Genomic DNA, 54798 nt, shown 5'->3' with positions numbered 1-54798 from the left:
GGTCGTAGTCGATGCGGTGTCGGGAGAAGTCCTTCTGGTAAGTCCTTATATGTGATAAATTTCCCTATTTTTTGGGGAATGGTATGACTTTGGATGGTAGGGTTAGGGTTATCCTGCTTATACTGGCAGTACTTATTTCTGTGGATGTGGCTCTTCTGCTCAATACACCGATCTATACTGGACCGACTACAGATCGTGTACGCTCTCTGGACGAGATCAGCGTCTTGAGAATTGGAGAGGTCATAATTACAGACAGAAATGGAGGATGGGTACTCTCGTCGGTTCAGTATCCTGGAGGTATATTGAGGGGGGAGAACTACACCGGTGGTGATTACAGCCCTAATATTACCGTAACCAACGATACGATATCCTTCAACATAGGAATTTTGATAACCCACCTTAATGAAACTGGGAAAAGAGAGAGGGAGCTAAAAATAATCGAACGGACTTTCTCCAGCCATACGCTGGAGGATTTCAAGAAGGTAGAAAGGAATATTCTCGTTAGTTTTGATACTACTGGGCTTAAGACCTTCAGATATAGCACCGACATTCCGAAACCGGTTAATTGTAGTATCATAAAAAGCATCGAGCTTAGAACGCCAGTTCTGGCAGAAAAAAATGGTGAGCTGACTTACGCCTGGCAAAAGACATTCGTGGCAACTATTGTTGTCAAGAAAGGTGATTGTGAGGACACTTCGCGGAATCCTGCGAACTGAAAAGTTCTTTACGATGGGAGCGGGTACTTAGATTTGGCGAGAGAGGTGGTACGTTGGATAGAAAGGTCAAATTCGTTTTGCTCGTGCTGGCATTTGTCATTCTCATCGACGCATTCCTTCTACTTTACTCACCAGGCTACACAGGTCCCACCATAGAGCGTGTGTATCGTCTGGATGAAATCGACTGTGTGAGAATAGGAGACATCAACGTTGTTTATAAAAATGGATCCTGGGTGGTTTCTTCGATTCAGTATCCTGAAGGCGTGGTGAGAGGAGAAAAGTACAATGGGAGTGAAGGCAAATACTATCCAAACGTCACGATAACCAACGATACCATTTCCTTCAACGTGGGCATTCTGATATCTCACCTTAACGAAAGCGGGTTGAAAGAAAGGGAGCTGAAAGTGGTTGAATGGACTCACACCGCAAGCCGTGTGTTAATCGAAAAGGAAGAAAAGAGTATTCCTTTCAACTTCAGCACTCCCGGCCTATATGTTCTCAGATACAGCACGAAACTTCCAGAACCTGGGGAAGAACGTGTTATCAAAACTATCGAGCTGAAAATTCCCAAGCTTGCGAAAAGGCCCAACGGCGAGCTGATTTATGCCTACGACGGGTGCTTTGTGGCAGGGATCATCGTAAAACCCGATCAGCTGTTGGATATAACTTCGTCCTCAAAACCTTGAATCCAAAGGTTTTTAATTAGAGGCAGACAGGGTAGAGTATGGACATTCTCAGGGTAATCAATCTGGGTGTCGAGGTTGGGGGTAAAAAGGTTCTCCAGAACGTTAACCTCTACATTCAAAAAGGTCAAACTTACGTTCTTTTCGGCCCAAACGGAAGCGGAAAATCCTCCCTGCTTTCAGCGATAATCGGCAATCCGAATTACAGAATTTACGATGGCAGGATAATTTTCAAGGGTCGTGATGTAACGAATTTGCCGACAGATGAGCGTGTGAGGTTAGGGATGGGCATAGCCTTCCAGAATCCTCCAAAGGTCAGTGGCGTGAAACTCATAGATGTTTTGAAGCACTGCGCACGCATAGGCGGGCAGAGCGAGGAGAAAATTTACGAGTATGCCGAAATGATGAAGATGGATGAAATGCTCAACAGAAATATAAACTTGGGCTTTAGCGGTGGTGAGGTCAAGCGCTCCGAGCTTCTACAACTCCTGTTGTTGAATCCGGACTTCATAATGCTCGATGAGCCAGACAGCGGAGTTGACCTCGAGAATATATCCATCGTCGGCGATGCGATAAAGGTTCTCTTGGAAAGGGACAAGCCTGCAGAGGAAAGAGAGAAAGCAGGCCTGTTAATTACTCATACAGGCCACATACTCAAGTACGTTGATGCGGATTATGGAGTCATTCTGTACAAAGGTCGGATTTCGTGCATAGGTAATCCATACGACATTCTCGAGGATATAAGCAAGTACGGCTATGAGGGGTGTGTCAGGAGATGTCTGAGAGAATTCCCGAACTCGAACCAGAAGTAAAGAAAAGGCTCGAAAGCGTTGGGGCTGAACTCAGTCCCGACGAGAGATCTGCAACTTTCCTTCAAGTTGACCAAGACGTAAAGTTCTCGCTCAAGTGGCTCGACGGCGTCGAGGTCATGGGAATAAAGCAAGCAATGGAGAAATACGACTGGGTTAAGGACTACCTCTGGAAGGCCGTAAAGCAGGATCAGGACGAGTACACCAGACTCGCTGCTGAGGACTTCAACGGTTACTTCATAAGGGCTCTGCCCGGTAAGAAAGTAGATATCCCCGTCGAAGCATGCCTGTACCTGCGAGGAATCAGGAAGCAGAAGGTGCACAACATCATAATTGCCGAAGAGGGGTCGGAGATAAACATAATCTCGGGCTGTGCTTCACATCCCGGTGTTGCATCGGGAATGCACATTGGAATATCCGAGTTTTTCGTCAAGAAGAACGCAAAGCTCACCTTTACAATGATACACAGCTGGGATTCTGGAATTGAAGTAAGACCGAGGAGTGCGGCTATTGTGGAGGAAGGAGGAGTTTACATAAGCAATTACGTTCTCCTGAGTCCCGTTAAGCTCGTCCAGATGTATCCCACCGCCTACCTTAAGAAGGACGCCACAGCGATCTTCAGCAGTATAATCCTCGCAACGGAGGGTTCGATAGTAGATGCGGGCAGTAAGGCCGTTCTTGAGGGCGAAAACAGCAGTGCTGATATCCTCTCGAGAACGATAAGCAAGGGTGGCAGCGTTATTGCGAGGGGGCATATCGTCGGCAACGCTGCAAATGTCAGGGGACACCTCGAGTGCCGCGGGCTGATGCTATCTGAGAAGGGAGCGATTCACGCGATTCCAGAGCTTGAAGCGAGGTATCCAAACGTGGATTTAAGCCACGAAGCTGCGATAGGCAAGATAGCTGAGGAGGAGATATTCTACTTAATGGCAAGGGGGTTGACAAGGGACGAGGCTACGTCAGCCATCATAAGAGGATTCATGGAAATCGACATAAAAGGTCTGCCTGAATTCCTCAAGAAGGAAATAGACAAGGCGATAAGTCTGGTTGAGAGTGAGCTTGCTGTTTAGTTTTTTGTTATTTATCTGTTGATTGTCGGAGAACTTGGTAACCTTACCATCCTCAAATACTCACTCGTGGATACTTTTATTGCAATCATCCTCACTTACAGAATGTAATATAAAATTGACAAAGAAGAAAGAAATGAAAATTTGGGCTGAGGTGCGAGATGAGCTGCAGTTTTGCAACACTTATCCCAAAATCTGAAAAGGAGTGTATTAGAAATGTAAATTAGGTGGACTCGGCGGGATTTGAACCCGCGGCCTCCGCCTCGCGAATGCAGCTTAATGAGCAGCTGGATTCGTTCAAAGTGGATGCAGACCTCAGCATAGAGTACCTGAAGTACAGGCTGAGCAGAGTTAAATCCAGAAAAAGCCAGTACTGGATAGACAAAGCCCACCGGGAATTGCTCAGCAGAACTAACGGGATGATTTCCCGTGAAACCTTGATGGAATTCCAGAACTGGTACCGGGAAAACTACGATTATCAGGCACAGTGCAAGTTCCACGACAACACGAAGAACTTCCTTGAATGTTGTATAAGAGGACAAGAAACCGATTTTTCAGAGATATCCAGGAGGTTCTCGAAAGACCTCAGAAACCCACCAAGAAGATCAACACTATCCTTATCAGGGAACCAGACGTGGAGAACGTTCTTAAGGCAATATGGAACTACCCAGTACCCCTACCAATTAAGCTGAAGTACATTGCCGGTGTTCTTTTCGCAGCCTATACAGGCCAGAGACCTGGTGCATACGGACACTTCCGCAAGTTCTTCGAGCAGATGTGCAACAATGTCCTGACCGTTCAGCTTCCCGATGGTAGAGTAGTTCCAGCCGTCCATCCAGGGCTAAGGGATTACATCATGGCACACAACACTGGCAGCCTGGACGTCCAGAGCTATGACGGGAAGCTCCCCAGTGAGATCTACGAGCAGTACATGGCAGCGTGGAAGGAGGTTAACCTGGTGCCTGAGGGGGTTAGGCTGGAAGAGCTTGTCAACCTCTGCAAAAAGTATTAAACTCCCTAAATCAGATTTAACAATATGCAGGAAACAAAGAAACTGAACGAGATCATTTTTCTTGTGGAGGAAACCGATGACGGTTACACAGCTCAGGCTCTTGGCTACTCAATCTTTACTCAGGCTGATTCCATTGAAGAGCTAAGAGAAATGGTGAAGGATGCTGTGGAATGCCACTTCGATGAAGAGGAAAGACCAGAGATAATCAGACTCCACATAGTCAGGCAAGAGGTTTTAACTCTATGAAACTTCCAAGGGATCTGAGCGGAGAGGAACTCGCCAGACTCCTCAGAAAATACGGTTATGTAGTTACGAGGCAGACAGGGAGCCACATGAGGCTAACAAGGCTTGAAGGAGAGCACCACATAACAATCCCGAAGCACAGGGCGTTAAAGCCCGGGACGCTCAACTCAATTCTGAGGGGTGTTGCTGAACATCTTGGAGTCGATAAAAAAGAGCTGATCAAAGAGCTGTTTGGGTAAGCGTTCAGTCAACTGAATCTCTTTGTTCTTTTGTTCAGTGGACGAAATGAGATTGCTTCTGTGTCCACAGTAGCGGAAGTGTAAGGTACCCGAGTGGACTCGGCGGGATTTGAACCCGCGGCCTCCGCCTCGCGAAGGCGGCGCTCTTCCGCTGAGCTACGAGCCCTTGGTGTACATGCATTGTACAGAAATTTAAATGTTGCCCTGTTTTAGTTAGGTTGGTATTGTGATGTAGGAGAATTTTGAAGTGTTGTTTGTGGTTAGTCTCCAGCTCTCCTCCTAATCTACCGGCTTTCTTCTATACTTGCTTTATATCGGAATGTTCTCCTTTTTTCTGTTATTTTAGACTATTTTTGACTTTTCTGTTCTTCAACAGTTTGCTTTTTATCGTTTGTCTGGTTGAGTTATGCTAATTACAATTATGAGATAACTTTTTATACTACCTCATGTCATTACAATAATTATAGCTGAGGTGATGCTATGGGTAACGGGGTGCTATCGCTGAAAGAGATGAGCCTGAGGGGGAGGGCAATAGTCGGCATGGGGCTGATACTGCTTCTATTTCTCCTGAATATGGGTCTTTGCATTTACATAGATGGAGTAGAACACAACCACCTCGTAGTAGAGAGCATAGTCGGTGAACAATCACTTGCGATTCATCAGATGGCTTTTGATTCTGTGAGACTCTACCATGGAGACGAGAACGCAAAACAGAGCATAAGAGAGTGGATGACAAAGTTCGACGATAACATCGCAAGGCTTGAATCGGCGAAACCACCAAACATGGTTGCAGAATACTTCAATGCGATTCTTGGCGGTAACACGCTATTTGTTCCGGACGAGGTTTTACGCAATCTTGACGACCACAAGAGTGATTGGTGGGTATACGAGAGAAATCTCGAAGTTTTGATTTCTGAGCCACCGACCGTTAACGGCATGCCAAATCAGAAGTTCATCGATGCATATAACTACGTAACGAACGATGAAAATGTGGAAAGGATACACTCTTTCTATGAGAACATGGATGAATCCGTTGCTAAATATGCTCAGGAAAGAGTGACCTTTACTAAAGGTCTCAGCATGCTGATGTTCATTGCAATGCTGGCAGTTCTTTTCATAATGTTGTTGCTCATCACGGGCGTTGGTCGCAGTATAGGCAGCATTACGACGTTCATGACCGCCGTGGCAGGAGGCAACCTCGATGCTGAGCTTGAAGTAAGCAGGCAGTCATTCGTAGAGAGAATGTTCCCAGTTAAAGAGCTGAACACGCTTACTGAAGCTGGTTTGAAATTGAGAGAAAATCTGAGGAAAAAGATCAACGAACTTAAGCAGAAGGGCGAAGAAATTCAGAATGTCCTCAATGGAGTCGGAACGCCCGTTATATGGGTTGATAAAGATTTCACAATTAAAATGGCAAACGAGGCTGCTGCTGCAGTTGCTGGTAAGAAGCCGGAAGACGTCATCGGCCTGAAGTGCTATCAGCTCTTTAACACGCCTCATTGCCGTACTGATGAATGTAGAGTCAAGCAGGCGATGATGTATAAAGAACCAAGGAAAGGAGAGACCGTTTCGAGAGTCAACGGCAGGGAGATACCGATTATGTACAAGGCGACCCCACTCCTTGATGAGAATGGCGAGGTAATCGGGGCTGTTGAATACACTGTAAACCTCACAGAGCAGAAGAGGAAGGAGAAAGAACTCATCGAAACGTTCAAAGGCTTCCCGAGGCCGGGCTACGTTTACTTCATTGATACGAATGGTGTGATAAAATACGCAAGCGACGCTTTTGCAAAGGATTTTGTTGGCTACGAGAGTGCGGAAAGTATAATCGGAAAGAGGTTATCTGAAGTCCTCGGTGTCAAGACTATAGCCGAGAAAGTTCTCGAGACTGGAAGAGAGATTATCGGAAAGGAGATGCCTGCAAAGACAAAAGATGGAAGAAAAATATACCTGCTCGTTTCTGGAATACCCATACGCGTTGACAACGAGTTGATTGGAGCCCTTGGATTCCTTGTAGATATAACAGACCTCAAAGAAAAAGAAAAAGAAATCAAAGAAGAGAAGGAGTATGTTGAAAGAGTAGTCAACGCCTTGCTTCCAGTAGTCGAGGCTGCAGCAGAGGGAGATCTAACCCAGGAGATCACAATAGAGACAAGAGACGGCGACGCCCTCGACAGGCTCGTCAAAGCATTCGAAGACATGCGTTCAGGACTTAGAAGCATAATCGAGAATCTCAGTGAGGCAGTCAACAAGCTATCCTCAGCTTCGGAAGAACTCTCAGCAAGCATAGAAGAAATCAACTCCGCCTCAAAGTCCGTCTCAGAATCGGCCCAGAAGATCTCAGCTGGAGCTGAAGAACAAACCTCCCTTATAGAAAAGGCGAACAAGCTCATGGAAGAAATCTCAGGCATTACGGAAGAGACCGCAAGCAGTGCTGAAAGTGTGCTCAACATTGCAACCGAAGCTGAAAAGGCAGCGATGGAGGGTGTAGAATCTTCAAACAACGTTATAAGGAACATGGACAGCCTCGCTCAAGCCAACCAGCTGGTAACGCAGGAAGTCGAAGAACTCGTTAAGAAGGCAGAACAGATTGGAGAAATAGTGGACATAATCACAAAGATTGCAGAACAGACCTCATTGCTCGCACTCAACGCCAACATAGAGGCAGCAAGAGTTGGAGAGCAGGGCAGAGGATTCGCAGTTGTCGCCGGAGAAGTTGGCAAGCTTGCAAATGAAACTCAGGAATCTGCGAAGAGCATTGCAGCCCTCATTAAAGAGATACAGGACAGCATGCACAAACTTGCCGAATCTGTCCAGAACTCCAGCATGAAGACAGAAAACGCTGTCAGAAGCGTCAGCGACATAGTGGAGAAGATAGAGAAGATAAGGGAAGTTATAGAAGAGACGGCTACAGGCATGAGAGAGATAAAGAGAGCCATGGACGACCAGGCCAACGCTGTACAGAACCTTGCTTCTCTCTCAGACAGAGTCTACCAGGTTGCCCTCGAGAACGCCAGAGAAGTTGAGAACACCGCCGCTGCAGCAGAGGAACAGGCTTCGAGCATTGACGAGATAACGAGAGCAGCAGAAGAGCTTGCAAGGATGGCTGAAGGGTTGCTTAAAATCGTGCAGCGCTTTAAAGTGGAGTAAGTACTGAAGGGTGAAAACAGCCATGGCCGGGATTGATAAGGTCGTCAAGTTTAAACTCGGAAATGGCTACTTTGCAATTTCCGTCAACGATGTCAAGGAAGTCGTGAAGGTGCAGAACATTACGCGGATACCCAATGCTCCTCCGCATGTGGAGGGAATCATGGATCTGAGGGGAGAAGTTTGTACGATAATAGACCCAAAGGTTCTGCTCAACGTGGACTCCTCGGAGGTTAACGAGGACAAGCAGCGAATAATAGTGCTTGACGTTGGCAAGAGCGTCGGCATTAAGGTTGACGAGGTGATTTCAGTAGACGACGTTCTGCCAGATCAGCTCGAAGATGCAACGGAGCTTGGCGAATATGCAAAGGCCATAATAAAGGACAGGATAAATGACAGAGTGGAGCTAATCCTCTGGCTCGATGTGGAGAAGCTCGTTCAGGGAAGTTAGATGGTTTTTAAGATATTTTTATTAATTTCTATTTTTTAATATCCAAATGCCACGAGCTTTCACCCTACGCTACGGTCTCGGAAATTCGTTGGGGTTACAGTATAAGGAGAGATGACAGATTGTTATCTCAGCCAAAAAGATTAAATAGTCGGGCACAAGAGGTAGTGAAATTAAGTTTGGAGGTGCGAAGTTTGGAAGAATTTGGAAGAAGACCTCCCGTAGAGGTCGGAGATATCAGACAGGTAAAAATTGAGGCATTGGGTAGTGGTGGAGACGGAATAGCAAGAATTAGTGGCTTCGTCGTCTTCGTCCCCGGTACGAGGGTTGGCGACGACGTAACTGTGAGAGTGACGAAGGTTCTCAGAAAGTACGCTTTTGCTGAAGTTGTCGAGTAAAAGAACCATTAGCATAGAGTTGAAATTTTAAATTTTAACAGATTTTTTATAGCTTTTGTATTATTTCATCCATTCTATCTACATACTCTTTTATCTCTTTAATTTCTCTCTTCAGGTTATCGAATACCCTATCCGCATCATCCCTTACGATTGCTCCATACTGTGTGGGTTCTATGATTCCGGACTGCTCAAGAACCCTTAGTGAGTAGCGAATCTTGTGCTTTGGCATGTCCATCAGTTCTGCAAGCTTGAAAATCCCTATGGGCTGGTTGTCGAGCACAGCCTGAAGAACCTCGAGGTGTCTGAGAGCAATTTCGGCCTCCTGTCTCAACTTCCTCAACACCATAGAGTGTGATAGTCGGTCAAATATAAAATATTTTTGAACTTAGCCGTGATATGCTTAACCCCATTAAACCTCCGTCCTCTCAAAAAGAAAGCTCGCAAGCAGTACTATGGCGATGGAAAACGCGGTGAGAGCAAATAGATCGTGCAGAGGGCCCATTTCAGTGTAACCTGTTAGACTCCATCTTATACCGTCAACGCCGTAGCTCAGGGGATTAATCATGGCAAGAAATGCGGCATTCCCCAACTCTTTAACTGGAAAGATCGCTCCAGACAGCAGAAAAACTGGAAAGACGAAGAAATTGATGATTATCTGGAATCCGTGGATGTCCTTCATCAACGTTGAAATAGCAACTCCCACACCCGTAAAAGCTATGGCTGTAAGCATCATGAAAAGTGTTGCAGGAAGCAGCCCGGCAAAGTGGGGCACGAAACCTATCGCGAGACTCACGACGAGCATTATCCAGCCCTGCACTACTGCCGTCGTTGCCCCGCCGAGAATCCTGCCGAGCGCAATGGCGGTTCTGCTTATGGGAGCGACCATTATCTCACGCAAAAAGCCAAACTGTCTGTCCCAGACAACTGAAACGCCTGAGAACACGCTTGTAAAAAGCACGACCATGGCCACCACGCCGGGTGCGAGAAAATCAGTGTAGGATATGTTCAAAGATGGAATCTGTGCCCTCCTGAAACCAAGATTGAAGGATATGAGGAAGAAAAGGGGCATTCCGAGGGAACCAAATAACCTGCTCCTCGCCCTGACGTATCTCTTCATATCTCTAAGCCAGAGTACGTACACGCCCTGCAGGTCTTTCATCTTCTCCTCATCCTGAGCCAGAACTTCCACTCTTCTCCGTCTTCCCTCATCTTTCTCCCTGTCAGGTTGATGAAAACGTCCTCGAGTGTCGGCCTTCTGAGGTTCACGGACTTTATCCTAACACCCTCGCGCTGTAGGTGCTCTATCACAACAGGAATAGTTTCTTCTCCATTTTTAACGGTCATCTCAACCACGCCATTTTGAATGATGACATTCTCTGCAATACCGATATCGAAGTTTACACCTTTCTCGCTCCCTTCAATCTCGAACGTAAGCATGTCGCCACCTATCGACCTCTTGAGCTCATTTGGCGTACCGAGGGCTATAATCTTCCCGGAGTCGATTATGGCTACTCTGTCGCACAGTCTTTCTGCCTCCTCGATGTAATGTGTTGTGAGCACTACCGTGACTCCTTTCCTCTTCAAACTCTCAATGTACTCCCATATCTTCCTCCTTGTTTGAGCATCGAGGCCAAGGGTTGGTTCGTCAAGGAAGAGTATCTCGGGCTCGTGCATGAGGCCCCTTGCAATCTCAAGTCTGCGCTGCATCCCGCCACTAAACTTCTTAACCTGAACGTTAGCCCTATCCTCAAGTTCAACAAGCTCGAGAACTTCTTTTATCCTCTTTCTCCTTTCCTCCTTACTCATCCCGTAGAGTCTGCCGTGGAAGTCGAGGTTTTCCTTTGCCGTCAGCTCTAAATCGAGAGTAGGCTCCTGAAAAACGATACCAATTCTTTTCCTCACTTCATCTGCCTGCCTGACAACATCATATCCCGCAACGGTAGCCCTTCCGGATGTTGGCTTGAGGAGAGTAACGAGCATCTTTACGGTTGTGGTTTTTCCTGCCCCATTTGGGCCGAGAAGACCGAAAATTTCCCCTTCAAAAACATCAAAGCTTACGGAATCTACTGCTCTGAACCCGTTGAAGTCCTTCGTAAGGCGCTGGACCGAGATGGCAGCCATGTTAGCGATGGAGCTCTTTTTCGTCTACGCCCAGGACTGCAAGAAGTATGTTTGCCTTCAGAGTTTGCTCGAAATAGTGTTTGTCAGGCTCAAGAACAGCAAACTTTTTGGGAACAGGAATGAAAAGAAGACCACCGGAAGAATAGCGATATTTGCCTTCCATGTCGATTACGAGGCTGACTTTCCCCGGATTGCTTCTTGACGTTACGATGAACATCATTTTATTCCTATGTTTCGCTACCAGCGCCATTATTTCCTCTAAACTGTACTTGGAAACCAGCATCTGGTAAATTAACTCTGCAAGCCTGACGAGGTGAGGGGGCCCGCAGAGCACCTGCTCGTAGCCGGGATTATCCATCTAAGCCTGTATGGTATTTGACTGAATATAAACCTTATTCTTCCATCTTGCAGCAGACCATCCTGGTGCCATCAACCATAAATACTATAAATCGATTTTCCTACAGGAGTCTGAGCATGGAACTGCCGATATTCAGCCATTAATGAATGTTGTCCTTAAAGCGGGGGTTGCCGAGCCAGGAAAAGGCGCCAGATTCAGGGTCTCGATTTTTGATGGTGGATTTTCTCCAGAAAGGCTTGAAACAGCTTCTGGTAAAATTTCGGAGGCAATTATAGATTACGATAGATACAGAGATGAGTTCGTCCACTGGATGAGAGAAGAGAAGAAGCTTAAAAACTGGAAAGAGTACGCTGGAAAGCTGGATAAACTTCTAAAAGGGAAGAAAATCAATTCTCCGCAAAAGCTTTATGAGATTTTCAAGGATGAGCCAAAGACTTCGAAAGTGGCAATCAAAGACTTCATGAAGTTCCTTATCGAAACTGGAAAGAGGACGAAGAGTCAGCTTATTGACTTTCAGGCCGTTATAAAGATTCCTAAATCAGGAATAAGACCAGCCAGTGAAGCGTTCACGACAACAGAGAAAATTATCGAAGCTCTCAAAGAGGTTAAAGACGAAAAGAAGAGACTAATGATTAAGCTTCTTGCTTACTCCGGCTTACGGCTTAGTGAAGCCGTTGAACTCCTTAAAAACTTTAATCCAAAGGAGTTAACGATACTTCCAGATTTAGGAATTGCACGTTATGACCTTCTGGCGATGTACAAGAGAGTTGGCAGATCGCCAAATTTGTATCCACAATTCCCACATTCATATCTGGCTATTTCCGAATCTTCTAAATCTTCATCGAAATCTGGCTCATAAGCCTCAACTTTCTCTGGCTCTACCAGCTTAGACTCAGAATCTTTGACTTCCTCAATGTCTTTAGGCGATTTGATGATAAAATGTTCAGGCTCTTTAACTTCGATGGCAGGCACAGGTTTAACGGATGTAAAACTTTCAGCAATCTCAGCCTTACTGTCTTCGTCGTTTACTTCCGCTAGCCTTCCGTTTTCATAGTTTTCAAATGCCTTCTGAATGATCGTCCTCAGAAAATCGCTTTTGCTCGTGTTTACTTTCCTTCTCATCTCTTCGAGCCGTTTAAATGTGTCTTCATCAATTTTACAGCTTATAACATGCATAGTCATGGTAAACCACCGGTATACCAGATATTTAAGATTAGTAAGTTAGATCAACTTTGGGTAGTTTTTGAATAGTTTCAACCAGTTTTTGACTAATGATGAAACTCTTCGAGAAATTTGGAAACATTCATACTACTTCTCTTGGTTTTTATTAGGAAAAGTTAAAATAAGCAGAATTGCCAATTAAGACAATGCCAGTTGGGTTCGATTTATTGTTTGAAAGCTTCATAGAATTTGTTCCTGAGGAAACAAGGAACGTTGTTTTGATAGTGGTTATAGGAATTGGTGTTGTTAATACTATCGTGGATTTATACGAAAGAATCAAAAAGGATAGAAGGGCAAGGAATTTCTGGATTGGGTATCTAGCTGAAATAGACGAAAACTTGGCAAAAGCAATAACGACATTTAATTGGTTTGTTTATCCATCCCTAAAGTTACAGTATGCTTTGTTAGTGTTCTCATATCTGATATCTGGGATTCTGGTTGCTGCATCGTTCCATTTTGGATTTTCTGCAATGCTTTTAGTTGTGTACATACTTGCAGTATTTGTTGTTGTTCTGGTATTTTATTTAAATAGTAAAATAAAAGAAATAATCAGTTCTGAAAGGTTTTCGGATAGTTTAGTTGAAAAACTGAGAAAACTGACCTTATATTCTCTTCTTTCTAGTCATCTTAGCTATGGTATTACTCTGTTTGTGATAGTCTTTTTGTTATCGTTTGTCGTTTATTTGTTTAATTCTATAGAGGACAAAACAGCTTTTAGTTTCATTATGACTTTGAAGAACTACACAATTGTATTGTCTATATTGGTTTTTATCATTCTAATTTCTGGTGTTGTACCTTTTTATTGGCCTCGCAATACTCGAGGAACTGTTATCAACTACCTCAGAAGTAAGCTGAATGAAAACTATGTTAGAAAAACAGAAATAACAATCTTTTCTAACGAATCGGAGAAAATCTCAGGAAGGTTAATAGATATTTACGATAGAAAGATATTGAAGCTTGAAAATGACAGAGGTGAAAAGTTCTTAGTACCTTGGGATTCGATTAGTTTTCTGGCCATAAAATCAGAAGTTTCTCTAGATTCTGAGAAAAAGTAGTGTTCTATCCTATGTTAGTACTTAAACTCATTAATTTTGTCCCTAATCTACTAACCATAAATACTAAAAACAGAACACCAAACATATGCATGAGGACAAGTCAAGACGTGTCATGACACAAACCAAAAAACTAAAGAAAAGCGACGCCAACCGAAATAGGCCGCGGATAACGTTCACTCTAAGCCCTGAAGTCATCAAAGCTCTACGCCAGAAGACCAACAACATGAGTGATTTCGTTGACAGGGTATCAGTCCTGTTCGAAGAACCGGCCGAATTGGTAGCCATACTTCCGATATCTCGGGCGGGGGTTGCCGAGTCAGGAAAAGGCGCCAGATTCAGGGTCTGGTCCCGTAGGGGTCCGAGGGTTCAAATCCCTCCCCCCGCATCTTTTATACAACCATCAAGGAGGTATCGAAGATACCTCATTCTGTTGATGCACCTGACTGCAGGTGCGGGTTCAAATCCCTCCCCCCGCATGTTTCTTCGAAATTTTATCCCAAAATGACTTTAAGGAGGTATTGAGCAAAGCGAAATACCTCATTTTGTTGGTGCAGCTGACTGCAGGTGCGGTTTGAGTCCCTCCCCCGTTCGATTTTGTTTGGATCATTCGTGCTGGAAGGTTTTCGCTCTTATTTTTATCAAATCCCGGCGGAGATGGAATCGACGTCCAGTGAGACTGCAAAGAAGCTTGCCAAAGATACTCAAACTAAATTTTTATTTCTGGATTTTTCAGGCCGGCTGATGAAAAGGCTGTACGCTGATCTTGGACTTCTCATTGTTGCTCTCATCTGGGGTTCAACGTTTCCCGTCGTTAAGATCGCTCTTGACAGTATGTCTCCCTTTGCCTTCAATACAGTTCGCTTTTTTATCTCGTGTTTGTTTTTTATCCCATTTCTTAAAAAAGAAGGTTTTGTGGATGGATTTAAGATAGGAGTTATGGTCTTTCTCGGCTACTCGTTTCAGACAGTTGGGCTTGAGTACACGACCGCCACGAATGCTGGATTTATAACTTCAGTTTACGTCGTGCTCACACCTGTTGTTGCATATATTCTCTACAGGATTCCCGTTGATAGAAGGGACGCTCTCGGTGTAACTATGGCTTTTGTGGGAATCTATCTGCTTTCTGGCTATTCTGGCTTTAACATAGGTGATGTGCTGCTTCTGGCGTGTGCCCTTGCCTTCGCCACGGAGATAGCGATGATATCCCACTACTCAAGACTCAGAAATCCAACCATGCTTGCATTCTGGCAGATTTTCGCCGTTGCAGTACTGTCTGCCCCTCTGGCCATAATCACAACGACGAGGTTTGAGTTCAACACGGATGTGGTTTACGCACTTCTCATTACAGCCTTTCTCGCCACCTTCGTTGCCAAGATGCTCCAGAACTGGCTGCAGAGATACACGAAACCATCTGATGCAGCGGTCATTCTGTCCATGGAGGGTGTTTTCTCACATGTGTTCGCTGCTGTGATACTTGCAGAACATCTGAGTATTTTGCAGTATGCCGGAGCACTTCTGATAATCATCGCAGTTGTTGTTGTTTCTTTGAGGCACAGGTAATATCAACAACTTGGCCATATACATTTGGACGTGCGCGAAATCTTGGGAGTGTGAAAATATGGGCAAACATGCATGCTGCGCGTCTGGAGGGGAGAGTGAGGTTACGGTAAAATGGATCGAAAAATTCCAGTTCGTTGGTACTGCGAGGGAGCATTCCGTCGTGATCGACCAGAAGGTGGATGAAGGAGGAGACAACACAGGCTTCAAGCCAACAGAGCTGCTGCTCACATCTCTGGGCGGATGCATGGGAACGACGATTCTGACTATTGCAAAGCTGCAGGGTATCGAGATTACAGAGCTCAGGCTGGACGTGAAGGTGGAAAGGCTTTGCGGAGACGTGGAGTGGAAGTTTACGGTTAACGTCCACATTGACGGAAAACTCAGCCAGGAAGACAAGGAAAAACTGATCAAAGCCGCAGAAGAAACGTGCAAGATATCCAGCATACTGAGATGTGCGTGTGAGGTTCGTTCTGTGTTTTGATTTTTATCTGGTTCTTTTGAGCAGGTTAGACTCCTCAAGCAATAGTTCTCTCAAAAGCGTAGTTCTGAATGTCAATAGCGGCATCAAAAACCACCTTGAACTTCTCGTTTAAAAGAGAGCAGAGTGCTGTGAAAGTGATGGGCATTGGATAAAAAGTCAAGTGCCCCGGCCGGGAATTGAACCCGGGTCTGGGAGTCCGCAGCCCCCAAGGATATCCGCTACCCCACCGGGGCCCATGCAATTCAAAGACAGCAGGCAAACACCCCCTTTGTCGAGGGATAGAAAAGGATTTCGGCAGAAAGGTTGAAGGTCTCATACAGCCGCTGACTAAACTCTGCTGGCAGCCCTCACGAGTCTCTTGACTCTCTCAACGTCAACCCTGCCATCTTTTTTGAAGTATGTCCCCACGATCACTCCGTCTGCATACTTCATAACTTCAGCAACGTTCTCTGGCGTAATCCCGCTCCCTGCGTAAACGGGAACTGGAGAGAGTTTTTTGACCTTTGCAAGCTCCTCAACATTCACGGGTTTGCCAGTAGCACTTCCCGTGACGATTACTGCATCAGCAAGACTTCTCCCCACGTTTTCCATGTAATCCTCAATGGACACAAAATGAAATGCATGCTTGACAGAAACGTCGGCAAAAACCTTTGCTTTGCAGTCTATTGCTTTCCTGTATCGCATTACCTCTCCGGCTTTTCCATCTGCCCAGCCCTCAGGCATCAGGGAGGAGAAAAAGAGCTGGTTTACCCTTATGAAATCTGCCTTTACAGCCTTTGCTATTGCGAGTGCCGCAATTGCGTCATTCCTGAGCACGTTTATGCCAATTGGAATCCCTATCTCTCTTTTAACCTCGAGAGCGATAGCAGTCATGGCTGCAACCGTCTCTTTGCCAACTTCAGGCAGAAAAGGCATGTCACCGTAGTTTTCAACGATTATCGCATCTACGCCACCCTCTACAAGGGATTTTGCATCACGCAATGCAACATCCATTACCTCTTCAAACGAGAGGTAAAGGGGTGAGCCCGGAAGGGGAAGAAGATGGAGGACACCAATTATCCTCACACTCTTCACCTTACTCCTTTTTCCTTCTAAATCCGAGCGCTACAACGCCTGCAGCTGCTGCCACTGCCTCGACAGCCTGAAACGCCGGAATTTCGTAGGCCTTCGGCGGAGTAGATACGGGGTGAGTAGGCAGTGGCACATGCTCAACCTTCACGAGTTCCCGCTCCACGTACGACTTTGCAACCACACCGATAAGCTTCGCAATCCTCTCCGAGAGCTTGTAGTAGGCAAGCTTCGCGACGATGTTATCGTTTGTCTCCGCAAACTCATAGTAGGCTACAGGCAGAATGGGGGTGACGTACTGCTCCAGCTCAGATATAGATGATTCTGCAGACTCCTTCGCTGCATCGACCTTCGCCTCGATTAGTTCCCTGCCAGCCCTTGTGTACTCAATACCTATGAGCTCAATGGAGAGACTGGCCTTCGTTATAGCCTCCATCGCAGAGATGGCGGCCCCGCAGTACATACCCTCGTCGAGCTGACCTCTTGCAACGGCGATGTCATCGCTTGCCTCATTAATCAAATCGGACTGGCCCCCTATCGCTCTCGCATAGATTATCATCGATTCGGCCTGGCTCAAATAGAGCTGCGCACGCCTTTTGATCTCGTCCTTCCCCAGAGGGACATCCTCTTCTATGGTTGGCAGAAGCGAAAGCCACACCCTCGCACTCTCAACCCTCTCCCTCGCGTAAGCGAGGTTTTCGAGGGCTTTGTTTCTGTCCGTTGACATCTCGGCTTTTCTCAAGTACTCTTCTGCAAGCGAAACTCTCTCCTCTGCAGCACCATAAAGCTGGAACGACTCGACACCTATGCTATCTGAGTTTTTCAGGTATTCCTTTAAGTTCTCGATGTCTTTCTCCACCCTGTCAAACTCCTTGCTCAGTTCTTCATCGCTCGTTATGGTGTGTCTGTAGAGGATGTAGCGCATCTCTATCTTGGCAACGAAATACTTGCTCGTGGATGTATAGTAGTTCCCATTTTCGTAGCACTTCTCTGCCTCATCCATTATCTCCTGAATTCTCTCGAGTTCGTCGCTTTTTGCTAAGGTCTTAACGCGGTTGAGTAAACTCGTTGCATCGCTCTTCATTCTGTCGGCAAGTCTCATTAGGACGTCAGAATACTTAGTCAGGTTAAACGTGAGTTCGGGCTTCTCAATCGTGTAGCCAGTGTAGTAAGTCAGGGCCTGTTCTACAGTTTCAACCTCTATAACCTTAACTCCGAGTTTCTCTCCGTATTCCACGACATCGACGGGACGGGTCGTTGTTGAGATGAATATAAACGGCCCCTTTCTCTCTTCTCTCCTCTCTTGAACGTAAACGACCTTCTGGCCTTTTGGAATCAAGAAGATCTTTGCTCCGTTGCTGGCAGCAGCCTCAAGCTTGTAGGGTATGCCACCGACGGGCCCTATAAAGCCGTCTGGGTATATCATGCCCGTCATGAAGACATCATCCTTTATGCTGAGGTTTTTGAGAGCCGCGATGGTTGCTATGCACATAACACCGCCAGCAGACGGCCCGCCGACGATAGGCGCGTCAGCCTCAATTATGTAGAAGAAATCGTGCTGCATGAAGTCTATGCCGAGCAAATCGCAGGCTGTGAGGGCAGCAAGCTGTGCACTGCCCTGCATGTCTATCTCTGTGTATGGTGTTGTGGAGACGAATACTCTACCATTGCCGGGAGTAACGATTACCGTTATGTCGATAACAGCTCCCTGCGGTTTTTCACCGCTCGTAACCGCAACAGCCTTGATTGTGACCCTACTCTCATTAACGAACTGTGCTTCAGCGGGAGCAATGGCAAGAGCGACAAGCAATGCAAGGAAAAGCGCAATAAATCTGAGCCTCATGCCAGGAAATAGATTCCGTGAAACAAAAACTTTGCGGGCAAAAATAAATATCGGCTGAATATAGCTCTATAGTGTTTCGGGCATACGTGTTTGACATGGACGGCACTCTTGTGGAGTTCAATCTTCCCTTTGATAGAATTCGAGAGGAACTCGGAATAAAGGGGAGATACATACTCGAGAGCATTATGGAAGACAGCAAAAGAGAAGAGAAGCTTGAGATTCTCAAGGAGTACGAGGTCAGAGCTGCGAAAAAAGCGAAGTTGATGCCGTACGCACGGGAAATTCTCGAGTTATTAGAGGATGCAGGCTGCAGGAAAGGAATAGTAACGAGGAATTGCAGGGAAAGCGTTGAAATCATCGCCGAGAAATTCGGCCTGAACCTTGACTTTGTCATTACGAGAGATGACGCGCCCCCGAAACCTTCTCCCGAGCCCATAAAGCTCGCCTTAAGGATTACGAATGCTGAGCCAAACGAGGCAATAACGGTTGGAGACTACATTTTCGATGTAATGGCTGGAAAACTTGCGGGAACAAAAACGGCTCTGTTGCTTAACGATAAGAACGAGAGCTTTGCAGAGCAGGCGGATTATGTTATAAAGTGCCTTTCAGAGCTTCAGCGTTTTATACCCTGAGACTTCGATGCAGTCAGGTGGCATGGTCTCAGGGAACTACACTTCGCCACCCTTCAAAGGAAAAGTTAATATAGTCTGTCACTGTGGCTGAGCAAAAATATAGCGAGGTAAAAGGAGGTTAGGGAGGTTATAAAAATGGCTGAGAACGCAGTGTTTGTTGGAAACAAGCCGGTAATGAACTACGTGCTTGCAGTGTTGACCCAGTTCAACAGCGGTGTGAAGGAAGTATCCGTTAAAGCGAGAGGTAGGGCCATCAGCAGGGCTGTCGATGTAGCAGAGATTGTCAGAAAGCGCTTCCTGCCGGATGTGGATGTAAAGGACATAAAGATTTCAACCGAGAAGGTTGAAAGCGAGCAGGGAGAGGCAAACGTCTCTGCAATTGAGATTACCCTCGTTAAGAAGGAGTAAATTTAAGTTTTTATCTTTTAATTTTGTGCATTCGTTTTTTCAAGCCTTGTTAGCAGCGTCTGTTCTAAAAAATCGAATATCCAAAATCTTTAATAATGAGGGTGCGAAGGAACACTGATGATAGAGGGTTTACCCACTCTCGATGATGTAGAGTACGATGGAAAATCGATTCTCATAAGGCTGGACGTCAATTCACCCATGGTAAATTCTACAATTCTCGATACAACGCGTTTCGAAAGCCACGTTCCAACGCTGGAGGAACTTGAAAACACCAAGCTCGTGGTTCTCGCTCACCAGAGCAGACCGGGAAAAAAAGACTTCACAACTCTCGAAAGCCACGCTGAGGTATTGTCTCGGCTTCTGGGAAGGGATGTAGAGTACGTAGATGAATGCTTCTCGAAAAGAGTCATTGACAGGATAAAGAGGCTTAGGAGAGGAGAGGTCCTGATGCTCGAGAACGTCAGATTTTACGCAGAGGAAAGGCTCGACAGGAGTGCAGAGGAGCACGCAAGTTCCTTCATCGTAAGAAGGCTTTACTCCAACTTCGATCTCTTCGTCAACGACGCGTTCTCCACGTGTCACAGGGGGCACGCATCCCTGATTGGCTTTCCCCCGGTACTTCCTTCAGTTGTTGGGCGACTTGTGGAGAAAGAAGTAACAGCTCTCTCGAAGGCTCTGAAGGGTGAAGGCAGGAAGGTGTTTATCCTCGGCGGTGCGAAGATAGATGATTCCGTCAAGGTTATGAAAAACGTGCTCACAAACGGGATTGCGGAGAAGGTTATTCTCACGGGCGTCGTTGCAAACTACTTCCTCATGCTTGACGGGAAGGATATTGGAGAGGCGAACAGAAAGATCGTCGAGGATAGCAAGGAGAAAGTTGACGACGGTGAGATGCTTGAACTTCTCAGGAAGTACAGGGACCGGATAGTTCTGCCCGTTGATGTGGCGGTAGAGGTGGACGGAAGGAGAAAAGACGTAGGCATTGATGAAGTCGATGGGAGGAAGATAATGGACATAGGTGTCAATACTATTTCCATGCTCATGGATGAGATACCGAGCTACGACGTTGCTGTAATAAATGGCCCCGCCGGAGTATTCGAGGACGAGCGATTCACCCTTGGGACGTTTGAAGTGTTGAAGGCTGTTTCGAGAGCGGGCTTTTCGGTAGTTGGTGGTGGCCACATCTCAACAGCAGCGAGGATGATCGGGATTGACAAGCGCATGGACCACGTTTCGACTGCCGGCGGAGCGTGTATAAGGTTCCTCAGCGGCGAGAAACTGATAGCTCTGGAGGTTATAAAGGAGTACTGGGAGAAGAAGTGGTCTGCAAAGGTTTAGGCTTTTTTGGACCCGTTTAGTCTTACATTTAACCTTAGACCTTTAAACCCTCCCACCTCTTGCTTTCCACCTCTATGTCAAAGAAGCTGAGGGCTCTTGCCACTGTATGTGTTACTATTTCATCCACACTCTTCGGCTTTATGTAGAATGCAGGTACGGGGGGCATGATAATCGCTCCGAGCTCGCTCAAAGTGAGCAGCGTTCTCAGATGGCCGGTGTGGAGCGGCGTCTCGCGAACGAGGAGTAGAAGTTTTCTTCTCTCTTTCAGCGTTACGTCCGCCGCCCTCGTTACGAGGTTGTCCGCAATCCCGCAGGCTATGCTTGAGGCAGTCTTAATGCTGCATGGAGCCACTATCATTCCGTCGTGTCTGAAGCTCCCGCTCGAAATGGGGGCTGCAAGCTCGTCATCGGAGTAAAAGTAGCTCGATAGCTTTTCAACGTCCGAAATGCTGTAGCCCTCAGCTTCAAGCGTTATGCGGGCTGCCTTTGAAACGATGACGTGTGTTTCCACATCTCTTTTTGCAAGTTCCTCGAGGACTCTGATGCCGTATATCTGGCCGGATGCGCCCGTTAGTGCAACAACGAGCCTCATACTGCAAGATACCTTTAAAGCTTATAAAACCTGTCGGCAACGTATCCTGATGAAAATTGTGGTCAGACGTGACGATGCTGCTCTCGCTGTGCTGAAATCCCTGAAAAAAGGTCCGGTTTCTGGAGAGGAGATAGCGACGAAGCTGGGAGTAAGCAGAACTGCTGTCTGGAAGGCTGTGGAGAAGCTGAAAAAGGCTGGATACGTGATAGATGCCCGGAAACGGGTGGGGTATGTTCTTGTTTCATCTCCAGAATTCTCCGCATACGAGGTTGCCGATGTCTGCTTTGCAAATGGCATCCTCGAAGTCCACCATTACTCGAGCATCGACTCCACGAACGAGAAGGCCAAGGAAAAGCAGGGAATAGTTGTTATTGCAGATAGGCAAACGGCGGGAAGGGGGAGACGGGGAAGAAGGTGGTACAGCGAAGAAGGCGGGCTTTACTTCTCGATCAGCCTTCCTCCACATCTTAATATGGAAGACCTCCCCAAGCTTACGCTAACGACCGGAGTTGCTGTATGCGAGGCTCTGAGCTTTGCAAACGCAAAACTGAAGTGGCCAAACGATGTACTTGTTGGAGGGAAGAAGGTCTGCGGGGTTCTCTGCGAGGTTGTGGGGGAGGCGGAAAGTCCGGCTGTGGTGGTGGGAATAGGCATAAACGTAACGAATCCGATACCTGATGAGCTTAAAGATATCGCTACAAACCTTTTGGAATTTGGCGTGGGCAGAAAGGAAATATTCGAAAAAGTCGTTGGGAATTTTTTCAGGCTTTACAGAAAGCTACCCTCTGACTGGGAGGAAATAAGGCAGAGGTGGAAGGAGCTTTCAGACACTCTCGGCAGGATAGTTGAAATCAGGGTCGCAGAAAGGCTTTACAGAGGGATTGCCGTTGACATCGACGAGAGCGGGGCACTGATTCTTGACTCAAATGGAAAAGTGGAGCGAATCTTCTCAGGCGAATGCTTTTATTTGCAGAGGTAGAATGTATATCATGGCAGAGGCTGGCGATGAGATCGAGATTGACTGCCCTAAGTGTGGCAGCAGGCAGAAGGCCATCGTGCTCAGCAAGGTGGAAAAAGGACAGAGAGCAGTAATGGAAGTGAAATGCACAAAGTGTAACGTTGTAGGCAGAATAATAAAAATTGGTGAGCTTGGCGTTGAAATAATGGACTTCCCTCCTGACGAGGGGAGTTAGGCCGGGTTGCAGCATTGAGCAATAATTTTTAAATCCTTTCCGCGAAAGGCGGAGCATGGACGATGTGGTTATAGGTCTTGAGGTTCACGTTCAGTTGAACAAACTTAACACCAAACTGTTCTGCTCATGTCCCATTAACTATCACGAGAGCGAGCCAAACACTCACGTCTGCCCCGTCTGTCTTGGCATGCCGGGTGCGATGCCGGTCGTTAACAGAGAAGCCGTAAAAGCAGCGATAAAAGTGGCTCTTGCTCTGCATGCGGACATTCAATCCTTCACAGTCTTTGATAGAAAGAACTACTTCTATCCTGACCTACCCAAAGGATTCCAGATAAGCCAGTACGACCGCCCTCTTGCATGGGGCGGTTACGTCACAATAGAGGTTGATGGTGAAGAGAAGAAGATAGCGCTCAAGCGCATTCACATGGAGGAGGATCCGGGAAAGCTTAGCTACAAGGGCAGCATAACTACTGCAAGATACTCGCTCATAGACTACAACCGTTCGGGCGTTCCGCTTCTCGAAATAGTTACCGAACCCGTTATGCACTCTCCAAAGGAAGCAAGGTTGTTCCTCAACAAGCTCCGCATAATTCTCGAGTATCTCGATGTCTTCGATGGCAGTCTCGAGGGAGCAATGAGAGTCGATGCAAATGTGTCCATAAAGGGCGGAGGAAGGGTCGAGATAAAGAACATCTCATCATTCAAAGGAGTCGAGAAGGCTTTGAGCTACGAAATAACCAGGCAGAGAAACCTCATCAGGCGTGGAAGGGCTGTGAGAAGGGAAACGAGACATTTCGATGAAGCGAACAACATAACTGTTTCGCTCAGAGGCAAGGAGGAAGAGCAGGACTACCGCTACTTCCCCGAGCCAGACTTGGTTCCGGTATACACTTCGGAGTTGCTGGAAGAAGTGAAGGGTACGCTTCCAGAGATGCCGGAGGAGAAGAGGGAACGTTTCATAAAGCAGTACGGCCTGAGCGATGCTTTTGCCAAGGTGCTTGTCCTCGACGTGAAAATGGCGAACTACTTCGAAGAGGTTGCTTCAGTTATTAATCCAAGGCTTGCAGCGAGCTGGATAGTTGATGTACTCAGGGGTGAGCTGAACTACAGAAGCTGGGATTTCGGCATGGCATTCGAGAGATTGAAGCCGGAGGAAATGGCGAAGCTGCTGAAATACTTCGAGGAGGAGAGAATCACCGAGAAAGGAGTCGTGGAAGTAATAAGGACGAAGCTGGACGAGGGAGGGGAGATAGACGAGATAATTGAGGCAAAGGGACTCTTCGCCATTCCAAAGTCTGAAATCGAGAGACTCTGCAGGGAGGCGATAGAGAATAACCCGAAGGCTGTCGAGGACTACCGCAGCGGTAAGAAGCAGGCACTGAACTTCCTTGTTGGGCAAGTCATGAAGGCGACGCGAGGAAGAGCAGATCCAGGAGAGACGGCGAAGATAATGAAGGAAATTCTCGGTTAGCTGGTGAATGTCTCATGCTCCGCACAGTCATTGCAGCAGCTTTCAAAGCAAAGGGCAGAAGAAGCATGTCAAAATCTGAGCTTACATACGTCCTGTCCTTCGATTTCAAGTGGTTCTCACACGACAAGAGCAAGCAGGTCGTTGAACTTGCTATAAAGAAAGGTCTTCTTGTTGAGGAGAACGACTCCGTAAGGCCAGCATTCGATGTTTCCAGCGTGGAAATACCCATAGACTTCAAGCCCGACCTCAGCAGACTGAACTCTTCATCTGTTTTTGATGAGATTGTTGATGAGATTTCAGCGAAAACAGGAAAGGACGTGAGTGAAGTAATTGCGGAAATAAATGCTCTGCAGGAGAGACTTGGAAATCTCGTTGACGCCGAAGTCACTGCTTTACTCGTTGCGAAGCGGTGCGGCGTTGACATCAGCGACTACATCGATGAGGTCGAGAGGGATTTGTTTTCAGCATAATGGTTTTTTCATCTCACCTCTTCTGTTTGCATTACTTTTACGTTACTTTACGTTTTCACCTTTTTCTCTCGTAGGGTAACGTAAAGAACGGCTGTAATCACGATTGCGAGGGGGTACAGGATGTTTCCGCCAACGAACAGCAGTATCGCAACGCAAACGATGAATGCTATCGCTGGACAGAGTTTTTTGTCGAGCAGGACAAGGCCTGCAAGAGAGCCGATTATATAGAGGATTATGAAAACAGTGTTGGAGAGTAAAACGAGTTCTTCTATAGCTTCTCCATAAAAAAGCATCAGTACGAGGGTCAGGGCCACGAAAGTGGATGCAAGAGCAAGAGAGTAGCCGGGAACACGTCTGGAGTTCAGTTTTGAGAGTAATGATGGAAAGTAGCCCCTCCTTGACATGGCGTAGAGCAGCCGGGAAGACGAGGCTACGTAGACGTTTGCACTGGCGAAGCACGTCATGGAGCCAAGAATCGCTACAAGAATCTTGCCAAATCCACCAAAGGTTCGTTCTGCGACAAAAAGCAGGCCCGTAAGTCCCCTGAGCCCCTCTCCGTATGCGTGCAAACCAACCACAACATAGGACACGAGCATGTACACAGCCCCTATCACAACGAGAGAAAGGAGTATACTCAGGGGAAAGTCCCTTGGATTCCTGAACTCTTCGGATAGATGCGTTGCAGCCTCCCACCCCATATAGCACCAGAAGATCAGAACCATGGCCTTGCCGACATTCCAGCTTACTTCTCTGCTCAGTCCATAACCTCTAAAGCTCGTTAAAGGCAGAGCTGAAAGGGATATGGAGAGAAGGAGGATTATCACTGCTACTGAGAGCAGGAGCTGCACATCTCCGGTAAACTTAACCCCTCTCAGATTCATGAGCAGGATTGCGAGCAGCATTGTAAGGGCTATCAGTATGGCTCCTTTTTCGCCGAGGCCGAGAACCATTGCGAGGTATGAGGCTCCTGCAAGAAGGACGATGGGGATAGCCGTTGGAATTACAGAAAGAAACATCACCCCAGTTGTAAATTCAGCATCAAGGCTCAGACGCCACAGCCTTCGTTTTCCGAATGCTCTCCTCGAGTACTCTGCGATCCCACCGGCAGAGGGGTATGCTGAGGCAAGATAGCCGAAGGTGAGCGCAATAGGGGCTGCAAGAACAGTCATGAGAAGCCAGGCGATGAGAGATGCTTCTCCAGCAACATTTGCTGCGATTGATGGGAGAATGAGGATGCCAGAGCCGAGAATTCCGGCAACGAATATACCTACAGCCTGAAGGAGGGTAACGTCCTTTCTTAGTGACATGCTATTGCGTGACAGCATCGATTTAAATTTATAACTGCCGAAAGATTCGCTTTTGTGAAACTGCTGAGGGTTGCAGATGAAGCAGCGTTACTGCTTGGAAGCAGGACGAAAAGGCTTGTGGTTGCTGATTTGCACTTAGGCCTCTTTATCGACGACAGAATTGTTGTAGAAAGGCTTAGAAGGCTCGTGGATAGAGTTGGGGCAGATGAGGTAATCGTTGCCGGAGACGTCAAGCACGATATTGGAATGAGGATTAAGGAAAGAAGAGCTGTAGAAGAGCTTGCAAAGGCAGTGGGAGTGCCACTCCTCGTTGTGAAGGGTAACCACGATGGAGGCATTGATGACGTCGTCGAGACTACAAGCTCTCGCGGCATAAGATTTGGCAAAATCGGAATTATACATGGCCATGCATTGCCGGGCGACGATGTTCTGCAGGCAGACATTATCATCTTAGGGCATGCGCATCCGGCAATTCTTATCAGAGACAAGGTTGGTGGGGTTAAGGAGCGAGTCTGGCTCGAAGGAAAGGCTGAATTCGATGGGAGGGAAGTTGAAGTAATTGTAATGCCTGCCTTCAACGACTTGTGTGCTTCAACGGCGGTAAACGTGGAGAAACCTGCCGGAGTTATTTTCAGACGGTGGGATTATAGGAAAGCCGAAGCTATGCTCCTCGATGGCACTCTGCTTGGTAGGGTTGAGATGTTGTAGTCTTTTGAGTTTGTGAATCACCTACACAAACCAGAAATCAGCGTATCGCAAGTATCGGGGCTGGTGTGAAACAGAGCGCAGCAATAACGAATGCCACGATTCCAAGAACAACTCTCTTCCTGTCAAGGGGTGTTTCGTCGTCAATGGGGGAAGGGTGGGGGTGCATGGAGAAGAAGAGGGTTATGAGACCCCAGAGAACCCATATCGAGCCTGAACCAGTTCCCATGTTAATTTCCACAACATAACCGAGGATTATCAGGCAGATTGGAACAATTTTCGAAACCATCTCACTTTTCTTGCCGATCATCGCCCTTAACACGTGCCCGCCGTCGAGCTGGCCAACTGGCAGCATGTTGAGTGCAGTGATGAACATGCCGACCCAGCCGGCAAACGCCACAGGGTGAATATATCCTCCTTCGAATCCCGTGGCCATTGTGATGAGGTAGAATAGAGGGGGAATGCCTATCTCATAACCGCCAGCAGAAGGTGGCGTGTGTTTGAGATTCAGTCCGATAAACGTGACTATTATGGCTGCAACAATGCCAACGAGCGGACCGGAAACGCCGACGTCGAAGAGAGCCCTTCTGTTTGGAATTGGCCCTCTGTGCTTTATCACAGCTCCGAGCGTGCCGATTATCGTCGGAAAGGGTATGAAGTACGGAAGGGAAGTCTTCAGCCCCCACCGCTTAGCAGCAAAGTAGTGGCCCATTTCGTGGCTTCCAAGCACGAAGAGGACGGATAGGGAAAATACAACACCTCCAGCGATGTCAAAATTTTCATAGAACGTCGAACCTATCAGTGTTGTTGATATGAACGTTGCTATTAGGAGAACGATATTGATCCATATCCTCTCCTTCCTCCTTTTGATCTCGATGACAGCCTCACCCAAATGCCAACCAGCACTGACGTCGTAGTTTCTCGCCATTGCGGCAATTCTTGCCAGGGCAATCTGGGATTGTATATCTCCTGAATCTTCAGGGAGGACGTAGAACCTCAAACCTCCGGGAATTTCCCTGACGTCGTACACGTAGAAGTTTCGCTCTATCTCCTTCTTTATTTCTTCTATCTCTCTCGTAGCATCCGTCATTTGCTGACCTCTGAGTTGCTGCTATGTCTGCCACTACCCCTGCTTGCCCCGGAATCGTTTCCGTCCGGGCCATCCGGGAGCCTTGATAATACCTCAATCCAACCCTCCCTGCCAGCGTGAACCCTCACGATTTCTCCACTCTCAAGCAATTCGATTACGTTTTCTTCTGGCCTATCAAGCAATGGTATGCCGGCTATTATCGCCCCAACCGCTATTATCGCTTCACTCTCGAGGTTTATTATGGCTTTCGGAGCAGTTCCAGCTTTCTTCATTCTCAGCAGCACGTATGTTCCGACAGTTGAACCCCTTCCTGAAGGAAAAACGAATATCTTGCCCGCTATGTTTTCTCCAGCTATGTCGCTGTCCCCGGCAACCACAACGCCCGTTTCCGCATCAACATCACCGAGGAAGGAGAAACTTCTTTTACTTACTATTACTTCTCCCTCGGCATCTCCCCTCGAAATCACCCTCGCCCTGATCTTCAACCAATCACCCTCTCGAACGCTTCAACCTGCTCTCTGTTCACGTCTGCGAGAATTATCTTTTTAATGTTAGTTCCGTTATCTATGTGCTTCTTAATTTCTTCGATCATAATTTTCGCCGCTTCTTCTCTCGAAAACCCCCCTACTCCTGTCCCCATTGCAGGAAATGCTATAGTTTCGACACCAAGCTCGTCGGCTTTCTTCAGTGCTGCCTGAACTGATAGCCTTATCTTGTTCTCATCGGTTTTAAAATCCATGCCCATTGTAGGCGAGTGAATGACGTACTTTGCCTTGAGCTTTCCTGCCGTAGTTGCTACCGCTTCCCCAATCTTTATTGGGCCCTTTGCGACAGCTTCATCTTCTATTTCTTTTCCTCCTGCCCTCTTTATTGCTCCCGCAACACCTCCACCCATTATAAGACGGGTGTTGGCTGCGTTTACGATGGCATCAACTTCCAGCTTGGTTATGTCGCCGTGGTAGGCGAGAATTTCCACACCCTTATAGAGTACCATGGAGAAAAATGGGGTAGGGTAGATATATTGCTACCGTTTCTCTGCTCAGACTCTTCAGCAGAACTTCAGCTTGCTCAGGTTGTTGCCGTTGTAAACTGCAACTATTCCCGGCATTGGATTCAGGTTCATCTTCTTCTGGAACTCCGTCTGCGACTGCCAGGTGCTCGAGTTCACGAGGAAAACACCTCTGTAGAACGTTGCTCCGTAGGTGTGGACGTGTCCAGAATGGAGAACATCCGGCACTTCATCGATTACGAGGTAGTCCTCCTTCTCAGGAGCTATTGGTGAGCGGTTGCCGTAGGATGGGGCGAGGTGCCTCCTCTTAAGGAGTTCTTCCATAGCTTTTGCCGGTTCCTCGTAGCTCAGTCTTGGAATCTTCGTCATCAGGTCGTCGAGACTTCTTCCGTGGTATATCTGAATCTTTACACCTTCTATGTCAATGAGGGCTGGGTTTCCAACATGTATTACGTTGTTGGAGAACAGGCTTGCGTACTCCTTCGGCAAGCACGGCTGGGGTTCAGCCTGCCTTACTGCGTCGTGGTTTCCGGGAGACAAGATGACCTTTACCCGCTTTGGCAGCTTGTCAAGCTGATAGGCTGCCTCTTCATACTGCTGATAAATGTCCATTATTGTGAGTTCCTTCTCCTGCCCCGGGTAAACACCTACGCCGTCAACGACATCTCCCGCAAGAACGATGTACTTCACGCTTTCAGCGAGTTGCTGGCTTCTTTCATCTCCAATCTCGCAGTTTATCCAGCTTACGAAGCGGTTCCACGCGTCTTCCATGAACGTATTGCTGCCGAAGTGCGTGTCTGAGATAAACGCAACGTTGAAGCCCCAGTTCTTCTTTGATCCATTCATCGGGACGTCCGGGAAGATTATTCTGTCTGCTATTATGCTCCTGCCCCTGTATGTTCCCGAGACTCCTATGACTTCATCCCCAAGAAGTTCCATGGCCGTGTCCTTCAGCTTACCGGTGGCTATGACCGTCGTGAAGCCCGTCTTGTCTTCGAGCTCTATGATCGCGTTGCCGTTGGAAGTTTCTCTAACGTCGTTGACAATTCCTACAATATCTACTTTCTCGGTCCTCACTTTTCTAAGGGAGGCTATGGGCAGAGGATTAATCCTGTTGCGCAGCATCCTCGATAGCTTTTCGTAGCGGGAGTTGAAGTAGGCGACGAAGTCCTCGACACCACCCTCACAGCTCGAGTTTCCCGTGATATCCTTTAAAACTCGTATCTCTGGCTCTTTCTGAAGGGTTGTACGGCTCTCCAGTGGCTTTTCCGGTTTTACTACATCTGACACACCTACATTAATCGCTGCTACGCTTGCATTTCCATCTCCCTCTGCAGTTCTGCTCTTGAGCCCGTTCAAAACGGGCAGCACATCTTCGGCGGTAATTATGAAGCTGCCGTTGGCATGTCTGCAGATTTCGGATATTATATTGTCGAGTCGGGAGGGTGAAAGCCCTCGAAGCACTTCCACCGCTGAAGGGTGGACGTTGTAGCCCTGCATGGCGAATTTCGTTATAATCAGCTTGGAGTCGATATCTTTAATTACCATTCTCCATCCTCCGCCACCATGAAAGATATCATCAAGGATATTGCCTCAACTCTAATTACTGTTGCGGTTATTATTACTGTTGGTATCGCCATAACCGGCACTTGGCCATTCATGGTTGCAGTTGAATCGGGCAGTATGGAACCCCACATGCACCGCGGCGATGTTATCTTCCTCGTCAGCCCGGAAAGAACGAAAATCGTGACTTGGGAAGAGGGAAAAAATATGGACTATAAGAGCTTTGGTGATTACGGTGATGTTATAGTATACTATCCAAATGGAGACAAAAGCAGGACGCCAATAATCCACAGGGCCATGTACTGGATTGAAAAGGGAGAAAAAATGCCCAATGGCGACCCGGCACCGCATTCCGGCTACATAACCAAGGGTGACCACAATCCCATTCCCGATCAACCCAGACTTTCGATGCCCGTAAAGCCAGAGTGGATAGTGGGCGTTGCGAAGTTCCGCATACCCTACGTGGGTTACCTGAGATTGATATTTGGTTGATTTGACGATTCGAAACGTGGACTATTTTTCCCCGAGCTTTTTTCGAACTCCCTACAATTCTTGCCTCTTGAAGGTATGGGTTTAAAGTTAACTTCTACCGGTAAACTGAGATCTATGAGATCTATGTCTTCGAAAAACTCTTCAATATGGTATGCAGAATATATTTATACTACTTTAACTACAATGACTACTATGGCTACAAAATCCATCAAATTGAGTGAGGAGACTTACAGAAAACTTGTCGAAATAGCTGGCAAACTGCAGGCTGAGTTAAAGAAGCCCGTTTCAATCGAAGATGCAATAAAGTACCTCATGAAGAGGAAGATAAGCGATCTTGCCGGTTCTTGGGAAGTCAGCGATGAAGAGGTTCGGGAAATAAAAGAGTTGCTGAGAAAGGGGTGGGAAGCTTGGAAACGCTCTGCTTAGATACGGACGTTCTCATAGATTTTTTAAGAGGGGATTCTACAGCAGTAGAGAAGATCAAAAAGCTTGAAGAAGAATTTGAACTTGCAACAACTACGATAAATCTGTTTGAACTTTACTACGGCGCATATAAAACCGGGAAAGAGAGGAATGTTAGAGCAGTCAGTGAGCTGGCAACACGACTTGAAGTACTAAAATTTACCGACAAATCAGCAGAACTTTCTGGGAAGATAATTGCCGAACTGGAGAGAAAGGGACAAGTGGTGGATTTCAGAGACGTTATAATCGCAGGAATAGTGCTGGAAAACGATACTATCCTTTACACGAGAAATGTGAAGCATTTCGAGAGGGTAAAGGGTGTACGGTTATATAAAGAGTGTGACTAAGCTGTAAATTTCAGAAACGAGTTAATGGAAATCTATTAATTGCCGCGGCGATGAGGCGATTCTATCCATCCTTTTTCAATTCGACCCAGATTCTGGTAGGATCTTAGAAACGTAATAAAAATCAATAATGGGACTCAAAAATCAGAGCTGGGAAATTAGCTCCTCGCAGTACTTCGCTATCTTTTCATTGGCCTCCTTTATGGCGTCCAGCGGATTCTTTCCGTTCGTCCTGACGAAGAGTTCTGGCTCACCCACGAGGGGGTGAGATATGTGATATTTCGCAACTACGACGTCCTCATCTTCAAGCAGGTAGTGCTGGAGCAGGTTCAGGAACGTGTGGTCTTCGCCTTTTACGAGCAGCCTGACGAAGTCATCACCCATCTCGATAATCTTAACCTCCATCCTTATCACCCTCCCTCAACGGGTTACCACTTACCCTTCCCGTAGTCTGTGGACATCTTACGCTTCTCCACGTTTCCGCAGTTAGGGCATTTAAGAGTATTCCCTTCTCTCACGAGTTCGTGCTTGCACACACTGCAGAGGGACTTGAGCACACCCATCTCAGGCTCCTTTGTGGAAAGCTTCAGGTTTTCCGCGTCAATGACTCTCGCCTTGATTATGTCCATGTACCTTATAGCCTCGTTTATGTCCTTGAGGTAGTCCCTCTGAACATTTGAAACGTGCAGGGCAGCAATACCGGTGTGCATCAAACTGCGGTCAAAACCCTTCTTCCTTGCAAGCTCGATGAGGGCCATCGAGTTTCTCACATCGACAACCCTTCCGAGGACAACGTCCCCTTTGTTGATGTGAGGAATCCTCTTCACGGGTTCGACGCTTACAGTTCTATCCTTTACAACAACCTTTCCGGCTACGGCAGCGAAAATCTCTCCATTCTCCTCATAAACGCCGCTTCCGGTAACGTATTCCTCTACAAGGCCGATTCTATCTCCGGGCATTACAAATTTCATCAGCATCTCCTCAACCTGTAGACCTCTACAGCAATATGCTTAAATTCTTTTTCATGGAATGAGTACGTTCGCTTTAGCGGTATGCTGTAGCGCCACAGGTGCGTTATTTCGAAGCGCTTTTCCTCACACAGCCTTCTAATAAATGGCTCGCTTCCTGCTGAATGCACGGAGTAGATTGTGTCCGAGATCTCCATGGCCTTCTCGAGAAACGGCCTGTCTGCCTTTCTCCGCTGGATTCCGAAGGGCGGGTTCATTATCGTTACTGCTCTGACTTTAACGCTCACGTCGCTAACTCTGCACGCAACGAAGTCAACGTAAACACCAACCTTTTTCGCGTTTTTTCTCGCCACTTTAAGCGCTTCAATGTCTATGTCGAATCCAACAGCATCCATTCCAAGAAGAGAGGCAGCAATGGCGAGCATTCCCGTTCCGCAGCCAAGGTCGTAAACAAGCCTTGGTTCGTCGATTAGCTTCGCGTTGACGGCCATCTCGGCAGCGAGTGATGGAGGAGTTACATACTGCTCAAGTTTAATTTTGGGGTGTGGAAATCCTTCGAGTGACTCGAGGACCATTGCCAGTTCCTTCTTCATCACAGCTATTTCCATCGCTCCGTTTATATACCAGTATGTAGCATCCTCGCCAATGGTTGTTGGCATAGACATCGGGGGGACAAACACCGATGCGGCCATCGTTAATGAGGAGATAACAACAATCAAGCTCCCGAACGAGGCTGGTATCGGGGAAGTGTTGAAAAGGCTATCTGGCGTTGCAGACCTCGGGAAGGAAAAGCTCATCGTAAGCACATCTCTTCCACTCAACCTCATTCTGAGCAGGTATCACGAAATACCCACACTCGTCCTCCTTATCCCCGGCCCTGGACTCAACTATTCCTCATACGGCAGCGTGCTCCGAGGCTTTACGAGTCACAGAGGCGATGTCGTTGAAGACATTGACGAGGCGGAAGTGAGGAAGGTAATTGAAGAAAGCAGGGTGGAAAACGTTGCTATCGCTGGAAAATTCTCCGTCAGGAACCCAGAGCTCGAAAAGAAGGTGTATAGAATTGCACTCAACCGCTACAACGAAGACTGCATAGCTCTAAGCTACCCCATCGGAGAGCTGAACTTTCCTTTGCGTGTAAACACTGCTGTGGTTAATGCCAAGATAAAGAAGACTGTTACAGATCTTGCAAAACTCGTCGGCAAGTACTCTAAGGAGTTCTTTTTTTACAAAGGAGACGGCGGCATCATTCCTGTGGATATAGCAATTCAGAATCCTTCGCTGCTCTACAATTCAAGCCCCGCTGCGGTAGCGATAGGGGCGAGCTATCTTACAGGGGAGAAGAACGCCATCGTTGTCGATATTGGTGGAACAACGACGGACTTCGTCGTCATAGAGGACGGAAAGCCGAAGATTATGGAGAAGGTCGAGATAGCTGGAAGAAAGACTCTCATAAGGTGTGTCGATTCAATTTCCATACCCTTTGGAGGAGATTCAGTCGTTGATAGCTTCCTGAGGCCGGTAAGGATGGGTAGCTCCTTCGCCTTTCATGGCTCTCACTTCACTTTAACCGATGCGCTGAACTGTGTGGGCTTTGACATTGGAGATTCAAAGGCGTCTCGTTCAGCGTGCAAGTCCAGGGACATTGCAGAGAAGGCCATCGAGGATTACCTGTCCATAGTGGCAGAAACGATAAGGGAAATCGGGGCGGAGAAAATAATTGGCACAGGCTTCCTCGCAAAGTATCTTGCTCCCGAGATAGCAAAGAAAGCAGGAGTGAAGTACGTAGTTCCCGAACACAGTGAGGCAGCAAACGCAATTGGTGTCGCGGTATCGAGGATAAGCCTGACACTCTATGCAAGATTTGATACAGAGCGTAGAAGGGCGGTTTTTAACGGAGAGGTTGTGAAATTCCAGGCTGCTTACGACGACGAAAGGCTGGTGGAGGTTGCTAAGGAGAAGGTTAGGGAGATTGCAATAGCCCACGGGGCTAATGAAGAGGACGTTGAAGATGTCAGGCTCGTTTACTTCAACTCGTACACTGTCGTGAGGGGCGGCGTTAGAAGGGGCATGATTGCTGATGTTGTTGTGCAGATTGAGCCTGGGATAAGCAGCGAATTCAGGTGAGGGTTGAGCAATGAGGTACGAACTGCCCGTTGGCAGGAGCGTCAAGGTTCTGACGCTTTTTGCTGTTCTCGTGCCCATCGCAGTCTTCTGCTGGCTCTGGATTTCCGGCATAGAAAGGATAGCAGTCTACATCGCGCTTCCCCTCATAATGGTGTTTGGAATTGCCTACGCTTTCTCGCCAAAAGAAGTTCTGCTCGAAGATGGGGGAGTGGTGATAAAGAAAGTTGTTGGACGAGTATTCATACCCTACAGCAGCATCAAAGACGTGTCGTATGTCGAAGAACTCAGCCGGAGGACTATAAGACTCTTTGGCTCTGGTGGGCTTTTTGGCTGGTATGGGATATTTCGTGTTCCGGATATCGGTGTCGTTAGGATTTACGCCAGAAGAACGAAAGGGCTCGTTTTGATTAAAGCAGACAGGAACTACCTCATCGCTCCTGAGGACCCTCAGATATTTATAGAGGAGTTGAAGAGCAGGATTAGGGTTTAGCCGAAAACTTCTTTACAAGCCTGCAGAAGGCGCAGACATCAAAAGTGGTCACCTCTCCGCAAAGCTTGCAGTATCCATACTCTTCCTTCTCCTCAACTTCCACGGTTCCATGCACTCTCTCTTCCAGGTACTTGGCGAGGTTCAGCACGAAGTTCCTTCTAAATCCGGGTTTTCTCGACTCTATGTAATAAACTATCTCTTTCCACTCGTCCCGGGGCGCGTGGGGGCAGTCATCCAGTAAAAACGGCAGCCCCCTGCAGATGACGTAGAGGAGGTTCTCCTTCTCGCTCCTGTCGTAGAGTGGTCTTATCCTCGTGACAATTCTCTCGTCGAAGCTTTCCGTCCTCGGCAGTAACTTCTCACTCCAAGAAAAGTTTCCGGAGAGCCAGTTCTTGAAGAAGAAGCTTATTATGTCTTCAGCCGTGTGGCCCGTAGCGACAACATCAAACCCGTTAAGCCTCGCGTAGCGGTTCATCAGGTAACGCTTTACTATTCCGCACGCAGAACAGGTTTTTTTCGGTATGTCATCGATGGTGAAGCCGAACTCTGCAACGCTGATGACATGGAGCTTAATGCCGAGAACTCCGCAAAGCTCTTCGACTGTTTTCATGGACTTCTTGGAATATTCTCCAATTCCAAGGTCAATGTGCAGTGCTTCAACCTCAAAGTCGAGCTTTTCTGATAGCCTGCTCAGAACTCCAAGCATTGCAGAGCTATCCTTGCCTCCCGAAACACATGCAAGCACCTTTTCGCCTCTCTTCACAATTCCGAACTTCTTGAAGCTTCTTTCCACGAGTCCCTCATAGAACTCAACGTAACAATCTCTGCAGAGAGCGATACCATAGGGTTTCAGCTTTTCAACTGCCCTCTTTCCGCACTTCTTGCACTTCATTTGAGGAACCCCGAGATGTTTGGTATAATTGCGGAGAGGAGTATAGATGCGAAGACGATGTAGGCCAGGTATCTGACTGTCTTCATAGACATCTGTTCTCCTCTCTCTCCGAATCTTCTGCTAAGCAGAGCAGTAAAGGATTCATGAAATATCCTCCCACCATCGAGGGGAATTGCCGGCAGGCAGTTGAACAGACCGACATAGAAGTTTATCCAACCAATCCAGTAGAGGGTGTTAAGTATGTAGAACAGCCCATCTCCAAGGATTACTGGCTCGAAGTACTTCGACGCTTCGCCACCAAAACCCTTGAAACCGAGAGGCATTGCAACGACGGTAAGCCAGCCGTGGACTGTTGTCAGCTTTGACGGAAGGCTCTTGAGCTGACTTAAAACAACTTCTGAGTATCCAAGACTAACCCCAGAGATGTACTCCTCGATAACGACTCCGAGAAAGCCGGAATCGCCGTAAGGAGACTTGGCAAGAGTTACGTTGTAGACTTCTTTACTTCCGTTATTGTAAACGAACACTGAAAGCGTCTGGCCGGGTTTAGTGGAGTCCATGAATTTCTTGAAGGCGTACAGTGTTGGCGTTTCTGTATCATTTATTCTGTATATTATCATCCCTTTCTTCAGTCCCGCCTTCGCAGCAGGGTACTCAGGGTACAGATCGACTATTTTAACTCCGGCTATCTTTGGGAGAGTAACTACCTTTCCGTCAGCCTTGATTATGACATCATCTCCTTTAAGCAGCGCATCAGTGACGTCCTCGGGAGTTCTGACTTTTACGCCGTTAATCTCGTAGATTATATCTCCCGTCTTCAACTCAGTGGTGTTGTCTGCTCCAACAACGACTACAAGGGGTGAAACGAAGTTGAGGAGGTAGAAGAACGCCGAGAATGCTATGATTGCAACAATAAAGTTGCTTATGACACCTGCGGAGTATATCCTTATCCTCTGTATCCTTGTTGTATTCTCCACCAATTCCTTCTCGTCCGGCTCTGCAAAGCCACCAATGGGAACGATTGCCAGCAGAACGCCGAGAGCTTTGACTCTCACACCCTCAACCCTGCAAAGTATCGCATGGCCGAGTTCGTGGACTATAAGCGTGACAATAAGGCCTAACAGCAGGTACTCGGGAGGGAAGAGGGTGTTTACCCACGGAATAAGCAGCATGTTCCTCGGCTCGGTTACCGGCGATGGTGGTGGAGGAGATGTGAACAGAACGACATCCATCGCGATTATTAAGAGGAACATGAATATCATTCCCGCAAAAACTGCAGGAATTCCTGCGTCGGCAACAATCCTCCAGAACTTCTTTGGTCTCGAGAGTTTTTCGAGGGTGTCAAGTCCCCTCTTCGTTCTTACCATGAGTACCGGGCCGATGGAGGATATCCCGTACTTCTCGAGAATACCCTTCGATTTGAGATACTCCACGATGCTCCAGTACACGATTATTACGACGATGGCAATACCTGCTGGAGAGAGCATTGGCACTTGCTTATCGAAGGGGTTTATATACTTGCCCTCCTCTATTAAATGACTTTTTTCTCGACGCAGCTATCTGCATTACCTTCATGCCATAGGCCTATGCATCCAAAGAGTTTTAAAACATGGGATTAAGGCAGGAGTATGTACGTTTTCGTTTACGTCACAGCTTCGAGTCTTGAGGAGGCGAGGAAGATAGCGAGGCATGTACTCGAAAAAAAGCTTGCTGCGTGTGTTAATGTCTTTCCGATCTCATCCATGTTCTGGTGGGAAGGCAGGATCGAGAATGCCCTCGAATTCGCCATGATTATAAAAACAAAGTCTGAGAAGCTTAGCGAGCTGAAGGAAGAGATAAAAAGCCTGCACAGCTATTCAACTCCTTGTATCTGTGCCTTCGCTGTCGAGGACGGCCTTAGAGAATTCCTGAACTGGATAGACGAGACAGTTGAGGAGGAATGAGAGGCAAGACAGCAACCTTTGGAAGCAGAAAGAACGTAGTTTACAGCGAGGAGCACTGGAAGCTGCTCGAACGTAAGAGGGAGGAAGCGAAAAAAATAATGGAAAACCTCGTAAGGGCCGGGTTCAGACCAATTCTATATGGTAGTGTCGCGAGAGGAGATGTAAGCCCGACGAGTGACATAGATATATTTGTCCCGCAACTTTGCCCCTCGTACCTGATTGAGCTTGCCGTCGATTACATGGACAGGCGGATAGTTCAGGCCACACCAAACTACGCGATAAAGGGTGAGCTAATCGTTGATGAGTCAATTACTGTTAGTTTCCCCCTTGTTAAAATGAAGGATAGAGAACTCGATTTCTACAGATTCGGGGGCTGCATTGGCTACGATGAGCTGCTTAAAGGAGTACGGGCAGCGGGGGTTGATAAGCGACTCGTTCTGATTCTCCCCAACGAACGCGGACACGAAGAGGTACCTATCAATGAAATGCAGCCCAGTGAAGTGGCGAAAATTCTCAACGTGAGTATTGATATCGTCGAGGAGCGGATGAGGGTCCTCGAAAGAAGGCGCGAGGTTGGAAGAACTGGTGTTTTTCTTTGTGTGAGTGTTCCTCCTGGCGAAAGCTTTGAATCTGTGCTCAGGGATATAGCAAAGAAAAAACCGGCAGTGAGGAGACAGATAGTTGAGAGGATGGGCTGAGCAGCGATAATAATCGGATGACCTGTAAGCATTTGTTAATACAAAAATAGAAAATAGTGGGTTAATTCGACTTAAAACTCGAGGAATGGCTCCTCCAGGTCCACCATTGCGTTTACCATTAGCTCCACAAGTCCGCCGTAGTATATGCTGCAGTTCTGCGTAAGCTGGTAGTGCTCGAGGATATCTCTGATTGCTCCTTTGCAGTTCGAGCACGGAGCACAGACGTACTTGTCTATGCTCGGATCGATGCAGTCCTGGAATGCTGATAGAATTTGCTTGCACTTCATGCGCACGGAAACCTTTGCTCTCCACTCCGGGAAGTTCATGGAGTTCATTATGGCGAATCCGCTTCCTCCACCACAGCAGTAGTTGTACACTCCATTGGGGGACATCTCTCTGAACTGCGGGCAGATTTCCTTGAGTATCTTCCTCTGCGGTTCTACGATACCCATGAGTCTCACGATGTTGCACGGGTCGTGGAGTGTTACGGGGAAGTTGTTCTTCTCCGGGTCGAGGTTGAGCTTCTTCTTTCTCACGATGTCCCAGAGTATCGGCAGGCAACTCTCCCTTGGAATGTTAAGCTCGTCGTGGAGAACTCTGTCTGCTATAACTGTCAGAGCCTTGTGCGCATGTCCACACTCACCTATGACTATCTTGTTGACGTCGAGCTTCCTTGCAATCTCTGCATGTCTTACAGCTATTCTTGCGAGCTGCACGTCATCGTACCATACACCGTAGTTAACACCATCGTAACCTAATGCCTCGCTGCTCAACGTCCAGCTTATGCCTGCTTCCTCGAACAGAATAGCAAATGCTGCTGGGTTTTCTGGCCATGAAAGGAATTCTCCGGCGTTGTGTATCAGGAGGATGTCCGCACCCTTCTCATCGACGGGTATCTCTATTCTCCTACCGAGCTTCTCTTCAATGTCGTCCTCTATAAACTCGATGATGTCTTTTATACCATCCGGAGTCATTCCCGTCGAAGAACCAACTTTAAGGTGCTGCACAGTTCCGAGCTCGTGAATGGCCTTGGGTGCGATACCCATCTCCTGACTGAACAGCTTTCTGATCTCGTGAGTAATCAGTCCGTTGTCTACACCTATCGGGCAGGTCTGAGTGCAGCGCCTGCAGAGGGTGCAGCGGTACGCAAGTTCTGCAAGTCTCATTATCGTCGTGCCGTTCAGTTCTATATCTCCACTCACGAACTTACCGAAGGTTTTTCCGGCAGGAGTCAGGTAGCGCTTCCATATTCTCCTGAGTACCTCTGCCCTGTAAGTCGGGCGGTATATCTCCTTCCTACCACTCGACACGTAAATGGGGCACGCTTCGCTGCATGTGTGGCACTTTGCACAGTACTCAAGGGAGAGCAGCAGTGGCTGAAGGAACGTCCAGTTACCCTCCTTTGAAACGAGTTTTTGTAAGCCTTCGAGGAAGCTCTTTACGAGTTTCTCCTCTTCCTCCTTTGTTTTTGGCTTGAAGGGCACGTCTATTGCTATGTATCCATCGAGTTCCGTAACGTACTTTTCTCTCCATTCAGGCTTGGGGTCGGTCAGCTCCGGCTCCATTCCTGGTTTGTCATATGGTGGTGGGAGTGGCATGAGGTCTTCAAGTCTGAGCTTGATCATCTGCTTTGAAGGCTTGCTGATATCTTCAATCTTGATCTCATCTCCGGCCATTTATTCCACCTCCGCAGCGTTTTCGAGCCAAGTCTTACCCTTCTTCAGGTGAGGAGCGCTCCACGGCATTCTCTGTCTGACAGCTTCCCTGACCTTTGCCTCGAGCTTGCTACCTCTCAGATTGGGCTCATCCTCCCAGAGCACCTTGTGGAAGGTGAAGTACTTTCCAACGAAGTGGGACATCTTCGTGAATGGGATGTACATCCACAGTAAAGCCATCAGCACAACGTGGAACTGTGCAAGCTGGCTGAGCTGCGGAGCCTCAACACTACCAAAGCTAACGAGGGCAGTCATATAGGCCATAGCGTTTTCGAAGCTTGTGTCGTTCATCCATACGGCAATTCCGGTAAGCAGAACAACAAGGATAAACAGCAGATTGAAGTACTCGACTCCTGAGGAGTACTTTTTCATTGCCGAATCGCTAAGTCTTCTGAACAGCAGACCAAGGCAACCGAGTGTTGCGGCAATAATTCCTATTGTTCCTGTAATCTGTATCAGAACCTTAACGATCGAGTCAAGGGCTGGAATGCTCACATAGACGTTCAGAATTCCATGCACGACAAGCAGTGCAAACCAGACGAGTATCAGATAGATTCCCGCATGGAAGGGGTATGTCAGCCACCACAGTGGGCGCTTGTAAACATACACCCTTTTTATGAAAAGCATCTCTGCGAGCATGTCTTTAAGCTCGCCGGCAAGCGTTGTATGGCGAGGTTTCTTCCACCAGTCTACCTCTTCGAGGTAGCTACCTCCATAGTGGTGCTTTCCTGCTTCATGCGGGACGGGATACAGCTCCCATCTAAGGTGGAGTGGCATCGATGCCCACTTTCTCCATTTTGCCGCAACAACAATCACGAAAACAGCAAAAGCCACGTATGAAGACAGCTGCAATGCTGAAATGCCCATACGCTTTTAGCACCTCCATTTTTCTTTTATGGCTTCAACTTACAACACGCAATCTTTATAAGATTTTTGTTTTGATTTTTGACAATATTTTTTAAGATATTTCCTAATTAAAATAAGCTCAATTAAGGATAGCTTTAGATTTAATTAGTTTTTAAAAACAATTTAAAACCAATTCTCAGATACTTCTGATTTATTGAATGATTGTTTTTAAGATAATACGTATCTAAAATAGGTCTAAATTCCAAAATGCTTAAATATGATAGGTTTTTGAAAATGGCCTATAAAAAACTAGGAGGTTGCATGATGGCCGGTTTGGAATATCTAATTGGCGGAATACTGCCTTATCTGACGGCTATTGTATTGGTGCTGGCTTTACTGTACAGGGTTCTGCAGTGGTTCACAGCGCCACAGCATCTGCCTTGGGAGCTATTTCCCCATCCCAAAACATTCGGTGAGCAAATCAAAGAGCTTGTAACGGAGATAACCACGCTCCACAGCATATACAAGAACAACAGGAAGATATGGTTCCAGTCTCTCCTTATGCACTGGGGTTTGTATCTTCTTGGCATCTGGTTTGTACTTTTGATTTTCAATGTTCAGTTTTCGTACTATATTGGTGTTATTGGAGCGGCAGCAGTTGCAGTTGGGGCACTCCTGCTGCTTGTAGTAAGAATTACCAACAGTGAACTCAGGGCAATTTCAGAATTCGTCGAATACTTCAACCTGCTGCTGTTGCTTGCGATATCTACCCTTGGACTCTACACGAACTTCTTCGGAATGTGGTTTAGAGAATATCTGCTGAGCTTAGTGTCTTTTGCTCCGAAGTACGAACTCGTAAGCTCGCCATCTCTTTTGCTCACACTGCTCCTCGTGCAGTTTTTCGTCATCTGTCTACCGCTCAGCAGAATGGCGCATTTTGTCGGCAAGTACTTCACGTACCACAAGGTCAAGTGGGGTGAAGAAGAATGAGGAGGGTATTTGACGAGTATAGGGCGCTTTCGGATGATGTCCTGAGGCCTGACGAACCAAAGGTCAGTAAATTCTTGGAAGCGATGAAAAAATCCCTCAGCAAGAAGGATAACTGGACGTTCTGGCTTCCTTACGTTCTCACCCTTGACCTCTGTGTGAAGTGCGGAACGTGTGCTGAAGCGTGCCCGGTTTACACCGCAAGCGGCAGGAAGGAGATTTATCATCCTGTTTATCGTTCCGAAATGCTCAGGAGGGTATACAAGAGGTACTTTACTCTGACCGGAAAGATATTCCGCGGTTTGGTTGGAGCGAAGGATTTGACGGAAGAGGATCTGAACGCGATGGCAGAAGCTGTATGGAGGTGCACAATCTGCAGGCGATGTGCTTACGTTTGCCCCCTTGCAATTGACAACGGAGTGATAACGAGGGAAATAAGGAAAATGCTTGATGCAATAGGTATATCTCCCGATGAACTGAAGGAGAACGGAACGAGGACACAGATAAAGGCAGGTAACGCCACCAATACACCAACTGAAGCGTTTCTGGACATGATTGAGTTCATAAAAGAGGACATTGAGGATGAAAAAGGTGTTGAAGTCGAGATACCCGTGGATAAGGTGGGGGCGGATTACCTCGTTATAAACAACGCCGGAGACTACATCGCGTTCACGGAAACTGTAATGGGTATCGTTGAGATAATGAACTACGCAGGCGTTGACTGGACTCTGAACTCACCGGAGACTGGAATTAACGATGTCGTAAACTACGGACTGTTCTACAGCGATACTGAATTTGTGGCAGTTGCAAAAGCTCACCTCGAGACACTCAAGAGGCTGAAACCAAAGGTTGTTGTTATTGGTGAGTGTGGTCACGCGTATGACTCTTTCAAGTTCTTCTATAAGGCGATTTTCAAGGATGACATGCCGTTTGAAGTGACGAGCATTACAGAACTTACGGACAAGTGGATAAGAGAAGGTAGATTGAAAGTTGATCCTGAAAAGAACCCCGAGCCTGTAACGTTCCACGATTCGTGCAAGTGGGGTAGGTGTGCAGGAATTTACGAGGAGCCGAGGAGAATTCTGAAAGCTGTTTGCAAGGACTTCCGAGAGATGTACCCCAACAGGGAGATGAGCTACTGCTGCGGTGGAGGAAGCGGATTTGCCATCATGAACAAGGACGATTTCCTGAAGTTCAGAATGGAGACGTACGGCAAGATTAAGGCGGAACAGATCAAGGCGACGGGTGCGAAAATCGTGGCAACAATTTGTGCGAACTGCAAGGGGCAGCTCAGAGAGGTCATCAACTACTACAACCTGCCGGTAAAGTTCATGGGTGTGAGTGAGCTTGTGGCCAACGCCCTCGTTTACGACTAATTTTTTATTTTATTTTCAAATCTTTTAGAAAACTATTTTAAGCTACCATTCGAAGCCATGCCATGGACATCCCTCGCATAATACTCAGCGGAACGAGCAGCAGAGTAGGCAAGACCATGCTCTCCATAGGCCTGATGCGAGCTCTCGTTAATCGCGGCTACAAGGTTCAGCCCTACAAGGTTGGGCCGGATTTTATCGATCCAAGCTTTCACTACTTCGCCACTGGAAGGTACAGCAGAAACCTTGACAGCTTCATGCTTACGAGGGAGGATATACTTGAGACATTTGAGCGGAATTTTAGAAATGCCGATATTGCGGTTATTGAAGGTACGATGGGTTTGCACGATTCTCACCATGCTACAGACGAGAAAGGAAGTACGGCTGAAGTTAGCAAGATTCTGAAGTGCCCCGTCATTCTCATAGCCAACGTTGAGAGGATGTCGAGAACTGTTGCTCCCTTCATATACGGCTACAAGGTCTTCGACCCCGAAGTAAGGATTGAAGGTGTCATTCTGAACAGGGTTGGCAGTGAAAGGCATGCGATGAAAGCAAGACTTGCAGCCGAGAAACTTGCAAAGGTTCGCGTCGTTGGCGTCGTACCTCGAAGAGGGGATGTTGTGATTCCAGACAGACACCTCGGCTTAATTCCTGCTTATGAAAGAAAGGAGGAGTTCGAAGAACTCTTCGACAGGCTCGCGGAACTAGTTGAGAAGTACATCGACGTTGACGCAATAGTTGAGATAGCCCGCAAAGCCCCACCACTCGATAATGCCTTGGAGCATCCTGTTTTTAAACCAAAGCCATCTGGTATCAGAATTGGTGTTCTCAGAGACCGTTCATTCAACTTCTACTATGAGGACAACATAGATGCACTCGCGTCGAAGGCCGAAGTGGTTTTCATCGATTCGCTGGAGGACAGAAAACTTCCAGACGTCGATGCACTTTACATTGGCGGCGGATTTCCTGAAATCTTTGCAGAAGAACTCGAGAAGAATGCGAGTCTTAGAAGAGATATCTACGACTTCTGCGACTCCGGGAAGCCCGTCTATGCTGAATGCGGCGGGCTCATGTTTCTTGGAGAGAAGCTCAGGCTAATTGATGGTAGTGAATATGAGATGGTTGGATTCATGCCATACGAAACGGAAATGCACAAGCGCTTTCAAGCCCTTGGATATTCAATATATCGTGTTGCGAAAAACAATCCTATTAGCAGGAGAGGCGACACTCTTCTCGGTCACGAGTTTCACTACTCGAAGGTCATTCCGAAAGAAAGGCTCGAGTTTGTCTTCAGGGTGAAGAGAGGCAAAGGTATCAACGGTGAGCAGGATGGGGCAATTAAGAAGCAGACACTCGTCAACTACATACACCTGCATGTGCTGTCATACCCAATGATGGTCAACAAGTTTATAGAAACGGCAAAAAAGACCAAAAGTAAAAAGGAATGAAATGAATTTTTGGATTAGACACATCCTGTTGGCTTGGGCAGACCAGCAATTCTACAGGCGTCCTTAGCAGGACCCTGAGGGAACAGCTGATACAGGTACTCGAGAGTACCCTTCTCCTTGCCAAGCTCCTTCTTCATGTGCTTAACGACCATTCTTATTGGCGGAGCAACACCATACTTCAGGAAGTAGTCTCTCAGGTATTTGATAATTACCCAGTGGTCTTCGGTCAGTTCAATCGGCTGGGGGCTGAATCTCGTGTCTTTTGCAATAGCTTCAGCAACTTCCTCGTCCCATTCTTCCCAGTCCTGCAAAAATCCGTCTTCATCAAGCGTCAGCTTCTTTCCTTTTACCTCTAACTCGGGCATTTCATTTCACCTCGCTTTATCGTGCTCTTAAACTTTCCGCATAAATAATTTACGGTATTATCAGTGTTATTTTTCGCGGATTATTGGTAATCTATTATCTTCTGTAGAATTAAAAGTGATCGCCAGGGTTGTTATAGACTCGGTACTTCTGGGCTTTACTTTACTCCAGTCTGCCGGGTTCTATCTGTTATAAAACGATTTAGATGGTATTTACTGAATTAATCCGGCCAAAATACGCCTCAAAAACCAAAAACTTAATATATTTCATATCTGATACCACGCTGGGAAAATAGGGAAGTTCTAATAGTTAAAAAGCCCGAAGTTGGAGAAATAAAAGATGGGGGGTTTGAAAATGGAGGACAGAGACTGCTTTCTAAGCGCTACGGAGGTAGATGCATTATGATTTCCCGGAGAAGGTTACTAATTCTGGCTGGATCGGCTGCAGCGGCGACGCTGACCGGTATCAACGCGCTTGCAGGAGAAGAGAAGGAAGAACATGTTGTAGACCCCAACGTACCCCAGTGGGCAATGGTTGTGGACATAGACAAGTGCACTGAGTGCATGGAAGAGCTCATAGAGAAGACAAAAGAAGACTGGCACGAGATCAAGCCGCCTTGTGTTGTTGCATGTGATACAGAAAACAACGTGCCTGAGTTCGAGAACAAGCGCATAGACCCGCAGTGGTTGAAGATCCTGAAGGTGAGGAACGAGCTTGAGGGATCAAAGGAACTTTATGTGCCTCTTTTGTGTAACCACTGCAGACATCCGGCATGTGCTCAGGTTTGTCTGACGAAAGCGACGTTTGTCAGGAAAGACGGTATTGTTATGATAGACTTCCACCGCTGCATAGGGTGCAGGTACTGTATTGTTGCGTGCCCGTACAACGCAAGAACCTTCAACTTCAAAGACCCGCTCGAAGGCCTTGACCACATAAATCCGAAGGTGCCGAGAAGGAGTCACGGTGTGCCCGAGAAGTGCACGTTCTGTGTCCACAGAATTGACGAGGCCATGGCCAAGGGCGAGGAGCCAATCCCTGCCTGTGTCGAAGCGTGCCCGTACAACGCACTTGTGTTTGGCAACCTGAACGATCCGAACAGCGAGGTGGCGAAGATAGTCAGGACGTCTAAGGTTATTCAGCTTAGAGCGAACCTCGGTACAAATCCGAGAGTATACTATCTGATGTGAGGTGGTTGAATTGGCAGAGCTGTATTTTAGTAAGATAAAGGGAGATTCAAAGGAGTATTTTGCGTTGCTGATATTTCTCGCGTTAATTGTGGCATGGGGAGCCTACGGATTCTGGGTAATGTTCAGGCAGGGTCACTGGGTAACAGGAATGACCAATCAGGTAATCTGGGGATTACCGATTGTCTCTGTTGTTTACCTGATAGGAGCCAGTGCAGGTTCTCTGATCATATCTGCCCTTGCAGGAGTCTTTGGCAAGGAGGAGTACAAGATCTTCTCAAGGATGGCAGCATACCTTGCAGCCCTGATGATTGTTGGAGCACTGCTTGACATCTTCCTGGACCTCGGTAAGGTGGAGCACGGAATGAACGTCATCAGATACTTCAACTTCTCATCGATCTTCTCATGGAACGCCTTCCTGTACACGAGCTACTTTGCACTCTGTTGCATCTACCTTCTGGCTCAGATGGAGAGGAAGGATAAGCTTGTTAAGATTCTCGCGATTGTGGCTGTTGCGTGGGCAGTTCTTGTTCACAGCGGTACTGGAGGTATCATCGGTTTCATCTACTCCATGGACCTCTGGCACTCTCCGCTGACAGCTCCGCTGTTCATCATATCTGCTATTGCGAGTGGTATTGGTATAATGATTCCAATACTCGTTCTGACGTTCAGATATACTAACAGGTACCTCGACGAGAATCTCATTAGAGGGCTTGCAAAGATCATGGGTGCAATGATCATCCTGCTGCTCTACTGCTTCACGGTTGAAAACCTCGAGAGGGGATACGTTCCGGCACATGCAGAGGCAATCTACATGTCTCTCTTCGACTGGAGCCAGCCATTCCCCAAGGTCTTCTGGTTCATCCAGATATTCATGGGCATGCTGATACCGCTTGCAATACTGCTCTACCCAAGAACCTGGCGCTCAGTTAACTGGCTCTGCGTTGCTGGTATAATCCACGCAATAGGTGTGTTTGCGGAGAGATACATCCTCGTTGTACCAGGTCTTGCATATCCGAAGGAGGTATTCCCGCCCGGTTACGAGATGGCACACATACCGCCCTTCGAATACGGAGCACCCTACGTACCGGGATGGCCAGAGGTTGCGCTTGTGGCAGGAACCTTCGCGCTGATATTCCTGCTGTTCCTCATTGGACTGAAGGTGTTTGAGCTCCTTCCAGAGACTGGGGAGGTGAACGAACAATGATCGTCCCGCTGCTCGAGATAGCTGTACCCTACGTGGCATTCGCAATATTCCTGATTGGAGTTATCTACAGGGCAATCAACTGGGCAAAGAGTCCGGTACCGCTCAAAATCCCCACGACGTGCGGACAGCAGTACACTCTGCCATTCATAAGGAGGACAATATACGACCGCTTCGACAGCCCGTATACTAAATGGGAGACTATAGGCAGGATGTTCTTCGAGGTGTTCTTCTTCAGGAGCCTGTTCAGAAACACGAGGTACTACTACACCAGACACGAGCACCGCGACACGAGATTTCTGTGGTTCTTCGCGATACTGTTCCACTGGTCGTTCCTTCTGGTGCTTATAAGCCACCTCAGATTCTTCCTCGAGCCAGTGCCTGGATGGCTTGAATTCTACATGGAAGTGTCTGGGCTGAAGGGTGCCTTTGTACCTGAGATTTACATTCCGGGCATCACAGCCTTCGTAGGCTTGCTTTGCCTCTTTGGCAGAAGGCTGTTTCTGGGTAAGGAGCGCACGATTTCACTGCCTTCCGACTACCTTGCTCTGATATTGCTGATTTCGGTAATCGCCACGGGGCTGCTGATGAGATATATAATCAAAGTACCAATTGAGCCCGTGAAGGAGCTGGCAATTGGTCTTGTAACGTTCCACCCGGTCGCAACTGATGTCCACCCACTCTTCCTGCTCCACCTGCTTCTTGCGTGCACAGCTCTTGCATACTTCCCGTTCAGCAAGCTCATGCACGCTGCCGGAGTTCTATTCTCACCAACGAGGAACATGCCCAACGACAACAGGGCTCGCACCCATGTCAATCCGTGGAACCCGCCGTACAAGGGTATCACATGGCAGGAGTACTATGAGATGTACAAGGATCAGCTTGACGAGATTGCTGAAGAGGGATATAAAGTTAGACCGGAGGTGTGAAGGATGGAGGAGCACCCTGAAGTGCTGAAGATTGAGCAGAAGTTCCCGAGCTGGAGAGATATGCTTAAGCCTGTAACGGAGAAAGATTTCAAGCCGGGCTTTTACCACTACCCGATCCTTGAAAAGGATGCCCAGGCGCTCGGCATACCCTACCGTGACTGGGATCCCCTTGACAAGGACTGGAAGCTCCCGCCGGACTGGAAGGAGACCTTCCTCAACAAGTTCAAGGAGCTTCTTGACAAGTATCGCTCACTGAAGGTTTTCATGGACATATGTGTCCGCTGTGGAGCCTGCGCCGATAAATGCCACTACTATGTTGGAACCGGCGACCCGAAGAACATGCCTGTTGCGAGGGCAGAGACTCTAAGGAGCATATACAGAAGGTACTTCACCAAGATAGGCCAGATCTTCGGCGAGTGGGCTGGAGCGAGGGAACTGACGGAGGACGTGATAAAGGAGCTCTACTATTACTTCTATCAGTGCTCTCTATGCAGAAGGTGCTCAGCCTTCTGCCCCTACGGCATCGACACTGCCGAAATCGTCTGGCGTGGTAGAGAACTTCTGAATTCAATAGGAGTCTCGCACAGATTCAGCTTCATATCCATTGCAGCTTCGGCGAGGACAGGTAACCACCTCGGTCTGCTGCCTGGAGGTGTAGCCGGAGCACTGCAGAGCGTTGCAGAAGACGTTTACGACATCACTGGCATCGAGATTGAGGTACCGGTAAACAAGAAGGGAGCAGAAATTCTCTTCGTGTCACCTTCGGCTGACTTCTTTGCAACACCCCACTGGTACGTCTGTATGGGTTACCTGATGCTCTTCCACGAACTTGGCCTCGACTACACATGGAGCACGTACGCCAGCGAAGGTGGTAACTTCGGAACGTTCCAGAGCTACGAGCTTGCACAGAAACTGAACCACAAGATATACGAGGAAGCAGAGAGGCTCGGCGTCAAGTGGATTCTTGGAGGCGAGTGTGGACACATGTGGAGAGACAAGCACCAGTTCATGGCCACAATGAATCCGCCACCAAAGACACTTGAGGATCCCGTTAACCCCATAACCGGCACCTACTTTGAGAATGCAGCCGAGACAAAGATGGTTCACATTGCCGAATTCGTTGCAGACCTCATCAAGCACAAGAAGATAAAGCTCGATCCAAGCAGGAACGACCACTGGAAGGTTACATTCCACGACTCCTGCAACACCGCGAGAGGTATGGGTCTCTTTGAGGAGCCACGCTATGTCATAAAGAACGTCTGCAACTACTTCTACGAGATGCCGGAGCACACAATAAGGGAGAAGACATACTGCTGCGGAAGTGGTGGTGGATTGCTGACGGAGGAAGTCATGGAACTCAGAATGCGCGGTGGAATGCCAAGAGCGATGGCATTAAAGCATGTACACAAGCGCTTTGGTGTAAACTTCCTGTGTACGATCTGTGCTATCGACAAGGCAGCGTTCCCGCACCTCCTCGAGTTCTGGAAGCTGCCGGTTGAGGTTGGAGGCATGATGGAACTCGTGGGCAACGCACTGATAATGAAGGACGAGGATCAGGAGAGGACGACAGATCTTAGAGGCAACCCACTGCCTGGGAGAGGTGAGGAGTGATGTACAACGCTAAATACGTAATAGCGGGAATTATAGTCTTCCTCGCCATAATGACCTCTCCCATGTGGTACAACCTTGCCAGCGGAGAGGTGACCCCTCCGGAGCTTGCCACACCGAAGGGTGAGCACTGCGTCGAGGATGCGAAGTGGATGGAAGCAAACCACATGGAGCTGCTGAAGGAATGGAGAACGATAAATATCAGGGACGGACAGCTCATATACATAAGCAAGGCCTACGGCGAGCCCTACGAGACCACGATATATCAGTGCTGGGAATGCCACGAGTCAAAGGCTGAATTCTGTGACAAGTGCCACGAGTACACTGGAGTTAAGCCCTACTGCTTCGAGTGCCACAACACGCCTGAAATAGTTAAAGAATACAACGAATAACTTTTTTAATTCTTTTTTAGTTTCTTTATTTAATGTTCCGGAAGTGCATTCTGCCGGTTCTATTGCTGCTATCTGTTCTGGTTACTGCATGCGCGTCTACGGAGCATGCAGCACCATCTGATGACAATACATCGACTGCAGACGTGCAACAAAACCCATCGATCATCGATGCAGCAAACGTCACGCCTGATGAGATTATAGGTATGAAAAAGTTCGTTGTAATGAAAGGCGAAGAGGCACTTGAATTTATAAAGAAGACTCACGTTGGCGAGATAAAGTACGTTGAGGATATTGCAGTACTTCACTACGCAGGCAACGATAGCTTTGTAGTGCTCTGGGTGACTGTATATCCCTCTCCAGAGGTAGCAAAGAACGAAACGGAGAAGATGGTGGAATCGATGAAGAAATTTGGCGGAATATGGGCAGCCGTCAGACCCGTAAAGCTTGGCGACGTTGAAGCGTATAGAGTTCCGGAAAAGGAACACTACTTCTTTGCTGAGGGTCGATACATGGTGTACATTATGCCACACGGTCTGTCTGGCGATGAAATAGTTCGCTTCGTTGAGGAGATATACAAATGTCTTAAAAGTTGAAAATAGATAAAAAATCTAAAATAAAAATTTAGGTTATTCTTCCACGCCAAGTTTTTTCTTCAGCTCTTCTATCTGCTTTTCAAGCTCTTCGATGTCCTTGAATCCAATTTCTTTAACGCCGACACCTGCGAGAGCCCAGAAGAGTCTTGCAACGACAACGATGAGCTTTCCTGCGTAGCCCGGTGCATGGGGGAGAAGTGATGCCGCGAGATCGCCAAAGGCTTCGAGATCTTCTTTACTGAGTTCGTTAACCTTTTCGCTTGCATAGCCCAGCAGGGTTATTCCAGAGCCGAGAACCCGCTCACGGGCTGCATAATACTTCGCAACCTCGCTTGTAATGCGGTGCACACCCATTTTTGACACCTCCAATATTTACTATGCTTAACCTCCTATTTATTATTTGCTAAAATTATGAAATCTTGCAAAGAAAATAAGAGCGCCGTGAGGTTAGAATCTCAAGTTGGGGCTTCTGCTGAAAAATATTTTTAAAAATAAAATTTCTAAATTATAGTGGGTTGCAGTCAATTCCGCAATTCCTGTGGTGTAATGTGCACGACTCTATATTAGGAGGTGAAAAAGAAACAAAAAGAGATTAGATGTCGAGATACTTCATGAACTCCCACGGCGTGATGTAGAGGCAGTACTGGTTCCACTCGTCGATCTTTATCTCCATGAATGCATCGAATATGTGGCTGCCGAGCACCTTCTGTATGACCTCGTCGCTTGCGAGGTGGTCGAGTGCATCTCTGAGAGTCGTTGGCAGTTCTCCAACACCGAATTCCTTCTTCTCCTTTGGCGAGAGCTCGTAGACATCCTTCATCAGCGGGTCGCCGGGGTCGATCTTCTTCTTTATGCCGTCCAGACCAGCAGCGAGCATTGCTGCAAATGCAAGGTACGGGTTGCAGCTCGGATCTGCACCTCTGTACTCAACTCTGATCGCAGATGGCTTCTTCAGGTACATTGGCACTCTAACCAGTGCAGACCTGTTGCGCGGGCTCCAGCAGATGTAAATCGGAGCCTCGAAGCCCGGAACGAGGCGCTTGTAGGAGTTCACTGTTGGGGCACAGAGAGCAGTCAGCGCCTTGGCGTGCTCAAGCAGACCACCGATGTAGTAGCGGGCAGTCTGGCTCAGCATGAACTCGTCGTCGGGATCAGCGAACAGTGCCTCTCCGCTGAACGGCTCGCCCTTCCACAGGCTCTGGTGGGTGTGCATTCCGCTTGCGTTGTCGAGGTAGAGCGGCTTTGGCATGAACGTGGCGACCATTCCGTACATTGCTGCGATGTTCTTTGCTGCGAACTTGTAGAGGTAGAACGCATCTCCAACATCAACGAGCTGCTTTGGCTTGAAGTCGAGCTCAACCTGGCCTGCAGTAGCAACCTCGTGGTGGTGGTACTCTACATCAACGCCAAGCTGCTCGAGGTAGTAAACCAGCTCATTTCTGTATTCTACGGTCGTGTCCTCAGGTGGAGCCCTGAAGTAACCCTCCTTGGGCCTTATTATAAATCCTCCCGGTGTAACCTCGGGGCTGTCTGGCATTACTCTTGGCGGGCCCCATGAGTCTCCAGCACCGCCATTTGGCGAGACCCACATGTCCCATGTGAGCCTTGTGGGGTCAGCGGAATCGAAAACGAAGAACTCGATTTCTGGTCCGAAGATGGCAGTCTTGCCCTCATCGCCCAGCATCTTCTGCAGGCGCTTTGCAACGTATCCTCTCGGGTCACAGTTTGCAACTTCCGTTCCCCACGCTTCATAACAGTCTCCAAACATTATGGCAGTCTTCTGAACGGGGTCGTCAATCCATGGGATTATTTTTATTGTTGATGGATCTGGCACCCAGACCATGTCACTCTGCTCAATGGTCTTGAAACCCCTTACAGAAGAGCCGTCAAAGCCAATTCCCTCGAATGCACTGCCATCCGTGAATTCTCTTGCTGGAATGGAGAACATCTGCAGATAGCCACGGACATCGCAGAAAGCACACAAAACTTGCTTTACATTGTTCTCCTTAAGGATTTTTACAGCTTCCTCTGTCATTTCATCACCCTTTCTATACTTTTTCAGCAAACGAAGTGCCTCACTATATAATCTTTTCTCCATCGTCATGTTATCTGATAATTTTTTATCCAGATATTTAAACTGAATAAAACTTGCTTCAAAACAATCGTAGGGAATTTTTTTAAGCCCTCTGACCAACTTTTAGCATGGATAAGCCTGTACTCCAGGTTGCCCTCGACCTCCTCGAGTTGAAAAGGGCAGTTGAAATTGCTGGGGAAGCCCTTGAGGGGGGAGCTGACTGGATTGAAGTCGGTACGCCCCTCATCAAGAGTGAGGGAATGAATGCTATTCGGGAGATTAAGAGGAGTTATGGCTGCACAGTTGTTGCAGACATGAAGACCGTGGATGTGGGGAGCGTAGAGGTTGAGATGGCTGCAAAAAGCGGGGCTGATATTGTCGTCGTACTTGCCCTTAGCTCTGACTCAACGATAGGCGAGGCTCTCAGAGCAGCAAGAAAGTACGGCTGCAAGCTGATGGTTGATCTGATTAACCATCCTAATCCTCTTGAAAGGGCAAAGGAGGTTGAAGAGTTTGCCGACTATATAAATGTTCACGTGGGCATAGACCAGCAGATGCTCGGATTCGATCCCGTTGAAATAATGGAGAAGATTGTTAGGGAGGTTAACGTTCCCGTTGCCGTTGCTGGAGGGCTTGATGCGGAAAAAGCAGCCTTTTGCGTTTCGAAGGGGGCAAGTATCGTCATTGTTGGCAGCAACGTGATAAAGTCGAGAGACGTGAGAAGTGCCGCAAGGAAGGTTAGAGAAGCGATAGATGCAGCTTTTCGAGGTGGAAAGTTTGAGATTGAAAGAAGGACTCTGGAAGAAGAAACGAGGAAAATTCTGCTTGAGGTTTCCACACCTAACATCAGCGATGCCATGCACAGGAGCCCGGCTATGAGAGACATTTATCCGATTGTCAGGGGGAAGAAAATAGTTGGGAAGGCTGTTACGGTTCTGACAATGGATGGGGACTGGGCGAAGCCTGTAGAAGCCATAGATGCTGCCGGGAAGGGTGATGTTATAGTGATAAAGTGCTCCGGAGACACCACAGCGGTCTGGGGAGAGCTGGCAACGAGGAGCTGTCTGAACAAGGGAATTGAGGGTGTTGTGATTGACGGGGCTGTGAGAGATGTTGACGACATCAGAGCTCTTGGTTATCCTGTTTTTGCAAAGCGCGAAGTGCCAAATGCTGGCGAGCCCAAGGGCTTTGGGGAGATAAACGTCAGGATTGTGTGTGGGGGCATTGAGGTAAACCCCGGGGACTGGATAGTTGCCGATGATAACGGGGTAATGGTAATTCCAGAGCAGAGGGCGTATGAGATTGCGAGGAGGGCGCTGGAGGTTAAAAAGCACGAGGAACGAGTCAGGGCGGAGATAGAAGAAAAAGGCAGGACGCTTGCAGAAGTCGTGGAACTCTACAAGTGGGAAAAGGTCAGAT

63 protein-coding genes and 3 tRNA genes (3 of these 66 cut by a window edge) are annotated in these 54798 nt (G+C 47.6%); 41 read left to right on the top strand and 25 right to left on the bottom strand.

From position 1 onward, the window contains the following. The 8 genes from ARCVE_RS08680 to ARCVE_RS08645 form a co-directional block, all read left to right on the top strand. Nucleotides 1-55, top strand: partial view of a PepSY domain-containing protein gene (locus ARCVE_RS08680; protein ID WP_048085928.1) — the 3' portion only. The gene continues 356 nt to the left of window position 1, outside the view; only the last 55 of its 411 coding nucleotides appear in the window; the start codon falls outside the window, past its left edge; its stop codon occupies nt 53-55. Nucleotides 56-83: 28 nt separating this feature from the next. Continuing rightward, nucleotides 84-716 (top strand): hypothetical protein, encoded by a 633-nt coding sequence (locus ARCVE_RS08675; protein ID WP_013684398.1) that lies wholly within the window; start codon nt 84-86, stop codon nt 714-716. Between the two features lie 53 nt (nt 717-769). Then, the gene (locus ARCVE_RS08670; RefSeq protein ID WP_013684397.1) at nt 770-1402 is read left to right on the top strand and encodes a hypothetical protein; all 633 of its coding nucleotides are present in this window, start codon (nt 770-772) and stop codon (nt 1400-1402) included. Nucleotides 1403-1440: 38 nt separating this feature from the next. Next, on the top strand, nt 1441-2211 hold the full coding sequence (locus ARCVE_RS08665; protein ID WP_013684396.1) for an ABC transporter ATP-binding protein: 771 nt from the start codon (nt 1441-1443) through the stop codon (nt 2209-2211). Beyond that, a complete protein-coding gene (locus ARCVE_RS08660; protein WP_013684395.1) occupies nt 2175-3278 on the top strand; it encodes a SufB/SufD family protein in 1104 nt (367 codons plus the stop codon). The genes ARCVE_RS08665 and ARCVE_RS08660 overlap by 37 nt, the downstream gene beginning before the upstream one ends. Nucleotides 3279-3798: 520 nt before the next feature. Then, nucleotides 3799-4287 carry a hypothetical protein gene (locus tag ARCVE_RS08655; protein ID WP_013684394.1) on the top strand — a complete coding sequence of 163 codons (489 nt, stop codon included), beginning with the start codon at nt 3799-3801 and terminating at the stop codon, nt 4285-4287. Between the two features lie 24 nt (nt 4288-4311). Continuing rightward, nucleotides 4312-4533, top strand: coding sequence for a type II toxin-antitoxin system HicB family antitoxin (locus ARCVE_RS08650; RefSeq protein WP_013684393.1), 222 nt, complete (start codon nt 4312-4314; stop codon nt 4531-4533). After that, nucleotides 4530-4769, top strand: a complete 240-nt coding sequence (locus ARCVE_RS08645) for a type II toxin-antitoxin system HicA family toxin (protein ID WP_013684392.1) — start codon at nt 4530-4532, stop codon at nt 4767-4769. The genes ARCVE_RS08650 and ARCVE_RS08645 overlap by 4 nt, the downstream gene beginning before the upstream one ends. 94 nt (nt 4770-4863) lie before the next feature. Here the strand turns inward: ARCVE_RS08645 and ARCVE_RS08640 are convergent. Beyond that, nucleotides 4864-4935, bottom strand: a tRNA-Ala gene (locus tag ARCVE_RS08640). 314 nt (nt 4936-5249) lie between these two features. Here ARCVE_RS08640 and ARCVE_RS08635 point away from each other — a divergent pair. The 3 genes from ARCVE_RS08635 to ARCVE_RS08625 all read left to right on the top strand — a co-directional run bounded on the left by ARCVE_RS08635 (nt 5250) and on the right by ARCVE_RS08625 (nt 8762). Continuing rightward, a complete protein-coding gene (locus tag ARCVE_RS08635; protein ID WP_013684391.1) occupies nt 5250-7919 on the top strand; it encodes a methyl-accepting chemotaxis protein in 2670 nt (889 codons plus the stop codon). Nucleotides 7920-7941: 22 nt separating this feature from the next. Next, nucleotides 7942-8367: a chemotaxis protein CheW gene (locus ARCVE_RS08630; protein ID WP_013684390.1), complete on the top strand. Its 426-nt coding sequence runs from the start codon at nt 7942-7944 to the stop codon at nt 8365-8367. 191 nt (nt 8368-8558) lie between these two features. After that, nucleotides 8559-8762: a TRAM domain-containing protein gene (locus ARCVE_RS08625; RefSeq protein ID WP_013684389.1), complete on the top strand. Its 204-nt coding sequence runs from the start codon at nt 8559-8561 to the stop codon at nt 8760-8762. A 46-nt stretch (nt 8763-8808) separates the two neighbouring features. Here the strand turns inward: ARCVE_RS08625 and ARCVE_RS08620 are convergent, their stop codons facing one another. The 4 genes from ARCVE_RS08620 to ARCVE_RS08605 all read right to left on the bottom strand — a co-directional run bounded on the left by ARCVE_RS08620 (nt 8809) and on the right by ARCVE_RS08605 (nt 11241). After that, nucleotides 8809-9108 (bottom strand): hypothetical protein, encoded by a 300-nt coding sequence (locus ARCVE_RS08620; protein ID WP_013684388.1) that lies wholly within the window; start codon nt 9106-9108, stop codon nt 8809-8811. Nucleotides 9109-9171: 63 nt separating this feature from the next. Beyond that, the gene (locus ARCVE_RS08615; protein WP_232215792.1) at nt 9172-9951 is read right to left on the bottom strand and encodes an ABC transporter permease; all 780 of its coding nucleotides are present in this window, start codon (nt 9949-9951) and stop codon (nt 9172-9174) included. Then, complete coding sequence (locus ARCVE_RS08610) at nt 9918-10883, bottom strand: ATP-binding cassette domain-containing protein (protein ID WP_013684386.1); 966 nt, start codon at nt 10881-10883, stop codon at nt 9918-9920. Before ARCVE_RS08610 ends, ARCVE_RS08615 begins: the two co-directional genes overlap by 34 nt. A 1-nt stretch (nt 10884) precedes the next feature. Further along, entirely contained in the window at nt 10885-11241 is a 357-nt protein-coding gene (locus tag ARCVE_RS08605) for a hypothetical protein (protein ID WP_013684385.1), read from the bottom strand. 142 nt (nt 11242-11383) lie between these two features. On the opposite strand from ARCVE_RS08605, the gene ARCVE_RS08600 reads away from it, so the two are divergent. From ARCVE_RS08600 to ARCVE_RS10860, 5 genes are all read left to right on the top strand, one after another. Beyond that, nucleotides 11384-12100, top strand: coding sequence for an integrase (locus ARCVE_RS08600; RefSeq protein WP_048085924.1), 717 nt, complete (start codon nt 11384-11386; stop codon nt 12098-12100). A gap of 508 nt (nt 12101-12608) precedes the next feature. Next, nucleotides 12609-13517, top strand: coding sequence for a hypothetical protein (locus ARCVE_RS08595; RefSeq protein ID WP_013684383.1), 909 nt, complete (start codon nt 12609-12611; stop codon nt 13515-13517). A 301-nt stretch (nt 13518-13818) separates the two neighbouring features. Next, nucleotides 13819-13902 (top strand) — tRNA-Leu (locus tag ARCVE_RS08590). Nucleotides 13903-14258: 356 nt separating this feature from the next. Continuing rightward, the gene (locus ARCVE_RS08585) at nt 14259-15077 is read left to right on the top strand and encodes a DMT family transporter (protein WP_013684382.1); all 819 of its coding nucleotides are present in this window, start codon (nt 14259-14261) and stop codon (nt 15075-15077) included. A gap of 58 nt (nt 15078-15135) precedes the next feature. Then, complete coding sequence (locus ARCVE_RS10860; RefSeq protein WP_013684381.1) at nt 15136-15558, top strand: OsmC family protein; 423 nt, start codon at nt 15136-15138, stop codon at nt 15556-15558. Nucleotides 15559-15719: 161 nt separating this feature from the next. Here ARCVE_RS10860 and ARCVE_RS08575 read toward each other — a convergent pair. From ARCVE_RS08575 to ARCVE_RS08565, 3 genes are all read right to left on the bottom strand, one after another. Continuing rightward, nucleotides 15720-15791 (bottom strand) — tRNA-Arg (locus ARCVE_RS08575). 94 nt (nt 15792-15885) lie between these two features. After that, entirely contained in the window at nt 15886-16623 is a 738-nt protein-coding gene (locus ARCVE_RS08570; RefSeq protein WP_013684380.1) for a BtpA/SgcQ family protein, read from the bottom strand. A 10-nt stretch (nt 16624-16633) separates the two neighbouring features. Next, nucleotides 16634-18469, bottom strand: coding sequence for a S16 family serine protease (locus tag ARCVE_RS08565; RefSeq protein ID WP_013684379.1), 1836 nt, complete (start codon nt 18467-18469; stop codon nt 16634-16636). A 71-nt stretch (nt 18470-18540) separates the two neighbouring features. Between ARCVE_RS08565 and ARCVE_RS08560 the strand changes: the two genes are divergently transcribed. The 3 genes from ARCVE_RS08560 to ARCVE_RS08550 all read left to right on the top strand — a co-directional run bounded on the left by ARCVE_RS08560 (nt 18541) and on the right by ARCVE_RS08550 (nt 20847). Further along, a complete protein-coding gene (locus ARCVE_RS08560; protein ID WP_232215791.1) occupies nt 18541-19101 on the top strand; it encodes an HAD family hydrolase in 561 nt (186 codons plus the stop codon). A gap of 135 nt (nt 19102-19236) precedes the next feature. Beyond that, nucleotides 19237-19509, top strand: a complete 273-nt coding sequence (gene albA, locus ARCVE_RS08555; protein WP_013684377.1) for a DNA-binding protein Alba — start codon at nt 19237-19239, stop codon at nt 19507-19509. Between the two features lie 117 nt (nt 19510-19626). Next, complete coding sequence (locus ARCVE_RS08550) at nt 19627-20847, top strand: phosphoglycerate kinase (RefSeq protein ID WP_013684376.1); 1221 nt, start codon at nt 19627-19629, stop codon at nt 20845-20847. Nucleotides 20848-20881: 34 nt separating this feature from the next. Here the strand turns inward: ARCVE_RS08550 and ARCVE_RS08545 are convergent, their stop codons facing one another. Then, nucleotides 20882-21439 (bottom strand): UbiX family flavin prenyltransferase, encoded by a 558-nt coding sequence (locus ARCVE_RS08545; RefSeq protein ID WP_013684375.1) that lies wholly within the window; start codon nt 21437-21439, stop codon nt 20882-20884. A 49-nt stretch (nt 21440-21488) separates the two neighbouring features. On the opposite strand from ARCVE_RS08545, the gene ARCVE_RS08540 reads away from it, so the two are divergent. Genes ARCVE_RS08540 through ARCVE_RS08525 form a run of 4 tightly spaced genes read left to right on the top strand, consistent with a single transcriptional unit; the run spans nt 21489 to nt 24573 of the window. Next, complete coding sequence (locus ARCVE_RS08540) at nt 21489-22418, top strand: biotin--[acetyl-CoA-carboxylase] ligase (RefSeq protein WP_013684374.1); 930 nt, start codon at nt 21489-21491, stop codon at nt 22416-22418. Nucleotides 22419-22428: 10 nt separating this feature from the next. Next, nucleotides 22429-22632 carry a hypothetical protein gene (locus ARCVE_RS08535; RefSeq protein ID WP_048085922.1) on the top strand — a complete coding sequence of 68 codons (204 nt, stop codon included), beginning with the start codon at nt 22429-22431 and terminating at the stop codon, nt 22630-22632. A gap of 55 nt (nt 22633-22687) precedes the next feature. Continuing rightward, the gene (gene gatB / locus ARCVE_RS08530) at nt 22688-24103 is read left to right on the top strand and encodes an Asp-tRNA(Asn)/Glu-tRNA(Gln) amidotransferase subunit GatB (protein WP_013684372.1); all 1416 of its coding nucleotides are present in this window, start codon (nt 22688-22690) and stop codon (nt 24101-24103) included. Nucleotides 24104-24117: 14 nt separating this feature from the next. Continuing rightward, nucleotides 24118-24573: a DUF2240 family protein gene (locus tag ARCVE_RS08525; protein ID WP_013684371.1), complete on the top strand. Its 456-nt coding sequence runs from the start codon at nt 24118-24120 to the stop codon at nt 24571-24573. 47 nt (nt 24574-24620) lie between these two features. Here ARCVE_RS08525 and yjeH read toward each other — a convergent pair whose 3' ends face one another. Next, a complete protein-coding gene (gene yjeH / locus ARCVE_RS08520) occupies nt 24621-25880 on the bottom strand; it encodes an L-methionine/branched-chain amino acid transporter (RefSeq protein ID WP_013684370.1) in 1260 nt (419 codons plus the stop codon). A gap of 54 nt (nt 25881-25934) precedes the next feature. Between yjeH and ARCVE_RS08515 the strand changes: the two genes are divergently transcribed. Continuing rightward, nucleotides 25935-26588: a metallophosphoesterase family protein gene (locus ARCVE_RS08515; RefSeq protein WP_013684369.1), complete on the top strand. Its 654-nt coding sequence runs from the start codon at nt 25935-25937 to the stop codon at nt 26586-26588. A gap of 37 nt (nt 26589-26625) precedes the next feature. On the opposite strand, the gene ARCVE_RS08510 is transcribed toward ARCVE_RS08515, so the two are convergent. The 4 genes from ARCVE_RS08510 to ARCVE_RS08495 are packed head-to-tail and all read right to left on the bottom strand — an operon-like array spanning nt 26626 to nt 30232. Further along, entirely contained in the window at nt 26626-27675 is a 1050-nt protein-coding gene (locus ARCVE_RS08510; RefSeq protein ID WP_013684368.1) for a site-2 protease family protein, read from the bottom strand. Further along, nucleotides 27672-28160 (bottom strand): DUF126 domain-containing protein, encoded by a 489-nt coding sequence (locus ARCVE_RS08505; RefSeq protein WP_013684367.1) that lies wholly within the window; start codon nt 28158-28160, stop codon nt 27672-27674. The genes ARCVE_RS08510 and ARCVE_RS08505 overlap by 4 nt, the downstream gene beginning before the upstream one ends. Continuing rightward, entirely contained in the window at nt 28157-28669 is a 513-nt protein-coding gene (locus ARCVE_RS08500; protein ID WP_013684366.1) for a macro domain-containing protein, read from the bottom strand. The genes ARCVE_RS08505 and ARCVE_RS08500 overlap by 4 nt, the downstream gene beginning before the upstream one ends. A 54-nt stretch (nt 28670-28723) precedes the next feature. Continuing rightward, the gene (locus ARCVE_RS08495; RefSeq protein ID WP_013684365.1) at nt 28724-30232 is read right to left on the bottom strand and encodes a DNA-directed DNA polymerase II small subunit; all 1509 of its coding nucleotides are present in this window, start codon (nt 30230-30232) and stop codon (nt 28724-28726) included. Between the two features lie 18 nt (nt 30233-30250). Between ARCVE_RS08495 and ARCVE_RS08490 the strand changes: the two genes are divergently transcribed. The 3 genes from ARCVE_RS08490 (at nt 30251) to ARCVE_RS08480 (ending at nt 31548) form a co-directional block, all read left to right on the top strand. Beyond that, on the top strand, nt 30251-30739 hold the full coding sequence (locus ARCVE_RS08490) for a signal peptidase I (protein ID WP_013684364.1): 489 nt from the start codon (nt 30251-30253) through the stop codon (nt 30737-30739). A gap of 192 nt (nt 30740-30931) precedes the next feature. Beyond that, on the top strand, nt 30932-31165 hold the full coding sequence (locus ARCVE_RS08485; protein ID WP_048085916.1) for a hypothetical protein: 234 nt from the start codon (nt 30932-30934) through the stop codon (nt 31163-31165). Then, complete coding sequence (locus tag ARCVE_RS08480) at nt 31147-31548, top strand: type II toxin-antitoxin system VapC family toxin (protein ID WP_013684362.1); 402 nt, start codon at nt 31147-31149, stop codon at nt 31546-31548. The genes ARCVE_RS08485 and ARCVE_RS08480 overlap by 19 nt, the downstream gene beginning before the upstream one ends. Before the next feature lie 141 nt (nt 31549-31689). Here ARCVE_RS08480 and ARCVE_RS08475 read toward each other — a convergent pair whose 3' ends face one another. From ARCVE_RS08475 to ARCVE_RS08465, 3 genes are read right to left on the bottom strand one after another with little or no spacing between them, the layout of a single operon-like run. Next, nucleotides 31690-31950, bottom strand: a complete 261-nt coding sequence (locus tag ARCVE_RS08475; protein ID WP_013684361.1) for an RpoL/Rpb11 RNA polymerase subunit family protein — start codon at nt 31948-31950, stop codon at nt 31690-31692. A gap of 23 nt (nt 31951-31973) precedes the next feature. Continuing rightward, the gene (locus ARCVE_RS08470) at nt 31974-32516 is read right to left on the bottom strand and encodes an exosome complex RNA-binding protein Csl4 (RefSeq protein ID WP_156786044.1); all 543 of its coding nucleotides are present in this window, start codon (nt 32514-32516) and stop codon (nt 31974-31976) included. Then, nucleotides 32516-33172, bottom strand: a complete 657-nt coding sequence (locus tag ARCVE_RS08465; protein ID WP_232215790.1) for an METTL5 family protein — start codon at nt 33170-33172, stop codon at nt 32516-32518. Before ARCVE_RS08465 ends, ARCVE_RS08470 begins: the two co-directional genes overlap by 1 nt. Here ARCVE_RS08465 and ARCVE_RS08460 point away from each other — a divergent pair. Continuing rightward, the gene (locus ARCVE_RS08460; protein WP_013684358.1) at nt 33159-34640 is read left to right on the top strand and encodes a hydantoinase/oxoprolinase family protein; all 1482 of its coding nucleotides are present in this window, start codon (nt 33159-33161) and stop codon (nt 34638-34640) included. The genes ARCVE_RS08465 and ARCVE_RS08460 overlap by 14 nt on opposite strands. A gap of 10 nt (nt 34641-34650) precedes the next feature. Further along, nucleotides 34651-35130 carry a PH domain-containing protein gene (locus tag ARCVE_RS08455; protein WP_013684357.1) on the top strand — a complete coding sequence of 160 codons (480 nt, stop codon included), beginning with the start codon at nt 34651-34653 and terminating at the stop codon, nt 35128-35130. Here the strand turns inward: ARCVE_RS08455 and ARCVE_RS08450 are convergent. After that, complete coding sequence (locus tag ARCVE_RS08450; RefSeq protein WP_013684356.1) at nt 35120-36022, bottom strand: ATP-binding protein; 903 nt, start codon at nt 36020-36022, stop codon at nt 35120-35122. The two genes, ARCVE_RS08455 and ARCVE_RS08450, sit on opposite strands and share 11 nt — an antisense overlap. After that, complete coding sequence (locus ARCVE_RS08445; RefSeq protein ID WP_013684355.1) at nt 36019-37509, bottom strand: site-2 protease family protein; 1491 nt, start codon at nt 37507-37509, stop codon at nt 36019-36021. Before ARCVE_RS08445 ends, ARCVE_RS08450 begins: the two co-directional genes overlap by 4 nt. Before the next feature lie 141 nt (nt 37510-37650). Here ARCVE_RS08445 and cutA point away from each other — a divergent pair, with 141 nt between their 5' ends. Both cutA and ARCVE_RS08435 read left to right on the top strand, forming a co-directional pair. Next, nucleotides 37651-37965: a divalent-cation tolerance protein CutA gene (gene cutA / locus ARCVE_RS08440; protein ID WP_013684354.1), complete on the top strand. Its 315-nt coding sequence runs from the start codon at nt 37651-37653 to the stop codon at nt 37963-37965. Next, a complete protein-coding gene (locus tag ARCVE_RS08435) occupies nt 37962-38663 on the top strand; it encodes a nucleotidyltransferase domain-containing protein (RefSeq protein ID WP_013684353.1) in 702 nt (233 codons plus the stop codon). The genes cutA and ARCVE_RS08435 overlap by 4 nt, the downstream gene beginning before the upstream one ends. A 71-nt stretch (nt 38664-38734) precedes the next feature. Here the strand turns inward: ARCVE_RS08435 and ARCVE_RS08430 are convergent, their stop codons facing one another. Both ARCVE_RS08430 and ARCVE_RS08425 read right to left on the bottom strand, forming a co-directional pair. After that, nucleotides 38735-40339: a (Fe-S)-binding protein gene (locus ARCVE_RS08430; protein ID WP_013684352.1), complete on the bottom strand. Its 1605-nt coding sequence runs from the start codon at nt 40337-40339 to the stop codon at nt 38735-38737. Further along, the gene (locus ARCVE_RS08425; RefSeq protein ID WP_013684351.1) at nt 40340-41245 is read right to left on the bottom strand and encodes a respiratory nitrate reductase subunit gamma; all 906 of its coding nucleotides are present in this window, start codon (nt 41243-41245) and stop codon (nt 40340-40342) included. Between the two features lie 300 nt (nt 41246-41545). Between ARCVE_RS08425 and ARCVE_RS08420 the strand changes: the two genes are divergently transcribed. The 3 genes from ARCVE_RS08420 (at nt 41546) to ARCVE_RS08410 (ending at nt 45032) form a co-directional block, all read left to right on the top strand. Further along, nucleotides 41546-42214, top strand: a complete 669-nt coding sequence (locus ARCVE_RS08420; protein ID WP_198001996.1) for a respiratory nitrate reductase subunit gamma — start codon at nt 41546-41548, stop codon at nt 42212-42214. Next, entirely contained in the window at nt 42211-43587 is a 1377-nt protein-coding gene (locus ARCVE_RS08415; protein WP_013684349.1) for a (Fe-S)-binding protein, read from the top strand. Before ARCVE_RS08420 ends, ARCVE_RS08415 begins: the two co-directional genes overlap by 4 nt. A gap of 62 nt (nt 43588-43649) precedes the next feature. Next, complete coding sequence (locus tag ARCVE_RS08410; protein WP_013684348.1) at nt 43650-45032, top strand: cobyrinate a,c-diamide synthase; 1383 nt, start codon at nt 43650-43652, stop codon at nt 45030-45032. A 14-nt stretch (nt 45033-45046) separates the two neighbouring features. Here the strand turns inward: ARCVE_RS08410 and ARCVE_RS08405 are convergent, their stop codons facing one another. Beyond that, nucleotides 45047-45397, bottom strand: coding sequence for a TusE/DsrC/DsvC family sulfur relay protein (locus tag ARCVE_RS08405; RefSeq protein WP_013684347.1), 351 nt, complete (start codon nt 45395-45397; stop codon nt 45047-45049). A gap of 399 nt (nt 45398-45796) precedes the next feature. Here ARCVE_RS08405 and dsrO point away from each other — a divergent pair, with 399 nt between their 5' ends. The 6 genes from dsrO to ARCVE_RS08375 are packed head-to-tail and all read left to right on the top strand — an operon-like array spanning nt 45797 to nt 51305. Beyond that, entirely contained in the window at nt 45797-46582 is a 786-nt protein-coding gene (gene dsrO / locus ARCVE_RS08400; protein WP_013684346.1) for a sulfate reduction electron transfer complex DsrMKJOP subunit DsrO, read from the top strand. A 10-nt stretch (nt 46583-46592) separates the two neighbouring features. After that, nucleotides 46593-47786, top strand: a complete 1194-nt coding sequence (gene nrfD / locus ARCVE_RS08395) for an NrfD/PsrC family molybdoenzyme membrane anchor subunit (RefSeq protein WP_013684345.1) — start codon at nt 46593-46595, stop codon at nt 47784-47786. After that, nucleotides 47783-48712, top strand: a complete 930-nt coding sequence (gene dsrM / locus ARCVE_RS08390; RefSeq protein ID WP_013684344.1) for a sulfate reduction electron transfer complex DsrMKJOP subunit DsrM — start codon at nt 47783-47785, stop codon at nt 48710-48712. The genes nrfD and dsrM overlap by 4 nt, the downstream gene beginning before the upstream one ends. Before the next feature lie 3 nt (nt 48713-48715). Next, the gene (gene dsrK, locus ARCVE_RS08385; RefSeq protein ID WP_013684343.1) at nt 48716-50323 is read left to right on the top strand and encodes a sulfate reduction electron transfer complex DsrMKJOP subunit DsrK; all 1608 of its coding nucleotides are present in this window, start codon (nt 48716-48718) and stop codon (nt 50321-50323) included. Further along, nucleotides 50323-50712: a sulfate reduction electron transfer complex DsrMKJOP subunit DsrJ gene (gene dsrJ, locus ARCVE_RS08380; protein ID WP_013684342.1), complete on the top strand. Its 390-nt coding sequence runs from the start codon at nt 50323-50325 to the stop codon at nt 50710-50712. The genes dsrK and dsrJ overlap by 1 nt, the downstream gene beginning before the upstream one ends. A 32-nt stretch (nt 50713-50744) precedes the next feature. After that, nucleotides 50745-51305: a hypothetical protein gene (locus ARCVE_RS08375; RefSeq protein ID WP_013684341.1), complete on the top strand. Its 561-nt coding sequence runs from the start codon at nt 50745-50747 to the stop codon at nt 51303-51305. A 33-nt stretch (nt 51306-51338) separates the two neighbouring features. Here the strand turns inward: ARCVE_RS08375 and ARCVE_RS08370 are convergent, their stop codons facing one another. Next, nucleotides 51339-51659 carry a hypothetical protein gene (locus ARCVE_RS08370; protein ID WP_013684340.1) on the bottom strand — a complete coding sequence of 107 codons (321 nt, stop codon included), beginning with the start codon at nt 51657-51659 and terminating at the stop codon, nt 51339-51341. Nucleotides 51660-51897: 238 nt separating this feature from the next. Then, nucleotides 51898-53340, bottom strand: coding sequence for a type I glutamate--ammonia ligase (gene glnA, locus ARCVE_RS08365; protein ID WP_048086261.1), 1443 nt, complete (start codon nt 53338-53340; stop codon nt 51898-51900). A 167-nt stretch (nt 53341-53507) separates the two neighbouring features. Here glnA and ARCVE_RS08360 point away from each other — a divergent pair, with 167 nt between their 5' ends. Continuing rightward, nucleotides 53508-54798, top strand: the 5' portion of a protein-coding gene (locus ARCVE_RS08360) for a bifunctional hexulose-6-phosphate synthase/ribonuclease regulator (protein ID WP_013684338.1). 2 nt of this gene lie beyond the right edge of the window; the window shows 1291 of its 1293 coding nt (coding positions 1-1291); its start codon is at nt 53508-53510; only part of the stop codon is in view: it crosses the right edge, with 1 base visible at nt 54798. Continuing rightward, nucleotides 54776-54798: the end of a hypothetical protein gene (locus ARCVE_RS08355; RefSeq protein ID WP_052302981.1), read on the bottom strand. 511 nt of this gene lie beyond the right edge of the window; 23 of the gene's 534 nt are visible here — the last part of the coding sequence; its start codon lies beyond the right edge, outside the window — the gene reads right to left on this strand; the stop codon is at nt 54776-54778. The two genes, ARCVE_RS08360 and ARCVE_RS08355, sit on opposite strands and share 25 nt — an antisense overlap.

The organism is Archaeoglobus veneficus SNP6, from assembly GCF_000194625.1.
GTDB classification, from domain to species: Archaea; Halobacteriota; Archaeoglobi; order Archaeoglobales; family Archaeoglobaceae; genus Archaeoglobus_C; species Archaeoglobus_C veneficus.
This window is presented reverse-complemented; position numbering and strand designations above follow the sequence as displayed.

Coding starts and splice junctions, on each gene's coding strand:
- ARCVE_RS08675 (WP_013684398.1), top strand. CDS start 84: ATGACTTTGGATGGTAGGGTTAGGGTTATCCTGCTTATACTGGCAGTA.
- ARCVE_RS08665 (WP_013684396.1), top strand. CDS start 1,441: ATGGACATTCTCAGGGTAATCAATCTGGGTGTCGAGGTTGGGGGTAAA.
- ARCVE_RS08660 (WP_013684395.1), top strand. CDS start 2,175: ATGTCTGAGAGAATTCCCGAACTCGAACCAGAAGTAAAGAAAAGGCTC.
- ARCVE_RS08655 (WP_013684394.1), top strand. CDS start 3,799: ATGTTGTATAAGAGGACAAGAAACCGATTTTTCAGAGATATCCAGGAG.
- ARCVE_RS08650 (WP_013684393.1), top strand. CDS start 4,312: ATGCAGGAAACAAAGAAACTGAACGAGATCATTTTTCTTGTGGAGGAA.
- ARCVE_RS08645 (WP_013684392.1), top strand. CDS start 4,530: ATGAAACTTCCAAGGGATCTGAGCGGAGAGGAACTCGCCAGACTCCTC.
- ARCVE_RS08635 (WP_013684391.1), top strand. CDS start 5,250: ATGGGTAACGGGGTGCTATCGCTGAAAGAGATGAGCCTGAGGGGGAGG.
- ARCVE_RS08630 (WP_013684390.1), top strand. CDS start 7,942: ATGGCCGGGATTGATAAGGTCGTCAAGTTTAAACTCGGAAATGGCTAC.
- ARCVE_RS08620 (WP_013684388.1), bottom strand. CDS start 9,108: ATGGTGTTGAGGAAGTTGAGACAGGAGGCCGAAATTGCTCTCAGACAC.
- ARCVE_RS08610 (WP_013684386.1), bottom strand. CDS start 10,883: ATGGCTGCCATCTCGGTCCAGCGCCTTACGAAGGACTTCAACGGGTTC.
- ARCVE_RS08605 (WP_013684385.1), bottom strand. CDS start 11,241: ATGGATAATCCCGGCTACGAGCAGGTGCTCTGCGGGCCCCCTCACCTC.
- ARCVE_RS08600 (WP_048085924.1), top strand. CDS start 11,384: ATGAATGTTGTCCTTAAAGCGGGGGTTGCCGAGCCAGGAAAAGGCGCC.
- ARCVE_RS08595 (WP_013684383.1), top strand. CDS start 12,609: ATGCCAGTTGGGTTCGATTTATTGTTTGAAAGCTTCATAGAATTTGTT.
- ARCVE_RS08585 (WP_013684382.1), top strand. CDS start 14,259: ATGAAAAGGCTGTACGCTGATCTTGGACTTCTCATTGTTGCTCTCATC.
- ARCVE_RS10860 (WP_013684381.1), top strand. CDS start 15,136: ATGGGCAAACATGCATGCTGCGCGTCTGGAGGGGAGAGTGAGGTTACG.
- ARCVE_RS08565 (WP_013684379.1), bottom strand. CDS start 18,469: ATGAGGCTCAGATTTATTGCGCTTTTCCTTGCATTGCTTGTCGCTCTT.
- albA (WP_013684377.1), top strand. CDS start 19,237: ATGGCTGAGAACGCAGTGTTTGTTGGAAACAAGCCGGTAATGAACTAC.
- ARCVE_RS08550 (WP_013684376.1), top strand. CDS start 19,627: ATGATAGAGGGTTTACCCACTCTCGATGATGTAGAGTACGATGGAAAA.
- ARCVE_RS08545 (WP_013684375.1), bottom strand. CDS start 21,439: ATGAGGCTCGTTGTTGCACTAACGGGCGCATCCGGCCAGATATACGGC.
- ARCVE_RS08540 (WP_013684374.1), top strand. CDS start 21,489: ATGAAAATTGTGGTCAGACGTGACGATGCTGCTCTCGCTGTGCTGAAA.
- ARCVE_RS08535 (WP_048085922.1), top strand. CDS start 22,429: ATGGCAGAGGCTGGCGATGAGATCGAGATTGACTGCCCTAAGTGTGGC.
- gatB (WP_013684372.1), top strand. CDS start 22,688: ATGGACGATGTGGTTATAGGTCTTGAGGTTCACGTTCAGTTGAACAAA.
- ARCVE_RS08525 (WP_013684371.1), top strand. CDS start 24,118: ATGCTCCGCACAGTCATTGCAGCAGCTTTCAAAGCAAAGGGCAGAAGA.
- yjeH (WP_013684370.1), bottom strand. CDS start 25,880: ATGTCACTAAGAAAGGACGTTACCCTCCTTCAGGCTGTAGGTATATTC.
- ARCVE_RS08510 (WP_013684368.1), bottom strand. CDS start 27,675: ATGACGGATGCTACGAGAGAGATAGAAGAAATAAAGAAGGAGATAGAG.
- ARCVE_RS08500 (WP_013684366.1), bottom strand. CDS start 28,669: ATGGTACTCTATAAGGGTGTGGAAATTCTCGCCTACCACGGCGACATA.
- ARCVE_RS08495 (WP_013684365.1), bottom strand. CDS start 30,232: ATGGTAATTAAAGATATCGACTCCAAGCTGATTATAACGAAATTCGCC.
- ARCVE_RS08490 (WP_013684364.1), top strand. CDS start 30,251: ATGAAAGATATCATCAAGGATATTGCCTCAACTCTAATTACTGTTGCG.
- ARCVE_RS08485 (WP_048085916.1), top strand. CDS start 30,932: ATGGCTACAAAATCCATCAAATTGAGTGAGGAGACTTACAGAAAACTT.
- ARCVE_RS08475 (WP_013684361.1), bottom strand. CDS start 31,950: ATGGAGGTTAAGATTATCGAGATGGGTGATGACTTCGTCAGGCTGCTC.
- ARCVE_RS08470 (WP_156786044.1), bottom strand. CDS start 32,516: ATGAAATTTGTAATGCCCGGAGATAGAATCGGCCTTGTAGAGGAATAC.
- ARCVE_RS08460 (WP_013684358.1), top strand. CDS start 33,159: ATGGTTGTTGGCATAGACATCGGGGGGACAAACACCGATGCGGCCATC.
- ARCVE_RS08465 (WP_232215790.1), bottom strand. CDS start 33,172: ATGCCAACAACCATTGGCGAGGATGCTACATACTGGTATATAAACGGA.
- ARCVE_RS08455 (WP_013684357.1), top strand. CDS start 34,651: ATGAGGTACGAACTGCCCGTTGGCAGGAGCGTCAAGGTTCTGACGCTT.
- ARCVE_RS08450 (WP_013684356.1), bottom strand. CDS start 36,022: ATGAAGTGCAAGAAGTGCGGAAAGAGGGCAGTTGAAAAGCTGAAACCC.
- ARCVE_RS08445 (WP_013684355.1), bottom strand. CDS start 37,509: ATGCTCTCTCCAGCAGGTATTGCCATCGTCGTAATAATCGTGTACTGG.
- cutA (WP_013684354.1), top strand. CDS start 37,651: ATGTACGTTTTCGTTTACGTCACAGCTTCGAGTCTTGAGGAGGCGAGG.
- ARCVE_RS08435 (WP_013684353.1), top strand. CDS start 37,962: ATGAGAGGCAAGACAGCAACCTTTGGAAGCAGAAAGAACGTAGTTTAC.
- ARCVE_RS08430 (WP_013684352.1), bottom strand. CDS start 40,339: ATGGCCGGAGATGAGATCAAGATTGAAGATATCAGCAAGCCTTCAAAG.
- ARCVE_RS08425 (WP_013684351.1), bottom strand. CDS start 41,245: ATGGGCATTTCAGCATTGCAGCTGTCTTCATACGTGGCTTTTGCTGTT.
- ARCVE_RS08420 (WP_198001996.1), top strand. CDS start 41,546: ATGATGGCCGGTTTGGAATATCTAATTGGCGGAATACTGCCTTATCTG.
- ARCVE_RS08415 (WP_013684349.1), top strand. CDS start 42,211: ATGAGGAGGGTATTTGACGAGTATAGGGCGCTTTCGGATGATGTCCTG.
- ARCVE_RS08410 (WP_013684348.1), top strand. CDS start 43,650: ATGGACATCCCTCGCATAATACTCAGCGGAACGAGCAGCAGAGTAGGC.
- ARCVE_RS08405 (WP_013684347.1), bottom strand. CDS start 45,397: ATGCCCGAGTTAGAGGTAAAAGGAAAGAAGCTGACGCTTGATGAAGAC.
- dsrO (WP_013684346.1), top strand. CDS start 45,797: ATGATTTCCCGGAGAAGGTTACTAATTCTGGCTGGATCGGCTGCAGCG.
- dsrM (WP_013684344.1), top strand. CDS start 47,783: ATGATCGTCCCGCTGCTCGAGATAGCTGTACCCTACGTGGCATTCGCA.
- dsrK (WP_013684343.1), top strand. CDS start 48,716: ATGGAGGAGCACCCTGAAGTGCTGAAGATTGAGCAGAAGTTCCCGAGC.
- dsrJ (WP_013684342.1), top strand. CDS start 50,323: ATGTACAACGCTAAATACGTAATAGCGGGAATTATAGTCTTCCTCGCC.
- ARCVE_RS08375 (WP_013684341.1), top strand. CDS start 50,745: ATGTTCCGGAAGTGCATTCTGCCGGTTCTATTGCTGCTATCTGTTCTG.
- ARCVE_RS08370 (WP_013684340.1), bottom strand. CDS start 51,659: ATGGGTGTGCACCGCATTACAAGCGAGGTTGCGAAGTATTATGCAGCC.
- glnA (WP_048086261.1), bottom strand. CDS start 53,340: ATGACAGAGGAAGCTGTAAAAATCCTTAAGGAGAACAATGTAAAGCAA.